At 32.6% G+C, this 57671-nt stretch carries 55 protein-coding genes (1 of these 55 running past the window's edge); 43 read left to right on the top strand and 12 right to left on the bottom strand.

All coding sequences use genetic code 11. The annotated features are described in order from the left end of the window. The 18 genes from CD036_RS02840 to hfq all read left to right on the top strand — a co-directional run. Positions 1 to 408, top strand: the 3' portion of a protein-coding gene (locus tag CD036_RS02840; RefSeq protein WP_002511014.1) for a TIGR00282 family metallophosphoesterase. It extends 384 nt beyond the left edge of the window; the window shows 408 of its 792 coding nt (coding positions 385–792); its start codon lies off the left edge, out of view; the stop codon is at positions 406 to 408. A gap of 112 nt (positions 409 to 520) precedes the next feature. Next, complete coding sequence (locus tag CD036_RS02835; RefSeq protein WP_021458844.1) at positions 521 to 2281, top strand: 2-oxoacid:acceptor oxidoreductase subunit alpha; 1761 nt, start codon at positions 521 to 523, stop codon at positions 2279 to 2281. Beyond that, a complete protein-coding gene (locus CD036_RS02830) occupies positions 2282 to 3148 on the top strand; it encodes a 2-oxoacid:ferredoxin oxidoreductase subunit beta (RefSeq protein WP_103387942.1) in 867 nt (288 codons plus the stop codon). It abuts the gene before it with no gap. A 228-nt stretch (positions 3149 to 3376) separates the two neighbouring features. Next, entirely contained in the window at positions 3377 to 3997 is a 621-nt protein-coding gene (locus tag CD036_RS02825; RefSeq protein WP_002511016.1) for a poly-gamma-glutamate hydrolase family protein, read from the top strand. A 54-nt stretch (positions 3998 to 4051) separates the two neighbouring features. Then, entirely contained in the window at positions 4052 to 4675 is a 624-nt protein-coding gene (locus tag CD036_RS02820; protein WP_002511017.1) for a poly-gamma-glutamate hydrolase family protein, read from the top strand. Positions 4676 to 4825: 150 nt separating this feature from the next. Continuing rightward, entirely contained in the window at positions 4826 to 5122 is a 297-nt protein-coding gene (locus CD036_RS02815; protein WP_002511018.1) for a thiamine-binding protein, read from the top strand. 349 nt (positions 5123 to 5471) lie between these two features. Further along, positions 5472 to 7025 carry a tRNA (N6-isopentenyl adenosine(37)-C2)-methylthiotransferase MiaB gene (gene miaB, locus CD036_RS02810; RefSeq protein ID WP_021458842.1) on the top strand — a complete coding sequence of 518 codons (1554 nt, stop codon included), beginning with the start codon at positions 5472 to 5474 and terminating at the stop codon, positions 7023 to 7025. After that, positions 7025 to 7393, top strand: coding sequence for a YlbF family regulator (locus tag CD036_RS02805; protein ID WP_021458841.1), 369 nt, complete (start codon positions 7025 to 7027; stop codon positions 7391 to 7393). The genes miaB and CD036_RS02805 overlap by 1 nt, the downstream gene beginning before the upstream one ends. Before the next feature lie 30 nt (positions 7394 to 7423). Next, positions 7424 to 7912: an energy coupling factor transporter S component ThiW gene (thiW, locus tag CD036_RS02800; protein WP_002511022.1), complete on the top strand. Its 489-nt coding sequence runs from the start codon at positions 7424 to 7426 to the stop codon at positions 7910 to 7912. 281 nt (positions 7913 to 8193) lie between these two features. Further along, positions 8194 to 10803, top strand: a complete 2610-nt coding sequence (gene mutS / locus CD036_RS02795; protein ID WP_103387941.1) for a DNA mismatch repair protein MutS — start codon at positions 8194 to 8196, stop codon at positions 10801 to 10803. A gap of 10 nt (positions 10804 to 10813) precedes the next feature. Next, entirely contained in the window at positions 10814 to 12763 is a 1950-nt protein-coding gene (gene mutL, locus CD036_RS02790) for a DNA mismatch repair endonuclease MutL (RefSeq protein WP_103387940.1), read from the top strand. Positions 12764 to 12775: 12 nt separating this feature from the next. Further along, on the top strand, positions 12776 to 13309 hold the full coding sequence (locus CD036_RS02785; RefSeq protein ID WP_002511025.1) for a glycerol-3-phosphate responsive antiterminator: 534 nt from the start codon (positions 12776 to 12778) through the stop codon (positions 13307 to 13309). Positions 13310 to 14221: 912 nt separating this feature from the next. Next, on the top strand, positions 14222 to 15040 hold the full coding sequence (locus CD036_RS02780) for an MIP/aquaporin family protein (protein ID WP_002511026.1): 819 nt from the start codon (positions 14222 to 14224) through the stop codon (positions 15038 to 15040). Between the two features lie 133 nt (positions 15041 to 15173). After that, on the top strand, positions 15174 to 16676 hold the full coding sequence (gene glpK / locus CD036_RS02775; protein ID WP_021458838.1) for a glycerol kinase GlpK: 1503 nt from the start codon (positions 15174 to 15176) through the stop codon (positions 16674 to 16676). Positions 16677 to 16819: 143 nt separating this feature from the next. Beyond that, a complete protein-coding gene (locus tag CD036_RS02770) occupies positions 16820 to 18493 on the top strand; it encodes a glycerol-3-phosphate dehydrogenase/oxidase (protein WP_021458837.1) in 1674 nt (557 codons plus the stop codon). Positions 18494 to 18773: 280 nt separating this feature from the next. Beyond that, on the top strand, positions 18774 to 19697 hold the full coding sequence (locus CD036_RS02765; RefSeq protein WP_103387939.1) for an alpha/beta hydrolase: 924 nt from the start codon (positions 18774 to 18776) through the stop codon (positions 19695 to 19697). A gap of 24 nt (positions 19698 to 19721) precedes the next feature. Beyond that, positions 19722 to 20669, top strand: coding sequence for a tRNA (adenosine(37)-N6)-dimethylallyltransferase MiaA (gene miaA, locus CD036_RS02760; RefSeq protein WP_002511029.1), 948 nt, complete (start codon positions 19722 to 19724; stop codon positions 20667 to 20669). A 1-nt stretch (position 20670) separates the two neighbouring features. Then, positions 20671 to 20880: an RNA chaperone Hfq gene (gene hfq, locus CD036_RS02755; RefSeq protein WP_002511030.1), complete on the top strand. Its 210-nt coding sequence runs from the start codon at positions 20671 to 20673 to the stop codon at positions 20878 to 20880. A gap of 98 nt (positions 20881 to 20978) precedes the next feature. On the opposite strand, the gene CD036_RS02750 is transcribed toward hfq, so the two are convergent. After that, positions 20979 to 21455: a glutathione peroxidase gene (locus CD036_RS02750; protein WP_031266487.1), complete on the bottom strand. Its 477-nt coding sequence runs from the start codon at positions 21453 to 21455 to the stop codon at positions 20979 to 20981. Positions 21456 to 21561: 106 nt separating this feature from the next. Here CD036_RS02750 and hflX point away from each other — a divergent pair, with 106 nt between their 5' ends. From hflX to glnA, 4 genes are all read left to right on the top strand, one after another. Beyond that, positions 21562 to 22797 (top strand): GTPase HflX, encoded by a 1236-nt coding sequence (gene hflX / locus CD036_RS02745; protein WP_002511032.1) that lies wholly within the window; start codon positions 21562 to 21564, stop codon positions 22795 to 22797. 18 nt (positions 22798 to 22815) lie between these two features. Continuing rightward, positions 22816 to 24054, top strand: a complete 1239-nt coding sequence (locus CD036_RS02740) for a methionine gamma-lyase family protein (RefSeq protein WP_103387938.1) — start codon at positions 22816 to 22818, stop codon at positions 24052 to 24054. A gap of 237 nt (positions 24055 to 24291) precedes the next feature. Next, positions 24292 to 24660, top strand: coding sequence for a MerR family transcriptional regulator (locus CD036_RS02735; RefSeq protein WP_002511034.1), 369 nt, complete (start codon positions 24292 to 24294; stop codon positions 24658 to 24660). 19 nt (positions 24661 to 24679) lie between these two features. Further along, a complete protein-coding gene (gene glnA, locus CD036_RS02730) occupies positions 24680 to 26020 on the top strand; it encodes a type I glutamate--ammonia ligase (protein WP_002511035.1) in 1341 nt (446 codons plus the stop codon). 801 nt (positions 26021 to 26821) lie between these two features. Here glnA and CD036_RS02725 read toward each other — a convergent pair. Further along, positions 26822 to 27229, bottom strand: a complete 408-nt coding sequence (locus CD036_RS02725) for a hypothetical protein (protein WP_103387937.1) — start codon at positions 27227 to 27229, stop codon at positions 26822 to 26824. 415 nt (positions 27230 to 27644) lie between these two features. Between CD036_RS02725 and CD036_RS02720 the strand changes: the two genes are divergently transcribed. Together CD036_RS02720 and CD036_RS02715 are read left to right on the top strand one after the other, a co-directional pair. Then, the gene (locus CD036_RS02720) at positions 27645 to 28208 is read left to right on the top strand and encodes a GNAT family N-acetyltransferase (RefSeq protein WP_103387936.1); all 564 of its coding nucleotides are present in this window, start codon (positions 27645 to 27647) and stop codon (positions 28206 to 28208) included. A gap of 627 nt (positions 28209 to 28835) precedes the next feature. Continuing rightward, positions 28836 to 29033, top strand: coding sequence for a hypothetical protein (locus tag CD036_RS02715; protein WP_103387935.1), 198 nt, complete (start codon positions 28836 to 28838; stop codon positions 29031 to 29033). A gap of 111 nt (positions 29034 to 29144) precedes the next feature. Here the strand turns inward: CD036_RS02715 and CD036_RS13105 are convergent, their stop codons facing one another. Next, a complete protein-coding gene (locus CD036_RS13105; protein WP_021458834.1) occupies positions 29145 to 29306 on the bottom strand; it encodes a hypothetical protein in 162 nt (53 codons plus the stop codon). Between the two features lie 169 nt (positions 29307 to 29475). Further along, positions 29476 to 29661, bottom strand: coding sequence for a hypothetical protein (locus tag CD036_RS02710; RefSeq protein WP_103387934.1), 186 nt, complete (start codon positions 29659 to 29661; stop codon positions 29476 to 29478). Positions 29662 to 29852: 191 nt separating this feature from the next. Here CD036_RS02710 and nucI point away from each other — a divergent pair, with 191 nt between their 5' ends. Continuing rightward, positions 29853 to 30383, top strand: coding sequence for a thermonuclease NucI (gene nucI / locus CD036_RS02705; RefSeq protein WP_103387933.1), 531 nt, complete (start codon positions 29853 to 29855; stop codon positions 30381 to 30383). 118 nt (positions 30384 to 30501) lie between these two features. Here nucI and glcP read toward each other — a convergent pair whose 3' ends face one another. Both glcP and CD036_RS02695 read right to left on the bottom strand, forming a co-directional pair. Further along, complete coding sequence (gene glcP, locus CD036_RS02700; RefSeq protein ID WP_103387932.1) at positions 30502 to 31845, bottom strand: glucose transporter GlcP; 1344 nt, start codon at positions 31843 to 31845, stop codon at positions 30502 to 30504. Positions 31846 to 32096: 251 nt separating this feature from the next. Next, positions 32097 to 32963 (bottom strand): NERD domain-containing protein, encoded by an 867-nt coding sequence (locus tag CD036_RS02695; protein WP_103387931.1) that lies wholly within the window; start codon positions 32961 to 32963, stop codon positions 32097 to 32099. Positions 32964 to 33234: 271 nt separating this feature from the next. Here CD036_RS02695 and CD036_RS02690 point away from each other — a divergent pair, with 271 nt between their 5' ends. Beyond that, the gene (locus CD036_RS02690; protein WP_103387930.1) at positions 33235 to 33687 is read left to right on the top strand and encodes a sugar phosphate isomerase family; all 453 of its coding nucleotides are present in this window, start codon (positions 33235 to 33237) and stop codon (positions 33685 to 33687) included. A gap of 107 nt (positions 33688 to 33794) precedes the next feature. Further along, entirely contained in the window at positions 33795 to 34388 is a 594-nt protein-coding gene (locus CD036_RS02685; protein ID WP_002511048.1) for a hypothetical protein, read from the top strand. Positions 34389 to 34451: 63 nt separating this feature from the next. Here the strand turns inward: CD036_RS02685 and CD036_RS02680 are convergent, their stop codons facing one another. Continuing rightward, the gene (locus CD036_RS02680) at positions 34452 to 35819 is read right to left on the bottom strand and encodes an aspartate kinase (protein ID WP_103387929.1); all 1368 of its coding nucleotides are present in this window, start codon (positions 35817 to 35819) and stop codon (positions 34452 to 34454) included. Between the two features lie 188 nt (positions 35820 to 36007). Between CD036_RS02680 and CD036_RS02675 the strand changes: the two genes are divergently transcribed. From CD036_RS02675 to CD036_RS02660, 4 genes are read left to right on the top strand one after another with little or no spacing between them, the layout of a single operon-like run. Further along, on the top strand, positions 36008 to 37297 hold the full coding sequence (locus CD036_RS02675; RefSeq protein WP_103387928.1) for a homoserine dehydrogenase: 1290 nt from the start codon (positions 36008 to 36010) through the stop codon (positions 37295 to 37297). Beyond that, positions 37297 to 38358, top strand: coding sequence for a threonine synthase (gene thrC / locus CD036_RS02670; RefSeq protein WP_103387927.1), 1062 nt, complete (start codon positions 37297 to 37299; stop codon positions 38356 to 38358). The genes CD036_RS02675 and thrC overlap by 1 nt, the downstream gene beginning before the upstream one ends. Position 38359: 1 nt before the next feature. Beyond that, positions 38360 to 39277, top strand: coding sequence for a homoserine kinase (thrB, locus tag CD036_RS02665; protein ID WP_002511052.1), 918 nt, complete (start codon positions 38360 to 38362; stop codon positions 39275 to 39277). A 52-nt stretch (positions 39278 to 39329) separates the two neighbouring features. Beyond that, positions 39330 to 40133 (top strand): Cof-type HAD-IIB family hydrolase, encoded by an 804-nt coding sequence (locus CD036_RS02660; RefSeq protein WP_021458830.1) that lies wholly within the window; start codon positions 39330 to 39332, stop codon positions 40131 to 40133. Between the two features lie 289 nt (positions 40134 to 40422). On the opposite strand, the gene CD036_RS02655 is transcribed toward CD036_RS02660, so the two are convergent. Beyond that, complete coding sequence (locus CD036_RS02655) at positions 40423 to 40737, bottom strand: hypothetical protein (protein WP_002511054.1); 315 nt, start codon at positions 40735 to 40737, stop codon at positions 40423 to 40425. Positions 40738 to 40902: 165 nt separating this feature from the next. Continuing rightward, positions 40903 to 42345 (bottom strand): amino acid permease, encoded by a 1443-nt coding sequence (locus tag CD036_RS02650; protein ID WP_002511055.1) that lies wholly within the window; start codon positions 42343 to 42345, stop codon positions 40903 to 40905. A gap of 222 nt (positions 42346 to 42567) precedes the next feature. Between CD036_RS02650 and CD036_RS02645 the strand changes: the two genes are divergently transcribed. Further along, positions 42568 to 44055, top strand: coding sequence for a catalase (locus CD036_RS02645; RefSeq protein ID WP_103387926.1), 1488 nt, complete (start codon positions 42568 to 42570; stop codon positions 44053 to 44055). A gap of 176 nt (positions 44056 to 44231) precedes the next feature. On the opposite strand, the gene rpmG is transcribed toward CD036_RS02645, so the two are convergent. Continuing rightward, positions 44232 to 44381 (bottom strand): 50S ribosomal protein L33, encoded by a 150-nt coding sequence (gene rpmG / locus CD036_RS02640; RefSeq protein WP_002511057.1) that lies wholly within the window; start codon positions 44379 to 44381, stop codon positions 44232 to 44234. A 321-nt stretch (positions 44382 to 44702) separates the two neighbouring features. Here rpmG and rpsN point away from each other — a divergent pair, with 321 nt between their 5' ends. The 3 genes from rpsN (at position 44703) to CD036_RS02625 (ending at position 47166) form a co-directional block, all read left to right on the top strand. Further along, a complete protein-coding gene (rpsN, locus tag CD036_RS02635; RefSeq protein ID WP_002511058.1) occupies positions 44703 to 44972 on the top strand; it encodes a 30S ribosomal protein S14 in 270 nt (89 codons plus the stop codon). A 184-nt stretch (positions 44973 to 45156) separates the two neighbouring features. Further along, positions 45157 to 46134: a GMP reductase gene (gene guaC, locus CD036_RS02630; protein ID WP_002511059.1), complete on the top strand. Its 978-nt coding sequence runs from the start codon at positions 45157 to 45159 to the stop codon at positions 46132 to 46134. A gap of 9 nt (positions 46135 to 46143) precedes the next feature. Further along, entirely contained in the window at positions 46144 to 47166 is a 1023-nt protein-coding gene (locus CD036_RS02625) for a CAP domain-containing protein (protein WP_103387925.1), read from the top strand. 234 nt (positions 47167 to 47400) lie between these two features. Here the strand turns inward: CD036_RS02625 and lexA are convergent, their stop codons facing one another. Continuing rightward, positions 47401 to 48024 (bottom strand): transcriptional repressor LexA, encoded by a 624-nt coding sequence (gene lexA / locus CD036_RS02620; RefSeq protein ID WP_002511061.1) that lies wholly within the window; start codon positions 48022 to 48024, stop codon positions 47401 to 47403. 141 nt (positions 48025 to 48165) lie between these two features. Between lexA and sosA the strand changes: the two genes are divergently transcribed. The 8 genes from sosA (at position 48166) to sbcC (ending at position 56901) form a co-directional block, all read left to right on the top strand. Continuing rightward, on the top strand, positions 48166 to 48399 hold the full coding sequence (sosA, locus tag CD036_RS02615; RefSeq protein WP_002511062.1) for a DNA damage-induced cell division inhibitor SosA: 234 nt from the start codon (positions 48166 to 48168) through the stop codon (positions 48397 to 48399). Positions 48400 to 48484: 85 nt separating this feature from the next. Then, positions 48485 to 48730 carry a DUF896 domain-containing protein gene (locus CD036_RS02610; protein WP_002511063.1) on the top strand — a complete coding sequence of 82 codons (246 nt, stop codon included), beginning with the start codon at positions 48485 to 48487 and terminating at the stop codon, positions 48728 to 48730. A gap of 80 nt (positions 48731 to 48810) precedes the next feature. Next, positions 48811 to 50799, top strand: a complete 1989-nt coding sequence (tkt, locus tag CD036_RS02605) for a transketolase (protein ID WP_021458825.1) — start codon at positions 48811 to 48813, stop codon at positions 50797 to 50799. Between the two features lie 336 nt (positions 50800 to 51135). Then, positions 51136 to 51375, top strand: coding sequence for a YneF family protein (locus CD036_RS02600; RefSeq protein WP_172606416.1), 240 nt, complete (start codon positions 51136 to 51138; stop codon positions 51373 to 51375). A 233-nt stretch (positions 51376 to 51608) separates the two neighbouring features. Then, the gene (locus tag CD036_RS13100) at positions 51609 to 51782 is read left to right on the top strand and encodes a hypothetical protein (protein ID WP_002511073.1); all 174 of its coding nucleotides are present in this window, start codon (positions 51609 to 51611) and stop codon (positions 51780 to 51782) included. A gap of 208 nt (positions 51783 to 51990) precedes the next feature. Beyond that, positions 51991 to 52455, top strand: coding sequence for a CcdC family protein (locus CD036_RS02595; RefSeq protein ID WP_002511074.1), 465 nt, complete (start codon positions 51991 to 51993; stop codon positions 52453 to 52455). 285 nt (positions 52456 to 52740) lie between these two features. Beyond that, a complete protein-coding gene (sbcD, locus tag CD036_RS02590; RefSeq protein ID WP_103387923.1) occupies positions 52741 to 53868 on the top strand; it encodes an exonuclease subunit SbcD in 1128 nt (375 codons plus the stop codon). 3 nt (positions 53869 to 53871) lie between these two features. Further along, on the top strand, positions 53872 to 56901 hold the full coding sequence (gene sbcC / locus CD036_RS02585; protein ID WP_103387922.1) for an exonuclease subunit SbcC: 3030 nt from the start codon (positions 53872 to 53874) through the stop codon (positions 56899 to 56901). A 275-nt stretch (positions 56902 to 57176) separates the two neighbouring features. On the opposite strand, the gene mscL is transcribed toward sbcC, so the two are convergent. After that, positions 57177 to 57527, bottom strand: a complete 351-nt coding sequence (mscL, locus tag CD036_RS02580; protein ID WP_103387921.1) for a large conductance mechanosensitive channel protein MscL — start codon at positions 57525 to 57527, stop codon at positions 57177 to 57179. Between the last annotated feature and the right edge of the window lie 144 nt (positions 57528 to 57671).

The raw sequence follows: 57671 nt of genomic DNA, 5'->3' as shown, positions 1-57671 counted from the left end.
AAAAAAGCTGATGCCTTAATAAAAGAAGCTCAAGCAGTTACCGATTATATTTTTGTAGATTTTCATGCTGAAACAACATCAGAAAAAAATGCTATGGGTTGGTATTTAGATGGTCGAGTTAGTGCGGTAGTAGGTACACATACACACATACAAACTGCAGACGAAAGAATTTTACCTCAAGGTACGGGTTATATTACCGATGTCGGTATGACAGGGTATTATGATGGAATATTAGGTATAAATAGAGATGAAGTTATTACTCGTTTTATTACAAGTTTGCCACAACGTCACGTCTTGCCAGATGATGGTAGAAGCGTGTTATCAGGTGTAGTAATAGATATAGATAAAAATGGACGTACAAAGCACATAGAGCGTGTGTTAATCAACGACGATCATCCCTTTAACTAACTATCGTCCATTAGTATGAATTTAAATAACTACCATTCTATACATAGTAATAGAGTGGTTTCTTTTGGTATTATAAAATATGAACTATTTTTCCACTAGGAGGCAAGATGATATGAGATCACAAATATCATGGAAAGTGGGCGGTCAGCAAGGCGAAGGAATTGAATCAACAGGAGAAATTTTTGCCACTGCTATGAATCGTAAAGGATATTATCTCTACGGCTATCGTCATTTTTCAAGTCGTATTAAAGGCGGTCACACAAATAATAAAATTCGAGTATCAACAACACCAGTACATGCTATTAGCGATGATTTAGATTTACTCATTGCATTTGACCAAGAAACAATTGAAGTCAATCATCATGAAATGAGAGAAGATAGCATTATTATAGCTGACAGTAAAGCTAAACCAGAAAAACCAGAAGATTGTCGAGCGCAACTCATAGATTTACCATTTACTGCAACAGCGAAAGAACTTGGTACTGCATTAATGAAAAATATGGTAGCAATTGGTGCTACATGTTCAATTATGAATATTGATACTACTGTCATAGAAACTTTAATTACAAACATGTTTAGCAAAAAAGGCGATAAAGTAGTTGAAATGAATATTCAAGCATTGCAAGAAGGCTATCGCCTGATGCAAGAACAACAAAGTACATTAATTGGTGATTTTGAATTAACAGATACTGCGGAGCAACCGCATTTATATATGATTGGTAATGATGCGATTGGTTTAGGCGCTTTATCTGCAGGATCAAGATTTATGGCTGCTTATCCAATTACACCAGCATCAGAAATTATGGAGTATATGATTGCCAATTTACCAAAAGTTGGTGGAACTGTAGTACAAACAGAAGATGAAATTGCTGCAGCTAACATGGCAATTGGCTCCAATTATGCTGGAGTGCGTGCATTTACAGCAAGTGCCGGACCGGGATTATCATTGATGATGGAAGCTATTGGATTGTCAGGTATGACCGAAACACCATTTGTGGTTATTAATACACAACGTGGTGGTCCATCTACAGGATTGCCGACAAAGCAAGAACAATCAGACTTAATGCAAATGATTTATGGTACTCATGGAGATATACCAAAGATTGTTGTTGCGCCTACTGACGCTGAAGATGCTTTCTATTTAACTATTGAAGCATTTAACTTAGCTGAGGAATATCAATGTCCTGTTATTGTTTTAAGTGATTTACAATTATCATTAGGAAAACAAACAGTAAAACATTTAGATTATAATAAAATTGAAATTAAACGTGGCGCTTTATTACAGTCTGATATTGAACGCGATGAAGATGATAAACTCTACTTTAAACGCTATGCTTTAACAGAAAGTGGTATTTCACCTAGACCGATTCCTGGTTTGAAAGGTGGTATACATCATGTCACTGGAGTTGAGCATAACGAAGAAGGTAAAACGAGTGAAGCAGCTAATAACAGACAACAACAAATGGAAAAACGTATGCGTAAAACACAACATTTACTCATTAATAATCCAGTTGATATAGATGAACAACATGATGAAGCAGATATTTTATATATTGGATTTATATCAACTAAAGGGTCAATTGCTGAAGGTAAAGAACGTTTAGAACAGCAAGGTATAAAAGTAAATCATTTACAAATCAGACAATTACATCCTTTCCCAAATGAACTTGTGCAGCAAGCAGTAAATAAAGCATCAAAAGTAATAATTGCTGAGCACAACTATCAAGGACAGTTAGCAAATATTATTAAAATGAATGTGAATATAGGTAATAAATTGGTAAACCAGACTAAATATGACGGTACACCATTTTTACCTCATGAAATAGAAGAAAAAGGTTTAGCAGTGGCTAAAGAAATAAAGGAGCTGGTTTAAGTGGCAACATTTAAAGATTTTAGAAACAATGTGAAGCCCAATTGGTGTCCAGGATGTGGAGATTTCTCAGTGCAAGCTGCGATTCAAAAAGCAGCAGCAAATGTTGGTTTAGAACCTGAGGAAGTTGCAGTTATTACTGGTATTGGTTGTTCTGGACGTTTATCAGGCTATATCAATGCATACGGTGTACATGGCGTGCATGGTCGTTCATTACCATTAGCACAAGGCGTGAAAATGGCAAATAAAGATTTGACTGTAATTGCATCTGGCGGCGATGGTGATGGTTATGCTATCGGTATGGGTCATACAATACATGCATTACGTCGAAATATGAATATGACATATATAGTTATGGACAACCAGATTTATGGTTTGACTAAAGGACAAACATCGCCATCATCCGCTCCTGGTTTTATTACTAAATCTACACCTAAAGGTAATATTGAACAAAATGTAGCTCCTTTAGAGCTAGCTATCTCTTCTGGAGCGACGTTTGTAGCACAAGGATTTTCTAGTGATATTAAAGGTTTAACGAAGATGATAGAAGAGGCAATTAACCACGATGGATTTTCTTTTGTCAATGTGTTTTCTCCATGTGTGACATATAATAAAGTTAATACGTATGACTGGTTTAAAGAAAATTTAACGAGCATAGAAGATATCGAAGATTATGATGCTACAGATAAGCAAAATGCAATGCGTAATATTTTAGCTTACGAATCTTTAGTTAAAGGAATCGTATATCAAGATAGTGAAACACCTTCTTATGAATCGCAAATTGACGAGCTAGGTGAGACGTCACTAGCTAAAAAAGATATTCACATTGATGAAACACAATTCAATGAATTAATTGAGCAATTTGTCTAAGAATAATAATTGATGAATTTTACTATTTAAAAATGCCCAAGTAAATTTGTGTATAATATCGCTACTAAAGATAAATGAATAGTGATGACATGAATTAAAATATTACTAATATAGGAACGACCTATGAAATCAACGCGATTAAATTGATTTTGTAGTTGCGTTCCTTCTTTTTAATGTGAAATAAATTTCGTATAATCAAATAAACATTACATATAAGGAGCACAAGTTATGGTAGATAAATATACATCAATGACTGAACTATTTCAGCAAACAAGTGCTCAAGAAGATTGGGAAATTGAGACTATAAATAGAGACAGTCACGTACTTGTAGCTGCTATACACGGTGGTGCAATTGAAAGAGGAACGAGCGAAATTGCACAATTGATTGCACAACTAGGTGGTTATGATTATTATAGTTTTAATGCTATACGCCCTAATAAAAACCATGAACTACACGTGACTGCGAATCATTTTGATGATCCATTATTACTATCTATGGTGAGAGAAAAGGAGCATGCTTTATCCATTCATGGGTGTATGGGTGACAAACCAGAAATATATATTGGCGGTAAAGATAGCACTTATATTGAGCGAATTAAATCTAAATTAACGGCTCAGGGTGTGGTTGTTAAAGATGCGCCATCGCCAATAGCGGGAAAGCATGCTGATAACTTTGTTAATCAAAGTAAACGCCAGCAAGGTATCCAATTGGAATTAACTGTTGCATTTAGAAAAGCATTGTTTAAGAATCGTCAGTTTAAAGAGCAAGATAGAGTGAATAAAGATAACTGGGCACCGTTTATGTATCAAATCGCACAGGCACTAGTTGAAGTTTATCAATATGAATAAAGCAATATATCGATTGTGTTAATTCGGTCTATTATTGCTAAGGGGGTATCTTTAATGGATACATTTCGCACAATGACTGAATTAGAAAATGCAACTACTAAAAATAAGGATTGGGACATCATAACACGTGATGTGAAATCAGCGGTGTTAATTGCAGCTATTCACGGTGGCGGTATCGAACCGGGAACTACAGAAGTATGTGATTTAATTGCAGAAAAAGGACATTATAGCTTTTATACTTTTAAAGGATTACGACGACAAAAAAATGTCGAATTACATGTCACCTCTCGCCATTACGATCAATCCACTATGCAAGTTATGGTATCGAAAGTGTATCAAGCAGTAGCAATTCATGGTTGTATAGGTGATGAATCAATTGTGTATATTGGTGGTAAAGACAAATCACTTATGGCTTCAATTGAGCAGTTGTTAACTAAAGCTAACTTTAAAGTAGCTAAAGCGCCTGACCATCTATCGGGTAAACATGATGATAATATTATTAATTACACACAGCAAAATGCTGGAGTGCAATTAGAATTAACTACAGCATTAAGACAAAGTTTTTTTAAAGATTATAAGTTTAATAGAAAACATCGTGAAAGTAGAGATAATTGGAATCACCATATGTATGCATTTGCAGATGCTATCATCAAAGCTATTGAAACCAGTAATAAATAATATTAGTGTAAAATGAAATATTTATGTCAATATAGAACTGTAAGTAAGCATAGTACGGCTTGCTAAAATAAAGGAGTTTTGCGCTATTACTCAATCTGCTTATTTGGTACACTGGAGAAGAATATTACTGTTTTGAGAGGGGTTAATGATATGGATGATACGTTAATGAGTGTTCAAATTATACCAAAAACGCCAAATGGAGAAGATGTTATCCCATATGTTGATGAAGCAATAAAAGTCATAGACGATTCAGGACTTGATTATAGAGTTGGACCACTTGATACGACAGTGCAAGGGGATATGAATGAATGCTTAATATTATTGCAAAAACTGAATGATCGTATGGTAGAATTAGAAGTTCCTAGTATTATAAGTCAAGTGAAATTTTATCATGCACCAGAGGGCATTACGATTGAGACGTTAACAGGAAAATATGATGAAGTTTAAACAGCAAGTAAAGATAAGCATTTTACTTTAGTGAGTAATAGACAAATACGCGCAGTGTACAATTAATGTATAAATGAGTAGCTGATAATTCATTTTGCATAAGTGGACGACATTTAATATAATAAAAGAATGATTAAGGGCATGTATAAAGTGTATTGAGTTTTAACGTTAATGAAGTGCGCTAATTGTAACAAATGTGGGCGTAGACTACTTTTAGGCACAAGTCAATATGTGAAATTATAATTAACTATATTATAAACGATTTAGGTGTTATAACGGTGTTATAGCACCTAGTAATATTTCACTAAACAAACTCATAAACACTTTGGCTACAGAAAGGGTTTTTTAAGTGAATGAAGAGCAAAGAAAGCAATCATCTATAAACATTTTAGATGAGCGCGATAAGAAAGCAGAGAAAGAAACGAAAGATTATAGTAAATATTTTGAACATGTTTATCAGCCACCAAGTTTAAAAGAAGCTAAAAAACGTGGTAAGCAATCAGTACAATATAACGACGATTTTAAAATTGAAGAAAAATATAGAAATATGGGGTTAGGACGTACCTTTTTAATCAAAACATATGGTTGTCAGATGAATGCACACGATACAGAAGTTATGGCTGGAATTTTAAGTGCCTTAGGTTATCAAGCAACAGATGATATCAATACAGCTGATGTTATATTAATAAATACTTGTGCGATACGTGAAAATGCGGAAAATAAAGTATTTAGTGAAATAGGTAACCTTAAACATTTAAAACGAGAACGCCCAGATGCCTTAATAGGTGTATGTGGCTGTATGTCTCAAGAGGAATCTGTAGTAAATAAAATTTTAAAATCTTATCAAAATGTTGATATGATTTTTGGCACACATAATATTCATCGTTTACCTGCCATTTTAGAAGAGGCATATTTATCAAAAGCTATGGTTGTTGAAGTGTGGTCAAAAGAAGGCGATGTAGTAGAAAACTTGCCTAAAGTACGTGCAGGTAATATTAAAGCTTGGGTTAATATTATGTATGGATGTGATAAATTCTGTACTTACTGTATTGTACCTTTTACTCGTGGTAAAGAACGCAGTAGACGACCAGAAGATATAATTGAAGAAGTGAGAGGCTTAGCTAGAGAAGGCTATCAAGAAATCACATTATTAGGTCAAAATGTTAACTCTTATGGCAAAGATATCGAAGGAATTGACTATGGTCTTGGAGATTTATTAGAAGATATTTCTAAAATTGATATACCTCGTGTCCGATTTACGACTAGTCACCCATGGGATTTTACAGATCGCATGATTGATATTATTGCTAAAGGTGGAAATATTGTTCCACATATTCATTTACCAGTACAATCTGGTAATGATGCAGTATTGAAAATAATGGGACGTAAATATACACGCGAAAGCTATCTAGAATTAGTGAATAAAATTAAAACAGCGATTCCAGATATCGCTTTAACAACAGATATTATTGTAGGTTATCCGAATGAAACTGAAGCACAATTCGAAGAAACATTGTCGTTATATGATGAAGTTGAATTTGAACATGCTTATACGTATATATACTCTCAAAGAGATGGTACTCCGGCAGCTAAAATGAAAGATAATGTACCACAAGATGTGAAAAAAGCACGTTTACAAGCATTGAATAAAAAAGTGTCATATTACTCAGAACGTGCTATGAGTAAATACGAAGGTGAAATAGTTCAAGTATTATGCGAAGGTACAAGTAAAAGAGATGATACTGTTTTATCAGGTTATACTGATAAAAACAAATTAGTTAACTTTAAAGCACCCAAATCAATGATTGGTAAAATTGTAGATGTAAAAATTGACGAAGCGAAACAATACTCATTGAATGGTACGTTTGTACAACAAACTCAAAAAACAGTGGTGATGCCATAGTGTATAATAAAGAGCAAATATTAACCGAAACGGATTTCATTGTCCAACAAATTCAAGATTTAGACACAGTTAAAGACTATCAACAGGTGGAACGCCAAATTCATCAAAATGATCAAATCGAATCAAAAATGCAAGAATTAAAGAAAAACCAAAAGCAATCAGTGAATTTGCATAACTATGGTAAAATGAATGCATTAAAACAATCTGAAGATAAAATTAGTGATATTGAATCAATTATTAATACTATGCCGATAGTTGAAGAATTTCGTTCATTGCAATATGATGCAAATGATTTATTGCAAATGATGATTAGCACGATGGAAGATGAGTTGAACCAATTAAATGATTCAACTAACAACCAAAAGTAATAAGTAACATCATGGAAAGGGTGAACACAGTTGAATACAAAAAAATTAACTATTACAGCAATGTTGATTGCCATCAATGTTGTGCTAAGTAGTGTAATAATTATCCCGTTAGGGCCAGTGAAAGCTGCACCAATACAACATTTAATTAATGTATTATGTGCTGTTTTCGTTGGACCATGGTTTGGCCTAGCTCAGGCAGTTATTTCATCTACTTTACGTATGATTTTTGGTACAGGCAGTGTGTTTGCTTTTCCAGGTAGTATGATTGGTGTCTTATTAGCTAGTGTATTTTACATTTACCGTAAACATATCTTTATGTCAGCTATTGGTGAAGTAATAGGTACAGGAATTATCGGTAGTTTAATATGTATCCCACTTGCTTGGATTGTAGGTTTACAACATTTTGCTATTAAACCCTTAATGATTGCTTTTATTGTATCAAGTATGATTGGTGCCATAATTAGTTATATCATTTTAATGATGTTGAAGAAAAAAGGAATTTTACAACGATTTTTATAGAACATGAAACTAAACGGAGTTCATATACATATATTGGAATCACACTTTAAATTTAATGTATTGAAAGTGTAATCAATGTATGTCGTGTGACCTTCGTTTTTTTCATATTTTAGTAATTTAACTTAGGTGAACACGGTTTTGTTAAAATGGGCTTGCTTGTTTATTTATGTTAAAATTTAAGAGTTAAATATTAAAAGGTGTGGCTACAATTCCACTTAACATATAAAATACGTGATAAATGTAAACATAGAAGACTGAATAAAGGATTGTGAAAAAATAACATGGCTAATGAAACTCCAATGATGCAACAATATTTGAAAATTAAAGCGCAATATCAAGATTGTCTATTATTTTTTAGACTAGGTGATTTTTATGAAATGTTTTTTGAAGATGCAAAAGAAGCATCTCGTGTATTGGAAATTACATTAACTAAACGTGACGCCAAAAAAGAAAATCCGATACCTATGTGTGGTGTGCCTTATCATTCTGCCGATAGTTATATTGAAACATTAATTAATAATGGCTATAAAGTGGCGATTTGTGAACAAATGGAAGATGCTAAATTGACCAAAGGTATGGTAAAAAGAGAAGTTGTCAGAGTAGTGACTCCAGGTACAGTAATGGAGCACGGTGGTGTGGATGACACTCAAAATAATTATATACTAAGTTTTATTGAAGATGAAACGAATTTTGCACTTAGTTATTGTGATGTTTCAACAGGTGAACTAAAAGTTACACATTTTACAGATGAAGCGACATTAATCAATGAAATTACGACAGTTAATCCTAATGAAATAGTAGTTCATAAGCCAATAAGTGATAGTTTAAAAAGACAAATTAGCTTAACTACGGAAACAATTACAGTCGTAGATACAATTACTGATATGATGTATAACGTAAATCAATTGCAACATCACACTATGTATTATACAACGCAGTTGTTACTAGACTACATCCATCATACACAAAAAAGAGACTTATCTCATATTGAGACAGTAGTAACTTATGAAGCTATTAACTTTATGAAAATGGATTTTTACGCGAAGCGAAATTTAGAATTAACTGAAAGTATTAGATTAAAATCTAAAAAAGGTACGTTACTCTGGCTTATGGATGAAACGAAAACACCTATGGGTGCGAGACGATTAAAGCAATGGATAGATAGACCGTTAATAAATCATCAACAAATAGAACAACGTTTAAACACTGTTGAACAGTTCTTAAGTCATTTTATCGAACGAGATACACTGCGTGGCTATTTAAACCAAGTGTACGATATCGAACGTTTAGTTGGACGTGTAAGCTATGGCAATGTCAATGCGAGAGATTTGATTCAATTGAAGCATTCGATTATGGAAATTCCGAATATAAAAACGTTATTGAACTCTTTTGATAATCAAATGAGTGAACAATTTCTCAAATTAGAACCATTAGATGATTTGTTACAGTTGTTAGAACAAAGTCTAGTAGATGAACCACCTATTTCAGTTAAAGATGGTGGGTTATTTAAACAAGGATTCAACTCACAATTAGATGAATATTTAGAAGCCTCTCAAAATGGTAAAACATGGTTAGCAGAGCTTCAAGCTAAAGAACGACAACGCACAGGAATTAAGTCACTGAAAATTAGTTATAATAAAGTGTTTGGCTATTACATTGAGATTACACGTGCTAATTTACAAGGCTTTGATCCTGAACAGTATGGATACAATAGAAAACAAACGCTTTCCAATGCAGAACGCTTTATCACTGATGAATTAAAAGAAAAAGAAGATATTATTTTAGGTGCGGAAGATAAAGCTGTTGACTTGGAATATGAATTATTTACGCAGATTCGTGAACATGTAAAATCTTACACTGCGCAACTGCAACAACAAGCTAAAATTATTTCAGAACTAGATTGTTTACAAAGCTTTGCAGAAATTGCACAAAAATACAATTATGTCCGTCCTACTTTTAGTGAAGATAAAACTTTGCAACTTAATGATTCTAGACATCCTGTCGTGGAACGTGTAATGGATTATAATGATTATGTACCTAATGATTGTACATTAGATCGAGATACATTTATTTATTTAATTACAGGCCCTAACATGTCAGGTAAATCTACGTATATGCGTCAAGTAGCAATAATTAGTATCATGGCTCAAATGGGAGCTTATGTGCCGTGTAGTAGTGCTGTGTTACCGATATTTGATCAAATTTTTACACGTATTGGTGCCGCAGATGATTTAGTATCCGGTAAGAGTACATTTATGGTGGAGATGTTAGAAGCACAAAAAGCGTTAGCAAATGCAACAGCAGATAGCTTAATTATTTTTGATGAAATAGGTCGAGGTACTTCCACATATGATGGTCTTGCATTAGCGCAATCTATGATAGAGTATGTGGCGCATACTTCTCATGCTAAAACATTATTTTCAACGCATTATCATGAATTAACTACATTAGATCAAACATTAAAATGTTTAAAAAATGTGCATGTAGCTGCAAATGAATATAATGGTGAATTAATCTTCTTGCACAAAGTAAAAGATGGTGCAGTTGATGATAGTTACGGCATACAAGTAGCACAATTAGCCCATTTACCTGAAGCGGTTATAGAACGTGCTCAAGTTATATTAAATGCTTTTGAACAACATGATACAGTAACAGGACCAACTATCGCTTACGATAATGCAGCAGCAACGACAACTGATGAAAATAATGTTACTGATGATAGTCATAACTCAGATCGAGATGATCAGTTTGAACAAGCTACTTTTGATTTATTTGATGTACCACAAACAGAAAGTGAAGTAGAAATAGCCATTAAACAGTTGAATTTATCTAATATGACACCTATTGATGCATTGGTTAAGTTGAATGAATTACAAAATCAATTGAAATAGAGGTGGAAAGATGGGAAAAATAAAAGAGTTACAAACCTCTTTAGCAAATAAAATTGCTGCGGGTGAGGTAGTAGAACGACCAGGTTCAGTAGTGAAAGAATTGTTAGAAAATGCGATAGATGCGCAAGCAACAGAAATAAATATTGCAGTTGAACAATCTGGCGTATCTTCTATCAGAGTGGTTGATAACGGAACGGGAATTAGTGAAGATGATTTAGCTTTAGTCTTTCATAGACACGCTACGAGTAAACTAGATGACGATGATGATTTATTTCATATTAGAACATTAGGTTTTCGTGGGGAAGCATTAGCTAGTATTTCATCCGTTGCAAAAGTGACTTTGAAAAGTTGTACAGATAATCTTGAAGGTCATGAAGTTTATGTTGAAAATGGTGCGATTTTACAACAAAAACCTGCAAAAGCAAAACAAGGTACAGATATATTGGTGGAAAGCTTATTTTATAATACGCCAGCTAGACTAAAGTACATTAAAAGTCTATATACAGAATTAGGTAAAATAACAGATATCGTTAATAGAATGGCTATGAGTCATCCTAATATTCGATTTACTTTGACTGCTGATGGCAAAGAAATTATTAAGACAAATGGCTCTGGTCGTACGAACGAAGTAATGGCTGAAATCTACGGTATGAAAGTAGCAAAAGATTTGGTACATATACAAGGAGATACTAGTGACTATCATTTAGAAGGGTTTGTCGCTAAACCAGAACATTCTCGTAGTAATAAGCATTATATTTCAATATTTATTAACGGACGTTATATACGCAATTTTGTGTTAAATAAAGCAATTTTAGAAGGCTATCATACATTATTAACTATTGGTCGTTATCCTATTTGTTATTTAAATATTGAAATGGACCCAATATTAGTAGATGTTAATGTTCATCCGACAAAATTAGAAGTTAGATTATCAAAAGAAGAACAACTGTATAAATTAATTGTCGAAAAAATAAGAGAAGCATTTCACGATAAAATCCTTATCCCACATAATGATTTGGATAAAGTAAATAAAAAAAATAAAGTGCTTGACCAATTTGAACAGCAAAAAATTGACTTTGAACAACGTCAACAGTACAACGATCATCAAGCATCTACTGAGGCAACGTCAAACTATCCGTCATCTAATGAACCATCGAGCCAAGTAAAAGATCAATCAGAATCGGGTTACACTAATCAGTCTTCCTCAACATCGATTCCAGATACAGCGCAACAAGAGGAGACTGACGCAGATTATAAGGCAAAACAACGCGAGGTACTATCTAACTTAACAGATGAGGATGATGTACCAATTGTTAACGTTGACAATGAAGTTACAGCATCTGATATTAAAGACCAACGTTCACAAACACCATCACGTCGAGTACCCTATATGGAAATTGTAGGTCAAGTGCACGGTACGTATATTATCGCTCAAAATGAAGATGGTATGTATATGATCGATCAACATGCTGCTCAAGAAAGAATTAAGTATGAATACTTTAGGGAAAAAATAGGTCATGTATCGAATGAAGTTCAAAATTTATTAATTCCTTTAACTTTTCATTTTTCTAAGGATGAATTAATGATTATAGAGCAATATAAAGAAGAATTAGCTAAAGTTGGTGTTCAACTTGAACCATTCGGTGGACATGATTATATTGTTGATAGTTATCCAGTGTGGTTTCCAAAATTAGAAGCAGAAGAAATCATTGAAGATATGATAGAATATGTGTTGGAACATAAAAAAGTAAATATTAATAAAATTAGAGAAGAAGCAGCCATTATGATGAGTTGCAAAAAATCTATTAAAGCCAATCATTTTTTAAAACATAATGAGATGGCAGATTTAGTCGACCAATTACGTGATGCAGAAGATCCTTTTACGTGTCCACATGGACGTCCCATTATCATTAACTTTTCGAATTATGAATTAGAACGATTATTTAAACGTATTATGTAGGAGGAGAGACAAATGAAGCCACATATACTACCTGCAATCCGCACAATGAAAGATTTAGAAAAACTTATTGAGACAGATTATAATGAATGTGTGTTGTTAGACACACATGTAGGACACGTAAAAAGTATTATGGACTTGTTAAATAAACATCAAATGAAAACATTTATTCATATTGATTTAATAAAAGGTATGAGTCATGATGAATTCGCATGTGAATATATTATTCAAAACTACCAACCTGCTGGAATTATCTCCACAAAAACAAAAGTAATAAAAAAAGCCAAGGCATTAAATACAACAACAGTGCTAAGAGTATTTATTATTGATAGCCATGCTTTAACGCGTAGCATAGAATTAATTAAACGTGTCGAACCAGATTTTGTTGAAGTATTGCCAGGAATAGCTAGCAAAGCAATTCGAGCTATAGATGAAGAAACTGACACAAAAGTAATTGCTGGGGGATTAATTAAAGAAGTATCTGAAGTAGAACAAGCAGTAAGTAATGGTGCGAAATATATTACAACAAGTGATCGCGATTTATGGTGATAGAAAAATTGACTACCGTTTAAATTTTAAAACAGTAGTTTCAGACTGTCGATAAAGTTTCCAACTTTGTTGGCAGTTTTTTATGCACGCTTTCCGCGGGCCCTGCCTTAGCCTGTAGTCTTCAGCTAGCGCTATTCCCGCAGGAGTCGGCATAAATCACTGCCGATACTATTTATTTAATTCATAGTCCATTTGGTATCACAAAAATAATAGCTAAAGTGGATTACCATGCAGGCATCAGTTATATTTTTTAGATAAAACATCACATTTAGGAACTGTTCAGTAACAAACGATACACGGTGTTGTCACAATACAGATTTCTGTCACACTCCGCAGCCTGTCGACAAAGTCACAGACTTTGTGGGCAGTTTTTTTATGCACGCTTTCCGCGGGCCCTGCCTCAGCTTGTAGTCTTCGGCGAGTGCTATTCCCGCAGGAGTCGGCATAAATTACTGCCAATCTATAAAAATGACTTTAGCAGAATTAATACTTAAGATCTGTTTACTGACAAAAAACAAGATGTTATAGATAAAGTTTCCATAGATATCACGCTTATGTGTGCTGACATAAATCTTCAAAACGTAATGTGGTTAGTAAAAGGTTGTGTAATGATCTGAAAGGCTATTATTTGAAAAACTTTTTAAATAAAAATAAAAAAATCTTCAGTGACTATAGCTTGTATAATCACCAAAACTGGACTTCTTAAGATACGTATTTTATTTAGAATGATTTAATTGTGACAAATTTTTTAACGATAATATTGACAACGCTTACAAACAAAGTGTAAAATGAGGGCAAGTTAATATTAGAACAGAGATGGGAGATTTCTACGATTTATTAAACCGGTGGTTCGAAGCGTTCAACTGGCTATAATTTGTAGGAGTCTCTTTATCTTTATTAGGAGGAATCTCTATGAGTGTATATTTTGCAGAGTTTTTGGGGACTTTGATTCTTGTTCTTTTTGGTGGTGGCGTCTGTGCTAACGTCAACTTAAAAAGAACTGGTGGTTCTGGAGCAGATTGGATTGTTATTGCTGCTGGATGGGGATTAGCAGTTACATTTGGTGTTTACGCGGTTGGCAATATTTCTGGAGCACATATTAATCCTGCGGTTACAATAGCTATGGCTATGGATGGTGCAGTGACTTGGGGAGTAGTACCTGGTTATATCATCTGTCAAATTCTAGGTGGTATTGTCGGTGGTGCAATTGTATGGTTAATGTATTTACCACATTGGAAAGCAACTGAAGATCAAGGCGCAAAATTAGGTGTGTTTTCAACGGCACCAGCAATTAAAAACTATTTCGCTAACTTTTTAAGTGAAATTATTGGTACTACAGCATTGACGTTAGGTTTGTTATTTATTGGTATGAATAAAATAGCTGATGGTTTAAATCCACTTATCGTAGGTGGCTTAATCATTGCTATAGGGCTAAGTTTAGGTGGACCAACAGGTTATGCAATTAACCCTGCTCGTGATTTAGGTCCTAGAATTGCACATGCAATTTTACCTATTTTTGGTAAAGGTACTTCGAATTGGGGTTACGCAATTGTTCCCGTATTAGGACCGATTGCAGGAGGAATGTTAGGTGCAGTAATTTATAGATTGTTCTACAAAGGCGCATTTGATATCATGTCTATTGTTACAATTGTAGTGGTCATCATTACACTTGTTATTGGCGTATTATTAAATAAAGCCGATAAAACTGGAGAAGTTGAAGCAGTTAAATAACAAATAAACATAGTCATTGAACAATAGTTTATTTATAATTTTGCAGGGTACAGGATTATAATTGAAAACTAAGCATACTTGAGATGTTAATTGTTCTAAGTATAATCAACCGAGAGAAAGGGAGTTAATTAATATGGAAAAATATATTTTGTCAATAGACCAAGGAACAACAAGTTCACGTGCAATATTATTCAACAAAGATGGAGAGATTGATGGTGTTGCTCAAAGAGAATTTAAACAATTCTTTCCTAAATCAGGTTGGGTAGAGCATGATGCGAATGAAATTTGGACATCTGTATTAGCAGTTATTGCAGAAGTATTAAATGAAAAAAATGTTAGTGCTGAACAAATTGCAGGCATCGGAATTACTAACCAACGTGAAACTACAGTAGTATGGGATAAAAAATCTGGTCGTCCAGTTTACCATGCTATCGTTTGGCAATCTCGTCAAACTCAAGGAATTTGTCAAGAGTTGAAAGAACAAGGACTTGAAGAAAAATTCCGTGAAAAAACAGGACTATTGTTAGACCCATATTTTGCTGGAACAAAAGTAAAATGGATTTTAGATAACGTCGATGGGGCGAGAGAGCAAGCAGACAATGGAGATTTATTATTTGGTACTATTGATTCATGGCTAGTTTGGAAGTTATCTGGTGGACAAGCACATATTACAGATTACTCAAATGCAAGTAGAACTTTAGTATACAATATTCATGAATTACAATGGGATAAAGAATTGTTAGATATACTTAATATACCTGAAAGCATGTTGCCTGAAGTTAAAGAATCAAGTGAAGTTTATGGTAATACTATTGATTATCATTTCTTTGGTCAAGAAGTACCAATTGCAGGTATTGCAGGTGACCAACAAGCAGCGTTATTCGGTCAAGCATGCTTCAACCGTGGTGATGTTAAAAACACATATGGCACTGGTGGATTTATGTTAATGAACACTGGTGAAGAAGCAGTAAAATCTAAAAGTGGTTTGTTGACTACAATTGCATATGGACTTGATGGTAAAGTACATTATGCACTTGAAGGTTCGATTTTCGTTTCAGGATCTGCAATACAATGGTTAAGAGATGGTTTACGTATGATAAATTCAGCGCCACAATCTGAAAACTATGCTGAACGTGTAGAATCTACAGAAGGTGTTTATGTCGTACCTGCTTTTGTAGGACTAGGCACACCATACTGGGATGCTGAAGCAAGAGGAGCAATCTTTGGTTTAACACGTGGTACTGAAAAAGAACACTTTATTAGAGCTACATTGGAATCATTATGTTATCAAACACGTGATGTATTAGAAGCTATGGAAAAAGATTCTGATATTAAAGTAAATAACTTACGTGTTGACGGTGGCGCAGTTAAAAACAACTTCATTATGCAATTCCAATCAGATTTGTTACACGTTGAAGTAGAGAGACCAGAAATAAATGAAACAACAGCATTAGGTGCAGCATACTTAGCCGGTTTAGCGGTTGGTTTCTGGGAAAGTAAAGATGAAATCGCTAATCGTTGGAAATTAGAAAAATCATTTAATCCAGAAATGGAAGAAGCTGAAAGTACTAAATTGTACAAAGGTTGGAAAAAAGCTGTTGAAGCAACACAAGTTTTTAAGTTAGATGAAGAGTAAAAAATATTGGACTTAAAATAATTAACTATGCTACAATTAGGGTAAGTTAATAATACAAGTGAGAAGTAGAGACTCTGTTCGTACAAAATTATATGTATAGGATAGGTCTCTACTTTTTTAATTTTATAGGAGGCGCTCGGATTATGACTTTATCAACACTTAAAAGAGAGCAAATTAAAAAGGATTTAAAAGATAACTCATTTGACGTTGTTATCATCGGTGGTGGAATAACTGGTGCTGGTATAGCGTTAGATGCTAGTGAAAGAGGTATGAAAGTCGCATTAGTTGAAATGCAAGACTTTGCTCAAGGTACAAGTTCTCGTTCCACTAAATTAGTACATGGTGGATTACGTTATTTAAAACAACTACAAGTAGGTGTAGTAGCGGAAACAGGTCGTGAACGTGCCATTGTATACGAAAATGGTCCACATGTAACTACGCCTGAAAGAATGTTATTGCCAATGCATAAAGGTGGAAGTATGGGTAAATTCACTACTTCTATTGGATTAACTATGTATGATAGATTAGCTGGTGTTAAACGTTCAGAACGCAAAAAAATGTTGAACAAAAAAGAAACATTGGCCAAAGAACCATTAGTTAAACAAGCTGGATTAAAAGGTGGCGGTTCTTATGTTGAGTATCGTACGGATGATGCACGTTTAACAATCGAAGTAATGAAACGTGCTGAAGAAAAAGGTGCGACAATTATTAACCACAGTAAATCAATGCATTTCACATATGATAATAATGAAAAAGTGAATGGTATTAATGTAGAAGACCAAATCTCTGGTGAAACTTATACAATTGGTGCTAAAAAAGTTATCAATGCAAGTGGTCCATGGGTAGATGAAGTACGTAGTGGTGACTATGCACGTAATAATAAACAATTACGTTTAACAAAAGGTGTCCACATTGTTATCGATCAATCTAAATTCCCATTAGGTCAAGCAGTATACTTTGATACTGAAAAAGATGGTCGTATGATTTTTGCAATTCCACGTGAAGGCAAAGCGTATGTTGGTACAACAGATACGTTTTATGACAACGACAAAACATCACCTTTAGCAACACAAGAAGATAGAGATTATTTAATAGATGCAATTAATTATATGTTCCCTGATGTTCAAGTTGAAGATAGCGATATTGAATCATCATGGGCAGGTGTTAGACCACTTATTTTAGAAGAAGGTAAAGATCCTTCAGAAATTTCTCGTAAAGACGAAGTATGGGAAGGTAAATCAGGCTTATTAACTATCGCAGGTGGTAAATTAACTGGATACCGTCATATGGCATTAGAAATTGTTGATTTATTAGCAAAACGTCTAAAAGAAGAATATAAATTAAAATTCAAACCATGTGAAACAAAACATTTACCAATTTCAGGCGGTGACGTTGGTGGTAGTCAAAACTTCGACAATTATATTGAAGAAAAAGTGAAAGACGCTAAAGCTTATCAAATTGATGAACCATTAGCACGTCATATTGTATCTAAATATGGTTCAAATGCAGAAGAACTATTCAAAATTGCACAAACAGCTCAATATCAAGATACAGGTTTACCTTTAGATATATATACTGAACTTATTTATTCAATTCAAAATGAAATGGTATATCGTCCAACAGATTTCTTTATTCGTCGTACAGGTAAATTATACTTCAAAATTGATGACGTCTTAAATTACAAAGAACAAGTTATCGATGTTATGTCTGAATTACTTGGTTATAGTGATGTACAAAAAGAACTTTATAAACAAGAATTAGAAACTGCAATAAATGAAGCACAAACAGGCAATAATCAACCAGCAGTTAAAGAATAATTAAACAATGCATAAATGTTAATTAGCTATAAGCTAATTGATTAATAACAAATAAATAGCCATATATGAGGCGAGTAGATGAAATCAACTATTGATTTCACTCTCGTCTTTTTTATATTGATAAATCATAATTGTGTTTCATAACAGACTATAAATAATGATTAAATGATTAGGGTATAGATATTTAATAGCAAGTTAAAGATGTTATACTTATATATGAATACAAGCTGAACACATATTATATCAACAAACTATAAGTCACAAATGGAGGGCTAAAACCATGGGTCAAAAAGAATTAAATATCACAGTTGCAGATGGCACAATGATACCAGTAAAACTTGATAAAGCTAAAAAAACTACTATTGGTGTCATACATATATTTCACGGTATGGCTGAACATATGGATAGATATGATGCGTTGGTAATGTCGTTAAACCAACAAGGTTACGATGTAATACGTCATAATCATAGGGGACACGGACCAACATGTAATCAAGAAGATAGAGGTCATATAGATAGCTTTGAACAAGTAGCAGATGATGCGTTTGAAATAGCGCAAACATTATGTACAAACCATGAAGGATTACCTTATATTGTTATAGGCCATTCTATGGGTTCTATTATTGCACGTTTATTTGTCACGAAATATCCTGATGCTGCAAATGGTTTGATTCTAAGTGGTACAGGTTATTTTTCAAAAATTGCAGGTTACTCAATTGCAACATTGTTGAAGATAATCACGTTGATATTTGGTAAAAGCAAGAGATTGAAGTGGGTAAATAATCTAATGTATAAAACACTGAATAAAAAAATCAATAATCCTAAAACGACTAGTGATTGGATATCTTCAGATGAACAATATGTCAAAAATTTTATTGACGACGAATATACGGGCTTTCTCGTATCTAACCAATTGATCTATGAAACAGTCAGATACATTAATAAATTAAATAGACAAAAATATATACGTAAAATGCATAGGGCAATGCCGATTTTGATGATTTCCGGTAAAGATGACCCATTAGGTAACTATGGTAAAGGTATTCATCGTCTTGGTAAGATCTTCAAACAAGGTCATATAAACCATGTGACCATTCAAATATATAAAAATAAAAGACATGAAATATTATTTGAGCGTGAGCATGAAATAATTTGGCAACATATGTATGATTGGATTCAAAAACAGATTTTAACAGCAAAATGATATAGGAAAAGTGAGTGATTTGAAGTGCAACAAGATAAACCATTTATCATAGTTATAGTGGGACCAACGGGTGTAGGTAAAACAGAACTTAGTATAAAGTTAGCGAAAGAAATTAATGGGGAAGTTATTAGTGGTGATTCCATGCAAGTTTATAAAGGTATGGATATCGGCACTGCAAAAATATCAGTTCCAGAAATGGAAGGTATAACACATCATATGCTTGATATACTAATGCCTGATGAGACTTTTTCTGCATATGATTTTAAAACACGCGCACAACAATTGATATCTGAAATTACTGCTCGTGGAAACGTACCTATTATTGTAGGCGGTACAGGTCTTTATATACAATCGTTAATTTATGATTATGCTTTTCAAGATGAGACGATAACAGAAACAAAAGCAAATGAAGTTGAGCAGCGATTGACGGAGTTGGAAGCACTAAATAATCATGATTTACATGAGTATTTAAAAAGTTTTGATCCAGCATCAGCTGAAGCAATACATCCCAATAATAGAAAAAGAGTAGTGCGTGCAATTCAATATTATTTAAAAACCGAAAAACTTTTAAGTGAACGTAAGAAAGTTCAACAATTTACAGAAAATTATGATACATTATTATTAGGGATGGAAATGACGCGTGAAACATTATATGAAAGAATAAATAAAAGAGTTGATATAATGTTGCGTGATGGATTATTAGAAGAAGTTCAACAACTTGTAGACAAAGGTTATGAAGAATGTCAAAGTATGCAAGCAATTGGTTATAAAGAAATAATCCCAGTTGTTAAAGGTTCTGTATCACTTGAGGAAGGTACGGAGAAATTAAAACAGCATTCCCGCAATTATGCCAAGCGTCAAATGACATGGTTTAAGAACAAAATGAATGTGCATTGGTTAGATAAAGAGAAACAATCACTTTTTTCAATCTTTGATGAAATTTCCGTCTTAATACAGAAAAGGAGAAGGTAATATGCATGCAAAGGAAAACAACCAAGATCAATTACTAAATCAATTTAAAACTGAAAAGACAGATATTATTGTTTTTCTAGTTAATGGTTTTCAAATGAAAGGTCAAATTGAAAACTTTGATGAAAGTAGTGTGACTTTATTTTCCCAAAACAAGCAGCATCTCATTTATAAACATGCCATCAGCACGTTTACAATCGATGATGGGGAATAATATAAAACATTAAAATTATAAAAGGTTGCAATATAACTAAGACACTTTTTACGACTAAAGTCGAGACGAAGGGGTTCAGTTATATTGCAACCTTATTTTTATAGTAATGTTTCGATATCTTGCTTAAATTGATTTGGTTTTTTCTGTGGAGAAAAACGATTGATTACATTTCCTTCACGATCAACTAAAAATTTAGTAAAGTTCCATTTGATTTTTTCGTTAAAAAAGCCATTTTGTGCTTCCGTTAAAAATTTATACAATGGATGTTGATTTTCCCCTTTGACATCAATTTTTTCATGAATAGGGAAAGTTACTCCGTAATTAATCTTGCAGTTTTGTGTAGCTTCTTCACCAGTTCCAGGTTCTTGCCCGCCGAATTGATTACAAGGGAAACCAAGTATTACGAAGCCTTGATCCTTATATTCTTCATATAGTGCTTGTAAATCTTCGAATTGTGGAGTGAAGCCACATTCACTTGCTGTATTAACAATTAACATAACTTGGCCTTTATATTTATCCAAAGTGTAACTGCTACCATCAGGCATTTGTACGTTTATATCATAAATGTTCATTATGCTTTCACCTCTTTATATTACTAACTTAACATACTTTACTACTGTAGTCTTTAGATATACACTATGGTAAAATAGCTTAGAAAACTTTAAAGAGAGGTGGCATGTTATGAGCCAAGCTAAAAGCTATACGACGAAGAAACAATTAGAAACGGCGGTATTAGTTGGCGTACATGCTGATGATGAACTACATTTTGATTTCACTTCTACAATGGAAGAATTAGAGTCTTTATCAACGACTTGTAAATTAGATGTGAAAAGTCAATTTACTCAAAACCGTAATCACTTTGATAATAAATATTATGTTGGAAAAGGTAAATTGGAAGAAATAAAAAATTATGTTGAGCATTTTGAAATAGATGTAGTAGTCACAAATGATGAATTAACTACGGCTCAATCTAAATCTTTAAATGGTCAACTGAACGTTAAAGTAATTGATAGAACTCAATTGATTTTAGAAATCTTTGCGTTACGTGCTCGCAGTAAAGAAGGTAAATTACAAGTTGAATTTGCGCAACTTGATTATTTACTACCAAGACTACAAGGACATGGTCGTAGTTTATCTAGATTAGGTGGAGGCATTGGTACACGTGGTCCAGGTGAAACAAAATTAGAAATGGATCGCCGTCACATTCGTACACGTATGAATGAGATCAAACATCAACTATCCACTGTAGTAGAGCATCGAGAGCGTTATCGTCAGCAAAGGGGAAAAAACAATGTATTCCAAGTCGCTTTAATTGGTTATACAAATGCAGGAAAATCATCGTGGTTTAATGCGCTAGTAAATGAAGAGACTTATGAACAAGATTTATTATTTGCTACGTTAGATCCTAAAACACGCCAGTTACAAATTAATAACGGATTTAATTTGATTATTTCTGATACTGTAGGCTTTATACAAAAACTGCCTACGACTTTAATTGCTGCCTTTAAATCAACGTTAGAAGAAGCGAAAGATGCTGATTTATTACTACATGTTGTAGACAGTAGTCATCCTGAATATAAAACGCAATATGATACCGTTAATCGTATCATTGGAGATTTAGACATGGGTCAAATTCCGCAAGCGATTCTTTTTAATAAGAAAGATTTGCATAGTGGTGAAATACCAACGTCTAGTCATCCTAATGTCTTTGTATCTAGCAAGCAACAAGACGATATTGAAAAGGTAAAATCATTGTTACAACAGCAAATTAAAAAAATATTGTCGTATTACGAAGAAACAGTAAATAGTGCAGATGCAGATCATTTATATTATTTGAAACAGCATACATTGGTTACTGAATTAACATTTGATGAAACTGAAGAAGTATATAAAGTTCAAGGTTATAGAAAAGAATAGAGAAAGAAGTTATGAAAAATGGAATATATTACGCAACTGATAGAAGAAGTCGAAAGTACATTAACGCCTTATTTTAAATCAATTGATGACACTGCTTATATTAATCAAGCAAAGGTGTTAGATGCTTTTCATGCAGTGAAAGTTTCTGAAAGTGATTTACAAGGAACTACTGGATATGGATATGATGATTTTGGTCGTGACCATTTAGAAGAGATTTATGCACAAGTGTTTCAAGCAGAGGAAGCACTCGTTCGACCGCAAATAATTTCCGGTACACATGCCATCACTCTTGCATTGCAGAGTACTTTAAAGCATGGTGATGAATTGATGTATATTACAGGTGCACCATACGATACATTGCTCGAAGTTATTGGAGTGAATGGTAATGGTATCGAAAGTTTAAAGGAACATGGAGTAACCTATAATGAAGTACCATTAACAGATGGTGCAATAGATATTGAGAAAGTACTGACAGCCGTAACACCTGCAACAAAAGTAATAGCTATACAACGCTCGCGAGGTTATGACCAACGACCATCGATAAATTTAGCGCAAATCGAACAGGCTATTTCTGAAATTAAAAAGCATTATCCTGAAATTATTGTATTTGTCGATAATTGTTATGGTGAATTTGTAGAAGAGAGAGAACCTATTGAATGTGGTGCTGATATCATTGCAGGCTCGTTAATTAAAAATCCCGGTGGAGGTCTAGCTAAAATTGGCGGATATATTGCGGGTCGCTCTGATTTAATTCAACGATGCGGTTATCGTTTAACAGCGCCTGGTATCGGTAAAGAAGCTGGAGCATCATTGAATAGTTTACATGAAATGTATCAAGGATTCTTTTTAGCACCTCACGTAGTCAGTCAAAGTTTAAAAGGTGCGTTATTTACAAGTTTATTATTGGCAAAAGTTAATATGCAGACTTCGCCAGCATTCGATGAACATCGTACTGATTTAATACAGACAGTATCCTTTAAAGATAAAGCGCAAATGATTCGTTTTTGCCAAAGCATCCAACATGCCTCACCTATTAATGCTCATTTCAGTCCAGAGCCGGCTTATATGCCTGGTTACGAAGATGATGTGATTATGGCTGCTGGTACGTTTGTACAGGGATCTTCTATTGAGCTATCAGCAGATGGTCCAATACGTCCACCATATGAAGCATATATACAAGGTGGCTTGACTTATGAACATGTTAAATTAGCAGTAACACGAGCAGTAGAACAATTACAACAAGACAACTTATTGTGATATTAAGTAATAATTTAGTTTGTTTAGTTTTTTTCTTCGTTAAGAAGGAAAAATTAAACAAACTTTTTTTATAAAATTAGCTATATTTTTGAATAATCTGAAAATTTTAGTGCGTTTATAGCTCTCAAGGCTTGGTATCATAGGATTTAAATTTTATGTCAGAAAACCTAACATATTTTTGAAATACGAGTTAGTCTATGCTAAATTATTAATAAGTTCAAAAATAGAGGTGAGGGAATGAAGTCAAATGATGCATTGAGACGTAATATGGCTGTCTTCTCTATGAGTGTAGTAAGTAAGTTAAGTGAGTTGTCTCCAAGACAAATTCGCTATTACGAAACACATGAACTTATAAAACCGACTAGAACTGATGGAAATAAAAGATTATTTTCATTAAATGATCTGGAACAATTATTAGAAATTAAAAACTTAATTGAAAAAGGTTTCAACATCAAAGGAATTAAACAAATTTTTAATGATGACCAAAATCATTTATCACAGGATGAACAAGAAATTCGAAAACAAATGATTGTAGATACTACCCAGAAACCACAACGAGAAACGATTCCGATTAATCGTGGAGATTTATCACGCTTTATCAAATAAAACACTGGAGGATTTTACGATGCCAAAACGTACATTTACAAAGGAAGACATTCATAAGTTTGCAAAAGAAGAAAATGTTAGATACTTAAGATTACAATTCACAGATATTCTTGGAACAATTAAAAATGTTGAAGTACCTGTAAGTCAATTAGAAAAAGTTTTAGATAACCAAATGATGTTTGATGGTTCATCAATTGAAGGATTCGTTCGTATTGAGGAATCAGATATGTACTTACATCCTGATTTAGATACTTGGGTAATTTTCCCATGGACAGCAGGACAAGGAAAAGTTGCACGTTTAATTTGTGATATTTATAAAACAGATGGTACACCATTCGAAGGGGATCCACGTGCAAACTTGAAACGCGTATTAAACGAAATGAAAGATTTAGGCTTTACTGATTTGAATTTAGGGCCAGAACCAGAATTCTTCTTATTTAAATTAGATGAAAAAGGCGAACCAACATTAGAATTAAATGACAATGGTGGATATTTCGATTTAGCACCTACAGATTTAGGTGAAAACTGTCGTCGTGACATCGTATTAGAACTTGAAGATATGGGCTTTGATATTGAAGCAAGTCACCATGAAGTAGCGCCTGGACAACATGAAATTGATTTCAAATACGCTGATGCAGTTACTGCATGTGACAATATCCAAACATTTAAATTAGTTGTTAAAACAATTGCACGTCAACATAATTTACATGCTACATTTATGCCAAAACCTTTATTTGGTGTTAACGGTAGTGGAATGCACTTTAACGTATCATTATTTAAAGGTAAAGAAAATGCATTCTTCGATCCTGAAAGTGACATGCAATTGACTAAAGATGCATATCATTTTATTGCAGGTAACTTGAAAAATGCTCGTGGTTTTACAGCAGTATGTAACCCATTAGTGAATTCATACAAACGATTAGTTCCTGGTTATGAAGCACCATGTTACATCGCTTGGAGTGGTAAAAACCGTTCACCATTAATCCGTGTACCATCTTCACGTGGATTGTCTACACGTGTTGAGATTCGTTCAGTAGACCCTGCTGCAAATCCATATATGGCATTAGCTGCTATACTTGAAGCAGGTTTAGATGGCATTAAAAATAAATTAGAAGTTCCTGAACCAGTTAATCAAAATATTTATGAAATGAACCGTGAAGAACGTGAAGCGGTTGGTATCCAAGATCTACCATCAACTTTATATACAGCAATTAAAGCAATGCGTGAAAACCCAACAATTAAAAAAGCAATGGGTAATCATATCTATAATCAATTTATTAACTCAAAATCCATTGAATGGGATTATTACAGATCTCAAGTATCAGAATGGGAAAGAGAACAATACATGAAACAATACTAGGTGCTAATCAAGAGGGGAAACACTTGATACAAAAGCAACCCGAGTCATTCTTTAAGAATGATTTCGGGTTGTTTTTTTGCCCCAATTATTTTTTAAGAGTCATTTGGGTGCAAATTGGGTGCAAACTTTTTAAAAAATCTCTTTTTCTTGTATGAATTTTTGAAAATCAACTTTAGCTGTTATTGTTCAAATAGATATTAAATATATGAACAGTAGCACAAATTTTACTAAATGAAAGTTTATTATTATCAATTTAGCTTGCTTATTTACTGTGCATATTAAAGCAAATATATTAAGTGTATGGAAGTTTCAAATTTAATCCACTTATTAAGTTTCCTATAATAAATCTATTTTTATATATTGGAGTTAAAGTAAGTAAAATAAATTTGAGATGAGCATTCAATTAACACAAGAAAGCGAAGATCTATATGCAGAATAACTTAATAAATAGCATTATAAAGTCATATATGGATGAATGTAATATAAAATTTGAACATAAGGTTAATTTTCAAATAGAAGAAGGAAACATAATATATGAAGTTTTGAATAGAAATATCTCAGGTTTTTCTAAAAAACAGTTATAACTTTAGAAATAATAATGAATCTTTTTGGTACTGTAGGAGTTAAGTTTAGACAGCAGACAAATTATGTTTTAAATTCGGATAATATCGATAATATTTTATTGATAATCTCTACTGTAGAATTTAATAAGTTAGAGCAACATTTCAAAGAACTATTTGAGTAAATAAAAGGCTATGCACCTCAAAATAAGCTGCTGGTGCATAGCCACATCGAAATAATTTAGAATGATGTTCCTACAGAAGGTAATACACGATATGATCTTCCATTAAGTGCTTTGGCAGTGCCTGATAATTTTGCATAGCCACCTTTATTTCTTTTCATATATACGACACCACTAGTGGATGAACCAATAGCGCCCGTTCCTATTGCGTTAACTACTCTTTTTTTACCAGAATAATATTTAATATTTACTTTACCAGAAAATAAATATGGAAATGCCGTTCGTGGTCGCACCATCCAATATAAACTACGTCCATTATTACCAGCGTTTATTTTAGCAACGCCAGCAGGACCATTTACAGTAGTACGTGATTGATAAAAATTATCGGATCCTTGTGTAACTGTATTATCGGATTTAGAAATTAAATTTGCTATTTCTTCATTATTATTAAACGAAATAACTAACACTTCATTATCTTCATATGTAATATCCCCTATTTTTTTAGCTTCTTACATAGTGACATTTTGGATGTCTGTTTTATTAAGTAATGAAACATTTTCATTTGAAGCATATGCTTTTGCATTCAAAATTATAGTTAGCCCTAGTAATAAAGTAAGCAAAAAATATAATTTATAAGTTTTATTCATGTTAAGTAGTACCTCCTAAATATTAAGGTTATTTGTTTACTTAGTATATCAATTAAGAGAGAATAATATATGTCAGTGGTGTAATATGTCATCAAAAAGGTGATAATAGTAAAATTTAGTTTTTGAAAAATATAGCCTTAAGTTTTTTAAGTATGGAATTTATTCTGAAGTTCAATATCAAAAAGTAATTGTAATATAGTAATACTGAGCTGCAATTAAAAATGGAGGGGATTTATTGGATTTTAAAAATTATAATTTTAGTACTGATCGTTTGAATATAAGACCATTAGATTTTTCGGATTATGATTCTTGGCTTTTAGGTTTTACTGAAAGAAAAACATCAAAATATAGACATGATAAGGGAAAAATAGATTTATCCAATAGAAATAGAAAGTGGTTTAATAATTTGGTGAGAAAGCATAAAAAATTATTTGAAAATGATGAGATTTATATTTTTTCTATTTTCGATAAAGATGGGAAACATTTGGGAATGATTGACATAGTTACTATTGAACGTGAGAATTTTCAATGGGGTGAATGTGGCTTTTATATACATAATCAGTTTTGGAACAATGGTTATGCTTATGAATCGATGTTAAAAGTTTTGGAAATTGCTAATAAAGAATTAGAGTTTCATAGGCTTGAAGCGCATGTTAATTTAGATAATAAACCGTCTTTTAAATTATTAGAAAAACTAGGATTTAAATTTGAATGTACCAGAAAAGGTTTTATATATGAGTTTGGGGAATGGACTGATAATTATATATATTATATAAACTTGCATGACGAAGACCTTTGATTTTTGAAATATTTCTACCTTGTATGATGCACAAATTTACTTTAAGAATTACTATATTTACTATAGTTGTATATACTGTTTACCTATTATAATAAATTCATTATGATGCAGTTATGGATATTTAATATCCATAGTTCCCTTTAGTTATATAGGTAAATTGTGAATTAAATAATTTTGCATAATCTCCCTTTCTCTGCAAGGGGGATTTTTATATATTAGGTTAGTTAATATATTTTGATTTAAATAAAGAAGTTTTATTGCTGTTATATTGAAAAAAGGTAGTAGTGTTAGAGTTTAAAAATAGTTAAGTAAGCGTTGTGATTAGGAATAAAAAAACAGCACTAATTAGCGTTGTTTAATTAAATATGGCGTGCACAAATGGTGTTATATATAATAATAATAAAGTAAAACTAATTGCTAAATAGAACATAAATGCACGCGTTTGTTTCATCTTGAAGAAAATAATCACCTCATTTAACTCAGTGATAAGATAATTGTAATGTATAAGTACAAAGGTAGTCAATTTTAAGAGCAAAAATACTGCTTCTTTTTATTTTGCATCACTTCTTATAAAAGGGTAAAATAACAATTGTATACAATTGTTATAAAAATAGGGGTGTGTTTGTTATGCAACAAGTTAAATTAAAAACAGTAACAGCTAAAACTATTGAGCAACTAGAAGAAAAAATTAATCAAGTTTTACAAGAGCAAGCTGAATTTCAGTTACTCAATACGACAATTAGAGAGTTTGAATCACACAAATATCCTACAACAGAGGACGAATTTACTGCAATGTTAACACTGGTCACAACGGTTAACTCATAGAAGCTCAAACTTTGTAGAACAACATGAAATTACCATAAGTTCAGTATAAAAAAATTATGTAAACTAAAGTACTATAAAAACTCGCACCCAAAATTGAATAGGTGCGAGTTTTTATATTTTATGAGCATTATATTCTTCAACAATCGTTAAAATTTTAATCACCTTATCTGAGGGTGTATCAATAGGTAATCGATGTTGCAATAAAGTGCCATCTGTTGTTTTAATCGTATAAAGTATATGTTGATCTTCTTTGAGGCATTTTATTATTTGCATATATTCTCTGTCCCTTCAGTTTCATAAATAACACAATTAATATTTGAATATGATAATCTGCAAATATTAACATATTATGTTATACCCTGTATATTCACTTTAAATCTTAAGCGTGCAAAATATAAATAATAAAACATAAAGATAAAACATTACTTACAAATTAAAGTTACTAATTTTTCTTATTAAATATTGATCGGATAACAAAAATAATGAAACCAATAAATATACCCATGAATATGGCTAACATAGCTGATACTAATAAAGGTAATTGCAACTGATATTGTAAAACAAGACCTATTATAATAGCAACGACGATAGCTATAAGCGTTATCATATTTTCTTTAAATATACTCAACTGTATCAACTCCATTCAAAAAAAATTATAACATTTAAAATAGTATTTAACATGTATTCATAAAGATTGTCACAAAAATGATGTATATGTAATTAGACATTACTTATTTTATATATATTGAAGTAAATATTGACGCCTGCATGGTTATTTTATATGATAAATCGGGACAATAAAAAAAGTAGGTGCCAACTATGAAATCAACCAAAAAAGTTTCAAGTATAATTGTAAGTATAGTTGTATTAGGAGTATTGATATTTCAATTTATTAATCACACAGGACCGTTTAGCAATAACGAAACGTCTTCAAAAAATGGACCTGAAGATGCGGAACAAGTACATATAGAACGAGTTGTAGACGGTGATACCTTCGTTGCTAAGGATAAGGATAATCAAACTGTAAAAATACGGTTAATAGGTGTTGATACACCTGAAACAGTTAAACCCAATACACCTGTTCAACCTTATGGAAAAGAAGCTTCAGATTACTCAAAAGAAAAATTGACGAATCAGGATGTCTACTTAGAATACGATAAGGAAAAAGAAGATAGATATGGTAGAGTGCTGGCATATGTATGGTTAGATAAACAAACTATGTTTAATGAGCAATTAGTAAAAGAAGGTTTAGCAAGAGAAAAATATTTTGCACCTAATGGTAAATATAGAAACTTATTTGAAGAAGCTGAATCAGCAGCAAAAGCTGAACATAAAAATATATGGAGTTAAAAAGAGTGGGACAAGAACCAAGTTGATTACTTTGGTTTTTGTCCCACTTTTTTATTACTGTAAAAATTTTGAACTTCTTATTTTTAGTAGCTAATTTATAATTTATAGCCAGCTTATTTTATTTAGATTTTGCACCTGTACGTAGACGTAAATCATATTCGATTTCTTCTAAACTACGACCTCTTGTTTCAGGTAAATATTTAATAACAAATGCTAGTGCCAATACTCCAATCATGGCAAAGATTAAGAAAACCCATTCTGTACTTAAAGCATTATTTAATATAGGGAACAGCTGCGCTACAATTAGTGTTCCTATATTTAAAACTAGTGTCGCAACACCTGTGGCAGCACCTCTAGCACGTGTAGGGAACATTTCAGGTAACATAACCCATAAAATTGGTCCCCATGTAATACCGAAAAATACAATAAATAGTGATAAGCAAATAATGATAATCCACGATGAAGATGTAATCCCTATAGTCCAAATTAATACGGCCATTATAATTAAAGATGTGACCATACCGATATTTCCTGTGACTAATAGCTTTTTACGATCAACTTTATCAACTATAAATACTGCTATAATCGTAACTAACACATTAATAGTACCAATACCCACAGTTCCTAAAATTGATGTAGCTTCTCCGAGACCTGCTTTACTAAAAATAGTCGGTGCATAGAAGATAATGGCATTAATGCCGACAATTTGTTGGAATAACGCGAATATACAGCCAATAATTAATGTTGGTCGCAGCCATGGCGACTTAATTACTGCCCAAGTAGACTCGGAAATAGCTGAAATTTCACGCATTTCCTTAATTTCAGTATTAATTTCTTCGTTATTATCAAAAGTTATTTTCATTACATCTCTTGCAGCTTGTTCACTTCGATGTTCGAGCAACCATCTAGGACTTTCTGGCATAAAGACGATACCAATTAGTAATATTATTGAAGGCACGACTGCTAAACCTAACATCCAACGCCAACCTTCAATATCAGCGAATGCATAATTAACTATGTAAGCACTTAATATTCCGATTGTAATCATTAATTGGTTTAACGTACCTAATGAACCCCTTAATTCAGTTGGAGCCATTTCTGATAAATAAACTGGCACTGTGGCCATAGATCCGCCGACTGCTAGACCGATAATTAACCGACCAATTACTAAAATAGTAATATTTGGAGCAATAAATAACGTGATTGAACCAATAATGTATATAATAGCAATAAAAAGCACTAAGCGACGACGACCTAACTTATCTGCTAAGGGACCACTCGCACCGGAGCCAATAATGGCACCTATTAACATTGATGATACGACTAACCCCTCTGTAAAACTGTTTAGTGGAATATCATTATCTATAAATAATAACGCTCCCGAGATGACACCGTTATCATAACCGTATAATAAACCACCTAATGCACCTAAAATAAAGATCAAATACTTCGTAATTTTCATTTTTAATCAACCCCTTTTAAATTAAAAATAATTATAGTTCAAAAATGAAAAATTTACAAAGTATAATGCCACATAAATTTATAATTATCATATAAATTAACGATTATTAATATTTCTGCTATGTGTATCCAACAGTTAATAGTTTTGAATAAAATTCAACCATTAAAAAGGTAGTATGTACTAAAATTGAGTACATACTACCTTTTTGATTGTTTATATGTTTTTAGGTGATTTGTTTATAGGCTGTATAATTAATTAAATATTGCTACCAGTTTATCGAATTGCTCTTGTGATAATGCTTCTGTAGATTGTTCTACCGTTTTTGTAATGACCTCGCGTAAATTAGATTTAGACGATACAGTTTCAGCATATTGTTCGCGTTTAGTAGGACCGTCAATTAAATTAACAGAGCCATCTGCAAAGTAAACTAAGCCGATATTGCTTATAGAGTGATTCGATTTTTCTTTGATTTTATTTTCTAACAGTTGTGTGTTAGATGCAGCTTCTTTATATGGATCATGACTGTAAAAGTCATAGACAACTGAATTATTTTTAATGCGTTCTATAAAAGTATAGCTCGTAGGATGAGTAGATTGGAATTGACTATGGAACTGTTGTGCAATGTATCTACCTACAGCTTGGTCAATAGTATTTACATCATCACCATCAGTTGCCGTAATATTAGCATCCGCATTAAAGTGATAAAATGTTTTTTGTTTCCAATTTTTAACATCAATATTGAATAACCCTTTTTCAGTAATTACTATATAATCAAAAGGACGTGCATAGTCGAATAGGGGATGCCTAACTGCTAAACTACTCGTATTAATAATTTCGAAAAAGTTAATTTTTTCAGTATCGATTAAAGTATTCATAATGTCAGTTAATTCTTGTTTTGCTTTGCGAATACCGTGATGATGTTTGTCATTGTTAGCATCTATATTAAGCATTTCGTTTTTTAAATACGTATTTTCTGACGTTAACGAACTAATTTTCGTTACGAGCTGTGTCTTGGCATACGTCTCAGTATCTAGTTTGTTTTGCATAAAATGATGGTTTAAAAATAGTATGACAATTAATAATATAATTATTATTAAAAGAGTAATAGTGAGGAACATAATAATCATCCTAATCTAATTGAAATTTGTAATTAAAAGTATTAACTTGTGAAATGTGGATTGTTTCAAACCACAATTATGATTAATTTTAAATTTAATTATATAGATTATATAATAACACTCGTATCTATAATAACAATACTAGTAGCATACTAAATCGTGAAAAATTTTCTATATTGCACTAAATTTACACAGATTTACTTATAAAAAGTATTTTAGGGTACAAAAAAGTAGCGATTTTATATTTAAAATTCAAACTCGGAGGAACGTCATGCATAGTTCAAAAGCAATATTAAAGATACTACAAGAAGAAATACAAAATGATGATGTGATTGCATTTGATCATCATCCTATTGCATATAATGTCATAGACACATTAGTCAGAAATAATATAAAAATTTCTGTCATTACTTTCTCTACTGATATTATTCAATATGTCAGTAAGTATACTAATTTTAACATTATTATACCTTCTGCCACTGTTTGTTCTACATTTCATGTACTTGTAGGAGAAAGTGTACAGGATACTTTTAAACAATATAACATTAAACAATATTTTATATCAGCACCATACTATGTAGAAAATCAATTGTTTCAGACGTTTCATGCTGTTGCTCCAATTCAACAAACATTAATTAAAAATGCACAACGCATATATGTTATGAATCAACCCGAGCTAAGCTTACCTATAAATATAAATTATTATTGTTTAGGAACTTTTTAAAATTGCTTTATTCCATGCAAAATTTAATAAAATAATGATTTGAAAAATGTGCCAACAAACTATATAATGTAGGTAATGGAAACGCTTACTTTTTGGAGGTGAACTTTTTGTGTGACCAAAAATTTAAAAACGTAAGCCCTTTAATGAATGAGTTAATAGATAAAGCGAAAAATATATTTAAATTTAATGGTGAAATCGCTAAACAATTATTTTTATATGATGCATTTGATTTAAATCAGAAAGTTGATATTAGTGTAGAACGTATGTATTTTTCAGAAGTAATTAAACATGTCCCTAAAACGTTTACGATTAAACTGTTTGATGAGCATCAATCTTCTTCTGACTTTTCTGTAATTGATTTTAAAACATTGACGCATGCAAATGTGTACGATGGTGACACGATGGTTTTAACTATTATTGTCTATGATACAGAAGGCGATGATTGGATGTTTAGACTAAATAACGATATTAGGTTACCAGCAAAGCATATATATTTTCACTCAATCAAATGGGACGTAGACTATGTTAAACCTGAAATTGTGTTAATGTATGAATTGTTGGATCCCATTGATTATCATCAATTGCCAAATTATAAAAACGTTATTGAGGCACTAAGTTATTATCAATTTGTAATGCTAAGATTGGTCGTAGGCGATGATCGAATTAATCAAGCATTGATTTCTGAGAGAAAAGCAATATAAAATCCTTTAAATCTATCGAAGCATAATTTTAAAATTATACTGCTAGATTTAAAGGATTATTTTTTATGTCAATAGACACTTACCGTTATAACAATATTCATATGTTGCTTTTACCGCTTTTTCAGCATCATTGACATCGATACCAAACATCATCGATATTTCTGATGCACCTTGGTTCATCATTTTTAAGTTGATATTAGCTTCTGCTAATGCATGTGTAATTCGGCTAGCAGTACCAACAATTCTATGCATACCTTCGCCGACAACCATTAGGACAGCTAAATCATGTTCTACTCCTAGTTCGTCAACATCACAGTGCTTACGAATATCATTTAGTACTTGTTCTTCAATATTTTTAATTTCTTTGGAGCGCATAATGATACTAATACTGTCTATACCTGAAGGCATATGATCAAAGGAAATATCATAGTCTTCTAAAACACCTAATACTTTTCGAGTAAAACCAACTTGTCTATTCATTAAATATTTCTTAATGTTGATTACTGTAAATCCAGTGTCACAACTAATACCACTAACCACATTATTAGTATTTATCTCTCGATCATGTCTAATAAATGTACCCAAATCATCAGGACGATTTGTATTTTTAATCACTACTGGAATCCTATCTTTATGTAAAGGTTGTAACGCCTCATCGTGGAATACACCAAATCCAGCGTATGACAACTCTCGCATTTCACGATAAGTAATTTCATCAATGACTTGTGGTTGTTTAACAATACCAGGATGTGCACGATAAATCCCCGATACATCTGTGAAGTTCTCATAAATATTTGCTCGGACACCTCTAGCGACAATAGCTCCTGTTATATCGGAACCACCTCTTGGGAATGTCACTACAAAATTTTGGCGTGATATGCCAAAGAAACCAGGGATAATTAACTTCTCTTTATAATCTCTTAATTGATATAAATTCTCGTAAGCTTGATCTAAAATTTGAGCATTTTGTGGTAAATCACTTACTACGATACCAGCTTCACCAGGAGAAATATAACGTGTTGGAATACCTTGACTATTATTGTATGCAGCAATTAACTGAGCATTAAAGTCTTCGCCACAAGATAATAACGCATCAAGTAGACGAGATGGTTTTGACTTTAAGTTAACTATATATTGAGTCAATGTGTGATCAAATGTAGTTAACATTGCATCATCCATTTCTAACGCATATACAATATCTGCATAACGTTGAATAATTTCTTCTTGCTTAGGACGATAATCTAAACCTTCTATTACTTTTTCATATAAACGAATAAGCAAATCAGTTGTTTTTGTGTCGTCACTAGTTCTTTTTCCTGGTGCTGATACAATTACAATTTTGCGCTCTGGATCAGCATTTACAATATTTAATACTTTTTTTATTTGTTCTGCATTAGATACAGAACTGCCACCGAATTTAGTTACTTTCATAATTTTACAACCTTTCTAAAAAATCAGAAAATTTTGTTTAGTTTTACCTATAACAATGATAGGATATAAATATGTTTCAACAACTTGAGCTTTACAAATTTTGGGAATGAACTTATACTATACCATATTCTAGTATTTTTCAACTGAACAATTGTATTTTTTAGAAGAACAATCGGAGGAATGAACTTATGAAGGAATTAAATGTAGCATTACTTGGTCTAGGTACTGTAGGATCAGGTGTAGTAAAGATTATTGAAGAAAATAGACAACAAATTATTGATACGATTAATAAAGATATTAATATTAAACATATATTAGTGAAAGATAAATCACGTAAAAGACCAATTAATGTTTCTAAATATCATTTAACTGAAGATGTAAACGATATTTTAGAAGATGATTCAGTAGATATTGTAGTAGAAGTTATGGGAGGTATTGAACCAACAGTAGATTGGTTGAAAGGTGCCTTGAGTCAGAAGAAACATGTCATTACTGCAAATAAAGATCTACTAGCTGTGCATTTAAGAGTATTAGAAGATTTAGCAGAACAAAATGGTGTCGCATTGAAATATGAAGCAAGTGTTGCAGGTGGCATTCCGATAGTTAATGCAATTAATAATGGATTAAATGCAAATAACATTAGTAAATTTATGGGGATTCTCAACGGTACATCTAACTTCATCCTAAGTAAGATGACTCGCGAAGAAACATCTTTTGACGACGCTTTAGCTGAAGCACAGCGTCTAGGATTTGCTGAAGCGGACCCAACTGATGACGTCGAAGGTATCGATGCAGCTCGAAAAGTGGTTATCACTTCTTATTTATCATTTAATCAGGTCATTAATCTAACTGATGTGCAACGCACGGGTATTAGTGATGTTAGTTTAGCAGACATAAAAGTTGCTGATGAACTTGGCTATAAAATTAAATTGATTGGTAAAGGAACATATGAAAATGGGAAAGTGAATGCTTCTGTGGCACCAACATTAATAAATAAAGCGCATCAACTAGCTTCAGTAGAAGATGAATTTAATGCAATTTATGTAATCGGTGATGCAGTCGGTGAAACTATGTTCTATGGTAAAGGTGCTGGTAGTTTAGCTACTGGTAGTGCCGTAGCAAGTGATCTATTAAACGTAGCATTACATTTTGAATATGATTTACACACACTGCCGCCACATTTTGAATTGAAAACAGAAAAAACAAAAGAAATGATCGACGATGAATCTGATACGATTACATTAAAAGAGAAAGAAAACTACTATGTAGTAGTAGACAAGCAAGGTTTAACTGAAAAAGATATTGCAGAAACTATTAAAGGTGCATTACCATTACACAAAAATTTAGATGTTCAAGAAAGAAATCAAGATACTGTAAGTTTAATTGTTTATGGTGTAGACGATTCACCACAACAATCAATTGAAGCGGCAGGTTTACAAGTAAATAAAGTATATCCAGTAGAAGGGGTTCATGCATAATGAAAAGATGGCAAGGTTTAGTAGAGGAATTTAAAACATTTTTACCAGTTAATGAAAATACACCTAAAGTAACTTTAAATGAAGGGCAAACACCTTTAATTTATTGTGAAAATTTATCAGAAATGTTAGATATCGAATTATACGTAAAATATGAGGGTGCAAATCCTACTGGTTCATTTAAAGATAGAGGCATGGTTATGGCAATGACTAAAGCAAAAGAAGAAGGCAAAAAAATTGTTATATGTGCATCCACTGGTAATACATCAGCTTCTGCTGCTGCTTATGCAGCAAGAGCAGGTTTAAAAGCAATTGTTGTAATTCCAGAGGGCAAAATTGCTTTAGGTAAATTATCACAGGCAGTTATGTATGGTGCTGAAATTGTCTCAATAGAAGGAAATTTTGATGAAGCTTTAGAAATTGTTAAAGAAGTTGCAGAAAACGGCGAAATTGAGTTGGTTAACTCTGTTAATCCTTATCGTATCGAAGGACAAAAAACAGGTGCTTTTGAAGTAGTTCACCAACTTGACGGTGAGGCACCTGATATTTTAGCTATTCCAGTTGGCAATGCTGGTAATATTACAGCTTATTGGAAAGGTTTTAAAGAATATCATGATCAATTAAATACCCAATTACCACAATTGTTTGGATTCCAAGCAGAAGGAGCTTCACCTATCGTTCAAAATAAAGTAGTGAAAAATCCAGAAACAGTTGCAACTGCAATACGTATTGGTAACCCTGCAAGTTGGTCTAAAGCTACGAATGCTTTGGAGGAATCAAATGGTCAAATCGATAGTGTAAAAGATGAGGAAATTTTAGAAGCTTATAAACTGATGACAACTAAAGAAGGCGTATTTAGTGAACCAGCTAGTAATGCTTCCATTGCTGGTTTGATTAAACTTCACCGAGCAAACAAATTACCTAAAGGTAAAAAAGTAGTGGCAGTATTAACAGGCAATGGTTTAAAAGACCCAGATACTGCTATTTCATTATTAGATAACCCTATTAAACCTCTACCAAACGATAGACAAAGCATTCTAGATTATATTAAAGGGGCACTATAGTATGGTGAAAAGTTTAAATATCAAAATACCGGCATCTACAGCTAATTTAGGTGTCGGTTTTGATTCTATTGGTATGGCATTAAATAAATTTTTGTATTTACAAGTAACAATTACGAATGATGAACAATGGCATTTTCATCATATAGGTCCGAATGTAGAAGGATTACCTACAGACGAATCACATTATATTTATCAAATAGCACAACAAGTTGCCTTAAAATATGATGTAGTTTTGCCTGCATTATCCATCGAAATGCGCAGTGATATTCCCTTAGCACGTGGCTTAGGTTCATCAGCGTCAGCGTTAGTTGGTGCTTTATACATAGCAAATTATTTTGGTGATATTGAGCTCTCGCAGTATGAATTATTACAATTAGCTACTGAATTTGAGGGACATCCTGATAACGTAGCACCAACGATTTATGGTGGTCTAGTGTTAGGCTACTATAATGAAGTGGAAAATGTTACTGAAGTTTCTAGTATCGATACACCTAAAGTGGATGTAATTATCACAGTGCCGTCATATGAATTACGTACAGATGATTCAAGAAATGTGCTGCCAGACACATTTTCGTATAAAAAGGCAGTGCAAAATAGTGCAATCAGTAATACTATGATCAGTGCGTTAATTCAACATAATTATGAATTGGCAGGCAAAATGATGGAGCAAGATGGGTTTCATGAGCCTTTCCGACAACATTTAATACCGGAGTTTGCACAAGTTAAAGCAATTGCAAAATCTCATCAAGCATACGCAACTGTAATTAGTGGTGCAGGTCCTACCATATTAACGCTTATAAGCAAGGAAAAAAGTGGGAAATTAGTAAGAGCGTTAAAAAATGAATTTTCACAGTGTCGCTCAGAACTAGTGACAATTAATGAAACTGGTGTAACATCTGAACTCGTATACCATTCATAATTTTTTGTAGTATGATAGGACTATAGGGTTAATTGGAAAGGAGCACTACAACATGAGTAAATATAAGTTAATTGTCATGGACATGGATGATACATTGATGAACCATGAAAATCAAGTAGGAGAAGAAACAAAAGACTATCTTATTAAAATACAAGACGAAGGTTACAAAGTAGTATTAGCATCAGGTAGACCGACTGAAGGTATGCTACCTACAGCACGATTGTTAAATTTAGATGCACATCAAAGTCATGTTATCAGTTATAATGGTGGCAATACTGTGGATGTAGCTACGGAAAATGTAACAGTCAATAAACCAGTATCAAAAGAAAACTTTGATCAAATTGTTGATTACTGCAGAAAAAAATCATTTTTCGTTTTAACATATCATGATGGCCACATTATTTATGAAGGTGAACATGAATACATGAATATTGAAGCTGAATTAACGGGTTTACCTATGAAAAAAGTTGATGATTTAAAAGCCTATATTCAAGATGCTGTGCCGAAAGTTATGGGTGTAGATTATGTCTGTAATATTGTATTAGCTAAAAGTGATCTTGCTGGTTCCTTCAACGATGAAATAGATGTTACTACAAGTAAACCATACTTCCTTGAATTTATGGCTAAAGATGTTTCAAAGGGGAATGCGGTTAGTGCGTTGTGTGATAAACTAGGGATTAGTTTAGAAGAGGTTATTGCTTTTGGTGATAGTTCTAACGATATATCTATGCTTTCAGTAGTTGGTCATGCTGTTGCTATGGGTAATGCCAATGATGAAGTGAAATCCATTGCTGATGAAGTTACCTTATCAAATGCAGACAATGGTATACCTCATACGTTAAAACAAAAATTATAACCAATGATAGAATTAAAGAAATAAATATGGGAAACACGTTTTACAGTTAAGTCTTAAATAAACAAAACTGTGAAACGTGTTTTTATAATTTAATAAATGATTTATTAGAGCATAATAAAGAGAAAGTTATAGATTTTGTTATTACTGACAACCTAAATTTAATAGTAAAAAACTGACTTCATAAATTGTATGAAGTCAGCGTAGATTAATGGTCAACTGTAACATAGGCAACTAGAAAAAATAGAGTTTACTTTAACTCTTAGCAAAATTTATAGTATCGTGACTTAAGCTATTTAGCTGTATGTGTCCACTCATTTTTGCCTCGATGACGTTTTACGTGGGCATAAACTTGGTCTGCAGCATAATCTAAATTAGTATAAACCGTAATTGCAAATGCTGATTGATTTTCAGCAAACGGCTCTTCTAAAAACAGTGATTTTAAATGCTCATATAAGTTTTCCATTTGATCGTGTTTAAGGCTACTATATTCTCGTAGAGTTCGCTTAATTAATTGGTCGTGTAGATTTTCTAATGATTGTACAACAATAACAAAGCGTTCTTCTGGTTTGAGTACATCATCGAATAAATTTGTTTGTCCAACCATAATTTTCCACCTCAAGTACTTGATTTTCTTTAATTATACTATATTACGATACAGGTTAAAATAATTGAATACAAAATATTACCAAAGGTACAAATTTGTGAGGGCTAGTTAAGGAAACATAATAAAAGGACAAAACGGGGAAACCGTTTTGTCCTTTACTTAGAGTTATTCATATTTATTATCTAAGTTAATGTCTTCAAGTTTGATAACTTTTGTTTGGAACATAAATTTATGTGTAAGGTAAATAATGAGTAAGATGAATAGTGGTACGATATTTCTTAATAATCCAGCAATATCGCCAGCTATAATAGTACCTACTGAGTTACCAACAAATAAAAATAGTAAAGCTATAATTACCACAATTGGACCAAATGGATAAAATGGAGCTTTATATGGTAAGACTTGTTGCGCATCTTTATTTTGCTTTTTAATAGCCATGCGTAATCGTATTTGTGCTAAAATACTTGAACCCCATACAATGATAACTAAAGAGCCAATGATATTTAATAATGTAAATACGATATTAGATTGAAATTGAGCAAGGACAATAACTGCCAACACAACGATGAAAGTAGTTAATATCGCAGCGATAGGTAATTTTGTACCTTTATTTAAACGTGCCAAAAATTTAGGTGCTAATTTATCATGTCCCATCGAAAATAACATTCGACTTGAAGTATATAATCCAGAATTCGCTGCAGATAATAGTGATGTCAAAATGACAGCATTTATGACTGAAGCTGCAAAAGCGATACCGACACGATCAAAAACAATAGTGAATGGGCTTTGGCTAACAGATTCACTTTCGTTTAGCAGTAATGGATCAGTATATGGGATAATTGCAGCAATAACTGCAATAGACAATACATAGAATAATAAAATTCTCCAAAATACTTGTTTAATTGCTTTTGGCATTGAACGATGAGGATTGTCAGATTCTCCCGCAGTAACAGCTACTACTTCAGTACCCCCAACTGAGAATCCAGCGATTAATAAAACTCCCAAAAAGCCTGACAAGCCACCGACAAAAGGTGCTTCGCCGATAGAGTAGTTTGTAATACCATACGTTTTTCCACCTAAAATACCAACTATCATTAATACGCCAATAACAATAAAGATTAAGATAGTTACTACTTTAATTAACGATAACCAAAATTCAGCTTCTCCAAATGCTTTGACTGAGAAAATATTAAGTAAAAATAATATGACTAAAAAGATCATGCTCCATGTCACAGTGGAAAAGAAATGAAATACATCCCAATAACTTAATACGCTAGCTGCAATAATAATATCCACACTTGCAACAAGCGTCCAAATCACCCAATATAACCAACCCATAGTAAAACCTAATGAACTATCTACAAAACGTGTAGCATATGAGCTAAACGAGCCGGAGACAGGATAAAATGTTGCTAATTCTCCAACTGAAGACATAAGGAAATATAACATGATTCCAATAATTAAATATGCTGCTATGGCCCCACCCGGACCAGCTTGTGATACAACGCTACCTGTGGCAACGAATAGTCCAGTACCGATAGCGCCGCCAATGGCAATCATAGAAATATGACGTGAACTGAGACCTCGATTTAATTTATTTTGTTCCATAATAAGGCTCCTATTTACTTTTAAATTTTGTATACACACTATTTTAATGCTTTTGAGAACCACAAGCAAATATTTTTTATAACTTTAAAGCAATAAAGCGTAAAGAGAATTCAGAAAAATGCGATTTTTAATAGTGGTTTTATTGATTTGAACATAGGGTATACATTAAAATATGTAGTAGATAATAATTATTATTATCTGAACAAATAGGGGGTTATTCGTATGAGCGAACGTAAAAAATTGACAGGTCTTTTTGGTACACCAGTATCTGACAGAGAAAATAGTATGACAGCAGGACCAAGAGGCCCTTTACTTATGCAAGACTGGTATTTTTTAGAACAAATGGCACATTTTGATAGAGAAGTTATACCTGAACGACGTATGCATGCTAAAGGTTCAGGTGCATTTGGCACATTCACAGTAACAAATGACATTACTAAATACACGTGTGCAAGCATATTTTCTGAAGTAGGTAAACAAACTGAAATGTTCGCACGTTTTTCAACGGTTGCAGGTGAACGTGGTGCAGCTGATGCAGAACGTGATATTCGTGGCTTTGCATTGAAATTTTACACAGATGAAGGGAACTGGGATTTAGTAGGTAATAATACGCCAGTATTCTTCTTTAGAGATCCTAAATTATTTGCAAGTTTAAACCACGCAGTAAAACGTGATCCTAGAACAAATATGAGAAGTTCTCAAAATAATTGGGACTTTTGGACATCATTACCAGAAGCACTTCATCAAGTGACAATTTTAATGACTGATCGTGGTATTCCTAAAGGATTTAGAAATATGCATGGCTTTGGTTCTCATACGTATTCAATGTATAATGATAAAGGTGAACGTGTATGGGTGAAATTCCACCATAGAACACAACAAGGTATTGAAAATTTACAACCAGAAGAAGCAGCTCAAACTATTGCTTATGATAGAGAATCTTCACAACGCGATTTATTTGAAGCGATAGAAAATAAAGATTATCCAAAATGGAAAATGTATATTCAAGTAATGACAGAAGAACAAGCTAAAAAGCATAAAGATAATCCATTTGATTTAACAAAAGTTTGGTACAAAGGAGATTATCCATTAATTGAAGTTGGTGAATTTGAATTAAATCGTAATCCGGATAACTATTTCCAAGATGTAGAACAAGCTGCATTTGCACCAACTAATATCGTTCCCGGATTAGATTTTTCACCAGATAAAATGTTACAAGGGCGTTTATTCTCTTATGGAGACACACAACGTTATAGATTAGGCGCAAACCATTGGCAAATCCCAGTAAATCAACCTAAAGGTGTTGGAGTTGAAAATATTTGCCCATTCAGTAGAGATGGTCAAATGCGCATTTTAGATAATAACCAAGGCGGTAGACCACATTACTATCCAAATAGCGAAGGTGCATTTGAAGATCAACCGCAATATAAAAAACCACCATTAGAAGTAGAAGGTACTGCTTATGAACATAACTTCAGAGAAGACGATGACAACTACTTCGAACAACCAGGAAAATTATTTAGACTACAATCTCCCGAGCAACAAGAGCGTATGTTTGTAAATACAGCTAATGAAATGGAAGGAACAACTCTAGAAGTTCAACACCGTCATATTCGTCATTGCTATAAAGCAGATGAAAATTATGGTAAAGGTGTTGCAGCAGCGTTAGGCATAGATATTGCAGACGTTGATCTTGAAGCGAAAGATTAAGTAGTAAAGTTGTAAATTACATTTAACATTAGAACTTTATAGATTAGATATATTTTATAGCAAGTGTGTAATCAAAAATGACATAATTTGATTACACACTTGTTTTTTTATAATAAAAAAATCATCACCGAAGTGATGATTGGTAATGCTTGTCGTATTCAAAAGATAAGAATTACTTATTTTGTTTCACGATGTAATGTATATTTATTTAATCTTGGGCAATATTTTTTCATTTCGATACGCTCAGGATTTGTACGTTTGTTTTTAGTACTAATATAATTACGATCGCCACATTCTGTACAAGCTAATGTAATATTTACGCGCAAAGTTAACACCCTTTCTACAATTAGGAATACTTACGATTTAAAATTTTAGCATATGTCACATTGTTGCGCAAGGGAAAAACGTGCTATTAGGTCACAAAGATATTGAAGATAATGATTTAATGATACACCAACAATTAATTGGACGATGTTAGTATCATTTAAGTTAAGACAGACAAAGATCATAAATCTACTATTATAAATAACAAGTAAATGTCTGCTTGGTTTTGGATTGTAATTATAGATAAAAACTTTCACTTGATATTTAAGAATGATGTGATATTATTAAAACGTAATTATTACGATTTGTAGGAGGAAAGTTATATGGCAAAAAAATCTAAAGTAGTAAAAGAACAAAAAAGAGAAGCATTAGTTAATAAATATTATGACTTGCGTAAAGAATTAAAAGCAAAAGGTGACTATGAAGCTTTACGAAAATTACCAAGAGATTCATCACCAACACGTTTAACAAGACGCTGTAAGGTTAGTGGCAGACCTAGAGGTGTGTTGAGAAAATTTGAAATGTCTAGAATTGCATTTCGTGAACATGCACATAAAGGTCAAATTCCTGGTGTGAAAAAATCTAGTTGGTAATTTAAGACGTAAGTCCGTTTACATTTAAAGTAAAACATTGTATATTATCTAATGGTAATACAGTAATATTGTTCGTGAAAAAACGTTTTCATTATCGAAAGATGAGTGAATGAGATGTTATATACTGTAAAAACTTACCATTAGTTTTATGTTTTATTATAAATGTTAGGAGTTTTATATTATTATGAAAATTTTTGATTATGAAGATGTGCAATTGATACCAAATAAATGTATTGTGAGTAGCCGTTCTGAATGTAATACAGAAATTAAATTTGGACCGCGAACTTTTAAGTTGCCTGTAGTACCAGCAAATATGCAAACAGTTATGAATGAAGAGTTAGCGGAATGGTTTGCGGAGCAAGACTATTTTTATATAATGCATCGTTTTGACGAAGCGGCACGTATTCCATTTGTTAAAAAAATGCAGAATAAAGGTCTATTTGCTTCAATTTCTGTCGGAGTAAAGGCACCAGAATTTGATTTTGTAAAACAGTTAGCAGCTGAAGCGTTAGTGCCTGAATACATTACAATTGATATTGCACATGGTCATAACGATTCGGTCATTAATATGATAAAACATATTAAAACGCATTTACCTGAGACATTTGTCATTGCAGGAAATGTTGGAACACCTGAAGGCGTTCGTGAATTGGAAAATGCTGGTGCAGATGCTACAAAAGTAGGTATTGGACCTGGACGCGTATGTATCACTAAAATTAAAACAGGTTTTGGTACAGGTGGTTGGCAATTAGCTGCTTTAAACCATTGTAGTAAAGCAGCGCGTAAACCGATGATTGCTGATGGTGGTATTAGAACGCATGGTGATATAGCGAAATCTATGCGTTTTGGAGCATCTATGGTTATGATTGGTTCTCTTTTTGCAGCACATGAAGAATCTCCAGGAGAAACAGTAGAACTTGAAGGTAAGTTATACAAAGAATATTTTGGTAGTGCTTCGGAATATCAAAAAGGTGAACATAAAAATGTTGAAGGTAAAAAAATGTTTGTTGAACACAAAGGTTCACTACAAGATACTCTAATTGAAATGCAACAAGATTTACAGAGTTCAATTTCTTATGCAGGCGGTAAAGATTTGAATTCGTTACGAAAAGTAGATTATGTGATTGTGCGTAATTCTATCTTTAACGGTGATAGAGATTAAAATACGTAGGTGATGAAGATTAGAAAAATATTATTATATAGTTTAATTTTTTTATGCATAGTATTGATTGTGCCAATAAAAGAGTCACCCTTTATGTTAGACGTTCAACAAGAGGTCAAAACAAAAATTAATGCTTGGCAAACTAATCAGTCATCATCTACGAAGTCACTCAAAGTGCCAAGTGAACAACAATTTGCTTTAAGTAATATTCAAATGAATATGGATAAAGCAGACGTTGAAAATAAATTTGGAGAAGCTAAGAGTGTAACTTCCAATGAATATGGTACGAGTTGGCATACTTATTATACTGGTGATTATAGTAACTTTGTGATGGTCAGTTATTTAGACGACAAAGTCAATGCACTTTATACGAATCAAAATTCAATTACATCACAGTCAAAAATCAAGTATGGTACACCTAAAGATGTCGTAAGAGACAGATTAGGAGAACCAATTACTGAAAAGAAAAAAGGAAATGTTAGATACCAAATTGAGAATGATGAATATGACACATTTCATGAAAATCAAATCTATACAACGGCATTCTATGATAAACATCAAGATAATGCTTTAACAGCAATACTATTGGTAAGTGATCAGCTTGAACAACGATTGCAAGGACAATATGGTGCACCATCTGAAGCATTAAAAGAAGGTTTTGAACGCCAAAACTTTGAAATTGTAAATGCTGAAAGAAAACAACATCAATTATCTACATTGAATTATGATAGTGATGTTTCAGATACAGCAAGAAAACATAGTAAAGATATGGCGGAGAATGATTATTTTGATCATACCAACTTAGATGATGAATCCCCATTTGATCGTTTGAAAGCTGATGATATTAAATTTAATGCTGCAGGCGAAAATTTAGCTTATGGTCAAATGAATAGTATTTATGCACACGAAGGCTTAATGAATTCATTAGGACATAGAAAAAATATCTTACGTTCTAGTTATAATGAGTTAGGAGTAGGCGTCGCTTTTAATAATGAGCGTCAACCTTATTGGACGGAAAACTATACTAACTAATGTTTGGTGATGAAATGTTAGGGTATCTTATAAAGGTAAGGATGAGATGCTAATGACAATACATGAAAAACATAAATCGGAAGATATATTAGAACGAGTAAAAGAAGTTCTAGACAAAAAAGAAGATAAAGATACAAAATAGAGGCTATGCCGTGACGGCATAGCCTCTTAGTTTGTATGTGTGATTACAAGTTATTATGTTAAATAGTGCTGAATGAGAGTGCTTGGAGACTATTACATTTCACGGAATAATCCGACCACTTTACCAAGTACAGAAACTTGATTTAAATAGATTGGGTTCATTGAGCTATTTTCTGGTTGTAATCTATAGCGCGTTTTTTCTTTATAAAATCGTTTAACAGTTGCTTCATTGTCTTCTGTCATAGCTACAATAATATCTCCGTTTTCTGCAATTGTTTGACTACGCACAATCACTTTGTCGCCATCTAAAATACCAGCTTCGATCATACTGTCTCCAACAACATTTAAAATGAAAATATCGCTGTTATGTGTAGAAGTAAAATGTTCTGGTAAAGGGAAGTATTCTTCTACATTTTCCACTGCAGTAATCGGTATGCCGGCAGTGACTTTACCAATAACTGGTACGTGAATTGTATCTTCGTTATTTATTGGTTCTCCAAGTTGGTCGCTGACAATTTCTATTGCACGTGGTTTTGTAGGATCACGTTTGATATAGCCTTTTTCTTCTAATCTAGATAAATGACCATGAACAGTTGAACTAGAAGCTAAACCGACAGCTTCTCCAATTTCACGAACACTTGGTGGATAACCTTTGGATTGCACGATTTGCTTTATATAATCGAAAATTTCATTTTGTCGTTTTGTTAATTCTCTCATAATAGGCACTCCCTAATTTAATTTAATCCAATTATAGCATGAATTGAAATTTGTTACAAACGTTTGTTCGTTTTGTATTGACTAAGAACACGTGTTCTGTTAAAGTGTTTGTACAAACAAATGTTCTAGGAGAGATACTATATGAATTCTATCTATATGTCACAAATCAAAACATATTTATTAATACTTGTTACTACGATGCTGTTATGTACTATATTTGTACTAACGGCAGATATAAATAATAATAGAGAACAAACGTACGAAATGACTGATCATAAAATAACTACAGAGCACAAAGAACAAAATAATAATCAATTACAACAAGATTTAAATAGCGAACAAGCATCGAACCAAACGATGGCAGTAATTAAATAATTAGAATGATAAAAAAGAGCGAATGCATTTAGTTCCGCTCTTTTTTTTGTTAAAATTTATATGATATAAATCTATGGAGGTTATTATGACTGAATCAAATGGTGTAGATATTAATAGAATTAATGAATTAGCTAGAAAGAAAAAAGCACAAGGGCTAACTGAAAAAGAAGCGAAGGAACAATCTAAATTACGTAAAGCTTATTTAGAATCGTTTAGAAAAGGCTTTAAGCAGCAATTAGAAAGTACAAGGGTCATTGATCCAGAAGGAAACGATGTGACGCCAGATAAAATCAAAAAAGTATTGGATGAAAAAGACCAAGATAAAAGATAATCTAATTTTTTGTTAATTATAAGTTAAATAAGTTATAATAATATATGAATCATGCTATTTAAGAAAGGAAGTCATATTAGATGTTTAATGAAAAAGACCAACTAGCGATTGATACAATAAGAGCCTTAAGTATTGATGCTATTGAAAAAGCAAATTCAGGCCACCCAGGTTTACCAATGGGCGCAGCTCCAATGGCATACACTTTATGGACACGCCATTTGAATTTTAATCCTCAATCAAAAGATTTCTTTAACAGAGACAGATTCGTATTGTCTGCAGGACATGGTTCTGCATTACTTTACAGTTTATTACATGTTTCAGGTAGTTTAGAATTAGAAGAATTAAAACAATTTAGACAGTGGGGTTCTAAAACTCCTGGTCATCCAGAGTTCAAACATACGGATGGTGTCGAAGTTACTACAGGTCCACTAGGACAAGGTTTTGCTATGTCAGTAGGTATGGCTTTAGCAGAAAAACATTTAGCAGGTAAATTTAATAAAGAAGATGCTAACGTTGTAGATCATTACACTTACGTTCTTGCATCAGATGGTGACTTAATGGAAGGTATTTCTCATGAAGCAGCATCATTTGCAGGCCATAATCAATTAGACAAATTAATTGTTTTATATGATTCCAATGATATTTCATTGGACGGAGAGTTAAATAAAGCATTCTCTGAAAATGTAAAAGAACGTTTCGAAGCTTATGGTTGGGAACATATCTTTGTTAAAGATGGTAACGATTTAGAAACAATTGACAAAGCAATTGAAGATGCTAAATCTAGTAATAAACCAACAATCATTGAAGTGAAAACAATTATCGGCTATGGTGCGCCTAATAAACAAGATACAAATGGCGTTCATGGTGCACCACTAGGTGAAGACGAAAGAAAATTAGCATTTGAAAATTACGGATTAGATCCAGAAAAACGTTTCTTCGTACCAGAAGAAGTATATGAAATTTTCCAAACTCAAATGTTAAAACGTGCAAACGAAAATGAAGAAGCTTGGAACAACTTAGTAGAAGAATATAGTTCAAAATACCCAGAATTAGCTAAAGAATTTAAATTAGCTATTAGTGGTAAATTACCAACAAATTATAAAGACGTGTTACCTAAATATGAAGCAGGTCATAGTGGTGCTTCTCGTGCTGATTCAGGTGATGTAATTCAAGCAATCAGTCAAAGCGTACCATCATTCTTCGGTGGCTCAGCTGACTTAGCTGGTTCAAACAAGTCAAATGTTAAAGAAGCAGTTGACTTTACTCCGGAAACACCTGAAGGTAAAAATATTTGGTTTGGTGTACGTGAATTCGCAATGGGTGCTGCAGTGAATGGTATGGCTGCTCACGGTGGTTTACATCCATATGGTGCAACATTCTTCGTATTCAGTGACTACTTAAAACCAGCACTAAGACTATCAGCAATTATGGGCTTAAATTCAACATTTATCTTCACACACGATTCAATTGCTGTAGGTGAAGATGGTCCAACACATGAACCAGTAGAGCAATTAGCAGGTTTAAGAGCGATTCCTAACATGAATGTGATTCGTCCAGCTGATGGAAATGAAACACGTGTCGCTTGGGAAGTTGCATTAGAGTCAGAAAACACACCAACTTCACTTGTATTAACTCGTCAAAACTTAACTGCTTTAGACTTACCAGAAGCAGTTGTTGAAGAAGGCGTACGTAAAGGTGCGTATGTAGTTTATGAATCAGAAAAAGATGCTGAATTCTTATTATTAGCGACTGGTTCAGAAGTAAACTTAGCAGTTGATGCAGCTAAAGATTTAGATGCACAAGGTAAAGGTGTACGAGTAGTTTCTATGCCTAACTGGCACGCATTTGATCAACAATCAGCTGAGTATAAAGAATCAGTAATCCCATCATCAATTACAAAACGTATTGCAATTGAAATGGCATCTTCTCTAGGCTGGCATAAATATGTTGGTACTGAAGGTAAAGTTATCGGTATTGATACATTTGGTGCTAGTGCTCCTGGTGACTTAGTCGTAGAAAAATACGGTTTCACTAAAGAGAATGTGTTAAATCAAATTCAAACATTTTAATAATTTGTAGTTATGTAAAGGCTGGGACATTAAGGTGTCCTAGCCTTTAATTTTATCATTACAAAATGTTGATGGATAAACATGCTTCAAGTCATGTTGTTTTTATCATGACTCAAAAAATTTTAAGTGTACAGTAAATTAACATGTCATTTTCTATTGAAAGTTACATAAATTAAAGCTAAATTAGTGGTTGAACTTATGTTCTTGTAAGTGTATTTACAAAGTGAATTTAATATTGATATAATACATAAGGTTACAGGAGTTTGAAGCTAAACTTCCTTGAAATTAAACATTTAATTTAGTAAAATGCATTAGGATAGGAAAGTGGGTGAAACAATGGCAGTTTGGTTAGCAGTTTTATTAATCGTAATAGCACTAATCGTTGGATTAGTAGGTGGTTTCTTCTTAGCAAGAAAATATATGATGGATTATTTCAAAAAGAACCCACCAATTAATGAAGAAATGCTTCGTATGATGATGATGCAAATGGGTCAAAAACCATCGCAAAAGAAAGTAAATCAAATGATGACAATGATGAACAAAAATATGGACTCAAACATGAAGAAGTCTAAATAATAGACCATTAAAGAGCGGATAACTACTGTCGAACGTAAGTTATCCGCTCTTTATTTATGTTGCCAAACCTAATGTGTTTTGGTTATGGAACATATAAAATATAAAACCAATATAAAGAAATATTTATTGTAGAATGATGGTATTATTATTGTAATATTCGCACAATTCCGACAAACTATTTGCACATAATTTACAATTATTATATAATATCAAACATAGAAGGGGGAAAATTAATGAAAGATGCATATGATATGGAAGACAAAGAAGTCTTGGATAGATTAGCTTGTGCACATATTAATTTTTGCAATAATGACGAATTTTTACAATATAACAAAGCAATCCAAACACAAGACATGACTTATTTGAGACATTTGTTAAACAATTTAAACTCATCAGTTCCAATGTAATTGTCAGGATTGATTTGGGAATAAGCCTTGAAAAAGGCTTATTTTTTTGTCTTAAATGAGCAAATATAGCTGGTAATTGAATTTATGTAATTTTTGTGGCGATTATTGTTTGGCAGCGCTATAATTTAAGACAAAATGATGAATAACTATAGAGGGAATGTTATAATATCGTTTGTGATATTTGTAAAATATAAAAGAAGGTGTCGTCGTGTTATATTTAGTTTTCTCCATTGTCGTTGCTTTTTTAATGGGCATAGGTGTAATAGTTATAAGAATGAAAGCGCAACAATTTCCTGTTAACGAAAAGAAAATCATTTTACCTCCGTTTTTCATGGCAACTGGTGCGTTAATGTATGTGATACCTTACTTTAGATTGTCAGGACTTGAAATTATTGAATGTATTATTTTAGGTTTATTGTTTTCGACCGTTCTAATATGGACGTCACGCTTTGAAACAGATGGCCATCAAATTTATATGAAACGATCTAAAGCCTTTCCCATTATTTTAATTACTTTATTACTGATTCGAACAATAATTAAAGTATTTGTTAGTAGTCAAATTGATCCAGGTGAAATTGCAGGTATGTTTTTCTTACTTGCCTTTTGTATGATTGTGCCATGGAGACTAGCAATGCTATATAAATTTAAAAAAGTAAAACGTAACCTTGTATAAATAGCTATGAAACTTTAGCGGTAAACAAGTATTTGTAAGTTAATAAAAAGAGGCTAGGACAAAATGGATTTGTCCTAGCCTCTTTTCTTATTGTCAGATGATAATTGAACTAAAAAATCCGTTTCAATTATGCTTTTCAATTCTGCTTAGCGATGTTGGAGTGGGACGAGGAAATCTTGTTAATAAAACTTAGATTTCTTACCACTCCCTTTTTCTTTTTATAAACGGTATGATAAACTATTAACAAACAATAGAACGTGCGTTCTGTAAAAAAGGATGACTAAAATGAAAATTATACATACTGCTGATTGGCATTTAGGACGAATTTTAAATGGCAAGTCATTATTAGAAGACCAAGCTTATATATTAGATGAATTTGTAGCAGCAATGCAAAAAGAGAAGCCTGATGTAATAGTTATTGCTGGAGACGTATATGATACGAGTTATCCAAGTAAAGCAGCGATTATGTTATTTGAAGAAACAATTAACCAATTAAACTTACATATGCAAATACCTATGATTGTGACAAACGGTAACCATGATGGCAAAGAGCGACTTAATTATGGTGCTAAATGGTTCGAAAAGTCACAAATGTATATTAGAACAGAGTTAGCTACTATGGCTACACCTATCAATATAGGAAATGTAAATTTTTATTGTTTACCATTTGCAACCATAAGTGAAGTACAAGCTTTCTTTGATGATAAAACTATTACGACGCATCAAGCTGCTACACAAAGTTGCATCACTTATATGGCTGAAAATTTAGATACATCACAATTTAATGTATTAATAGGACATATGACGGTTCAAGGTGGCACACGTTCAGACTCTGAAAGACCAATTTCTATTGGCACAGTTGAGTCGGTAGAACAGGATGTTTTTGCACCATTTAATTATGTTATGTTAGGTCATTTACATCATCCGTTTAGTATCGATTCAGAGTTTATCCATTATAGTGGTTCGTTATTACAATATTCATTTTCAGAAGTTAATCAGCCTAAAGGCTATCGAATGTTATTGATTGATGAAATGGAACAACAGCAATTATTTATACCGTTAGAGCCTAAACGGCAATTGGAAGTTGTAGAAGGTGATTACGAAGCAGCAATACAAGAAATTATTCCTCTGAAAAATAAAGAAAATTATATTCATTTTAAGTTGAAAAATATGACGCATGTGACTGATCCGATGATGCATCTCAAACAAATATATCCTAATACATTATCACTCACAAATGTGTCGTTTAACTTTGAAACGGCAAGTGTTGAAAATAATACTGAACTTCGTGAACTCAATGATTCAGAGATTATTAATAACTTTTATCAAAGCATGACTGATTCGACACTATCAGAGCTACAACATAAAAAAATAGTGCAATTACTCAATGACTTGTTGGAAGGAGAAGAATAAAAGATGAGACCAATTTCAATAACTTTAACCAATTTTGGTCCGTTTTTAAATGAATATATAGATTTTAGAAACGTACATGAAAACCAATTATTTTTAATAAGTGGTAAAACAGGTTCGGGTAAGACGATGATTTTCGATGCTATTGTCTATGCTTTGTTTGGAGAAGCCTCTACTAAGGGGCGCAAAGAGTTAGATTTAAGAAGTCATTTTGCAGATGGTAAATCGCCAATGACTGTCGTATTTGAATTTAAATTAGGTGACTCTTATTTTAAGGTGGAACGACAAGGTGCATTTTATAAAGAAGGCAATGTGAGCAAGACAAATGGCCAATTAGATATATTTCAATACATTGAAGATGGTTATGAATTAAGAGAAAGTAAAATTACTGCAGGTAATCAAATGCTCAAAGGTTTATTAGGGGTAGATGCAGAGCAATTTAGACAATTGTTTATTTTGCCACAAGGTGAATTTAAAAGATTTCTATTATCAAAGAGCATAGAGAAGCAGGAAATTTTGAGAACTTTATTTGATAGTCAACGTTTTGAAATGATTCAAAAGCAACTTACTGATGATGTTAAAGAGAGTCGTGATCAAATAGAACGAAATTTCGACCAACTTGAGAATTATTGGCATGATATTGAAACATTTAACGATGCTTCTTTACAAGAACATAAAGCAACTCCTGTGAGACAAACGGAACAATTATTGAAAGTTATACCTGAATTTGAGCGCACTGGAAACCAACTATTGGAGCAGTTAACAAAACAACAACAATCGCAGCAACAACAATTAGAATCAATACAACAGCAACTCGAGCATAATAAACAACTGCAAGATAATTTCCACAAACTTCAGCAAAATCAAGCCGAGTTAGCAAAGTTAAATGAACGAGAACCTGAAATTGAAGATTTAAAGCAAACATTAACAAAATTAAATGAAGTCAAACCATTAGCCAATTTAATTGAAAATAAAAAAACACTGGATGAAAAACGGCTAGCAACAGAACAACAATTATATCAAGTTGAAAAAACTATAGGACAGTTGGTACAAGAGCAAACGGAGTTACAACAACACTATGATAGACAACAAAATCACAGTGAAACAATAGAACAACAACGCCAATTTTTATCTAATACTAAAATGTTTTATCAGCACATCGAGAAATATAAAACAGCATATAATCAAATTACAGACATTCAACAAGTATATAATGAACAGAGTCAACAATTGACGGAAGTTAAAGAGCGGATTGAGCAGTTACACAATGAACTAAAAGATGAGCAACCGGACTATGAGGCTATTGAAAAAATTGACCAACAAATATACGAGTTAACTAATCAAATTAAGGAATATCAACGTAACGAAACGGCAAAACAACAATATATTAAAAATCAAGAAGAAATTGAGCAGCAACAAGCTAAATTGAAAGCTCAAGAGCGACAATTAGCGCAGTTGACGGCAAGTTATAACGACATTGATCAAGTCAATTTACAATTTAGTAATAAACAAGAAGCGATTGCACAAATTCAAACTATTTTAAATATAGGTGATACATGTCCAGTATGTGGTAATGAAGTACATGACCTAGCGCAACACATAGATTTTGAAAATTTAAGCAAACGTCAACAGGAATTAAGTAAGCTAGAACATAGTATGCAACAATGTAAGGAGCAAATTATTCAACATACAACAACATTAGAGCATTTGACAACACAACAAACAGCTAACCCTGTAAATATGGATGAAACGTATGATATTGCTGAATTAGAGCAACAACTTACTCAAATTCAAGATCAACGCACTGCGGCAAAACAACGTAATACTTATATTCAAAATCAACGAACACAATTACAACAATTAGAACAACAAGCACATACTTTAGAGTTAGATTTGAAAAAATCTGAAGCGCAATATCAACAAAACGAAACTTTAATCAATGACTTTGAAAGAGTAACGCAGTGTGCCAATACGACTGATTTTGTTAAAACATTTGATGCGCAAAATGAAGATGTTACAAATTTTGATAATACCGTTGAGCAATTAAATAACGACTTACAGAAGTGTCAAAATCAATTAAATATTGAACGTAATAGTAAAAAATATGTAGAAGCACAATTACAAGATATTAAAGATGAACTGCAAACTACAGACGAGAAAGTACAACAAGAAATGCACCGTATTGGGTTCACTACTATGGCCCAAGTCCAAACAGCAATAGAACAACTCAACAATAAATCGGCAATTGAAACAGAAATCAATACTTTTGAAAAAGAAAAACAAACTATATCAATTGTAGTTTCGCAATTAGAAGAAGCGACACGAAACCAAACAGTTGCCAACATTGATGACTTAGAACAACAAGTGAGTGTACAACAAACAGAATTAACGCAAATAACTACACAATTAAATCAACATGAATATAAAGTTGACTTTAATAAAACGAAATTTACTGCAATAAAAAATTTAATTGCTGAGTTAAATGATTATTTGCATACACAACAAGAAATTTTTCAGTTATCAGAAATACTAGCAGGGAAAAATGAGCACAAATTAACACTAGAAAACTATGTACTAATCCATTATTTAGAACGCATTTTAGGTCAAGCGAATCAACGTCTAGCATTGATGACAAATCAGCGCTACCAATTAAAGCGTCGACAACAAGTGTCTCAAGGTTATAGTGGGTTAGAAATAGATGTTTTTGATGCGTATTCAAATCAAACACGTCATATTTCGTCATTATCGGGTGGAGAATCCTTTCAAGCCTCTTTAGCGTTAGCACTTGGGTTGAGTGAAATTGTACAGCAAGAAGCGGGTGGAATAGTGCTTTCTTCCATGTTTGTTGATGAAGGTTTTGGTACATTAGATCAAGAAACATTGGAAACAGCGTTAGATACATTATTAAGATTGAAGTCGACTGGCCGAATGGTTGGTATTATTTCACATGTGAGTGAGCTAAAACAGCGTATTCCACTCATTTTAGAGGTAACGACAGAAGGTTATCAAAGTGTGACGCAATTTAAGCAACAGTGACATCACATGAAATTAAGCACGGCTTAAAGTTTTAGAACGTAGTTAAACCCTTCGCATTAATTTGCGAAGGGTTTGTTTATTTTCTATATCATAAAAATGACGTGTTTAGTTTTTTACTAAAAGTCTTAAAATATTGCTTTTTTTACCAAATGATTTTTGTAATATTGTCAGTGATTTATGCCGATTCTGCGGAAAAGTGCATAAAAAAACTGCCCACATAGCCAGAGACTTTGTTGACAGTCTGAAACTTGGAATTATTTGTTCCAGTTTTTTTATTAATTTTTTTCTTTTAAGATATCTCTAATTTCAGTTAATAATACTGTATTTTCTTCAAGCTCTTCGTCTTCTTGCTTAATAAGTGTATTAGCAATTTTAACAAAGATAAATAGAGCAAATGCAATAATGATGAAATCGATTATTGATTGTACGAACATACCGTATTTGATGCCCATAAATGACCAGCTTTCTGCAAAATCAACAGTACCAAAAATTAAACCAATTAAAGGCATAATGATATATGTAACTAGGGCAGTAACAATTTTATTGAAAGCTGCACCCATAACTACCGCAACGGCTAAGTCTAGTACATTACCTTTCAATGCAAACTCTTTAAATTCTTTTAGCATCTTTAATTTCCCTCCCTTTCCTATTATTTTGAATTTGATTATACTATATAAATAAATTTATGAAAATACTTTTTTAAAGTACATTTGACCTGAAAATTATATTGTATAATAAAATAAATTAATTAAAGACGATTTGATTAATTT

The sequence above is a fragment of the Staphylococcus arlettae genome, assembly GCF_002902345.1.
GTDB lineage: Bacteria > Bacillota > Bacilli > Staphylococcales > Staphylococcaceae > Staphylococcus > Staphylococcus arlettae.
Note: the sequence above shows the minus strand (reverse complement) of the source record. Positions and strands in the feature narration are given on the sequence as shown.

Bases quoted from the DNA above. Each gene is read 5' to 3' on its own strand.
- CD036_RS02835 (WP_021458844.1), top strand. From the start codon at position 521: ATGAGATCACAAATATCATGGAAAGTGGGCGGTCAGCAAGGCGAAGGA.
- CD036_RS02825 (WP_002511016.1), top strand. From the start codon at position 3,377: ATGGTAGATAAATATACATCAATGACTGAACTATTTCAGCAAACAAGT.
- CD036_RS02820 (WP_002511017.1), top strand. From the start codon at position 4,052: ATGGATACATTTCGCACAATGACTGAATTAGAAAATGCAACTACTAAA.
- CD036_RS02815 (WP_002511018.1), top strand. From the start codon at position 4,826: ATGGATGATACGTTAATGAGTGTTCAAATTATACCAAAAACGCCAAAT.
- mutS (WP_103387941.1), top strand. From the start codon at position 8,194: ATGGCTAATGAAACTCCAATGATGCAACAATATTTGAAAATTAAAGCG.
- mutL (WP_103387940.1), top strand. From the start codon at position 10,814: ATGGGAAAAATAAAAGAGTTACAAACCTCTTTAGCAAATAAAATTGCT.
- CD036_RS02785 (WP_002511025.1), top strand. From the start codon at position 12,776: ATGAAGCCACATATACTACCTGCAATCCGCACAATGAAAGATTTAGAA.
- CD036_RS02780 (WP_002511026.1), top strand. From the start codon at position 14,222: ATGAGTGTATATTTTGCAGAGTTTTTGGGGACTTTGATTCTTGTTCTT.
- glpK (WP_021458838.1), top strand. From the start codon at position 15,174: ATGGAAAAATATATTTTGTCAATAGACCAAGGAACAACAAGTTCACGT.
- CD036_RS02770 (WP_021458837.1), top strand. From the start codon at position 16,820: ATGACTTTATCAACACTTAAAAGAGAGCAAATTAAAAAGGATTTAAAA.
- CD036_RS02765 (WP_103387939.1), top strand. From the start codon at position 18,774: ATGGGTCAAAAAGAATTAAATATCACAGTTGCAGATGGCACAATGATA.
- hfq (WP_002511030.1), top strand. From the start codon at position 20,671: ATGCATGCAAAGGAAAACAACCAAGATCAATTACTAAATCAATTTAAA.
- hflX (WP_002511032.1), top strand. From the start codon at position 21,562: ATGAGCCAAGCTAAAAGCTATACGACGAAGAAACAATTAGAAACGGCG.
- CD036_RS02740 (WP_103387938.1), top strand. From the start codon at position 22,816: ATGGAATATATTACGCAACTGATAGAAGAAGTCGAAAGTACATTAACG.
- CD036_RS02735 (WP_002511034.1), top strand. From the start codon at position 24,292: ATGAAGTCAAATGATGCATTGAGACGTAATATGGCTGTCTTCTCTATG.
- glnA (WP_002511035.1), top strand. From the start codon at position 24,680: ATGCCAAAACGTACATTTACAAAGGAAGACATTCATAAGTTTGCAAAA.
- CD036_RS02715 (WP_103387935.1), top strand. From the start codon at position 28,836: ATGCAACAAGTTAAATTAAAAACAGTAACAGCTAAAACTATTGAGCAA.
- CD036_RS13105 (WP_021458834.1), bottom strand. From the start codon at position 29,306: ATGCAAATAATAAAATGCCTCAAAGAAGATCAACATATACTTTATACG.
- nucI (WP_103387933.1), top strand. From the start codon at position 29,853: ATGAAATCAACCAAAAAAGTTTCAAGTATAATTGTAAGTATAGTTGTA.
- glcP (WP_103387932.1), bottom strand. From the start codon at position 31,845: ATGAAAATTACGAAGTATTTGATCTTTATTTTAGGTGCATTAGGTGGT.
- CD036_RS02695 (WP_103387931.1), bottom strand. From the start codon at position 32,963: ATGTTCCTCACTATTACTCTTTTAATAATAATTATATTATTAATTGTC.
- CD036_RS02690 (WP_103387930.1), top strand. From the start codon at position 33,235: ATGCATAGTTCAAAAGCAATATTAAAGATACTACAAGAAGAAATACAA.
- CD036_RS02680 (WP_103387929.1), bottom strand. From the start codon at position 35,819: ATGAAAGTAACTAAATTCGGTGGCAGTTCTGTATCTAATGCAGAACAA.
- CD036_RS02675 (WP_103387928.1), top strand. From the start codon at position 36,008: ATGAAGGAATTAAATGTAGCATTACTTGGTCTAGGTACTGTAGGATCA.
- thrC (WP_103387927.1), top strand. From the start codon at position 37,297: ATGAAAAGATGGCAAGGTTTAGTAGAGGAATTTAAAACATTTTTACCA.
- thrB (WP_002511052.1), top strand. From the start codon at position 38,360: ATGGTGAAAAGTTTAAATATCAAAATACCGGCATCTACAGCTAATTTA.
- CD036_RS02660 (WP_021458830.1), top strand. From the start codon at position 39,330: ATGAGTAAATATAAGTTAATTGTCATGGACATGGATGATACATTGATG.
- CD036_RS02655 (WP_002511054.1), bottom strand. From the start codon at position 40,737: ATGGTTGGACAAACAAATTTATTCGATGATGTACTCAAACCAGAAGAA.
- CD036_RS02650 (WP_002511055.1), bottom strand. From the start codon at position 42,345: ATGGAACAAAATAAATTAAATCGAGGTCTCAGTTCACGTCATATTTCT.
- CD036_RS02645 (WP_103387926.1), top strand. From the start codon at position 42,568: ATGAGCGAACGTAAAAAATTGACAGGTCTTTTTGGTACACCAGTATCT.
- rpsN (WP_002511058.1), top strand. From the start codon at position 44,703: ATGGCAAAAAAATCTAAAGTAGTAAAAGAACAAAAAAGAGAAGCATTA.
- guaC (WP_002511059.1), top strand. From the start codon at position 45,157: ATGAAAATTTTTGATTATGAAGATGTGCAATTGATACCAAATAAATGT.
- lexA (WP_002511061.1), bottom strand. From the start codon at position 48,024: ATGAGAGAATTAACAAAACGACAAAATGAAATTTTCGATTATATAAAG.
- sosA (WP_002511062.1), top strand. From the start codon at position 48,166: ATGAATTCTATCTATATGTCACAAATCAAAACATATTTATTAATACTT.
- CD036_RS02610 (WP_002511063.1), top strand. From the start codon at position 48,485: ATGACTGAATCAAATGGTGTAGATATTAATAGAATTAATGAATTAGCT.
- tkt (WP_021458825.1), top strand. From the start codon at position 48,811: ATGTTTAATGAAAAAGACCAACTAGCGATTGATACAATAAGAGCCTTA.
- CD036_RS02600 (WP_172606416.1), top strand. From the start codon at position 51,136: ATGGCAGTTTGGTTAGCAGTTTTATTAATCGTAATAGCACTAATCGTT.
- CD036_RS13100 (WP_002511073.1), top strand. From the start codon at position 51,609: ATGAAAGATGCATATGATATGGAAGACAAAGAAGTCTTGGATAGATTA.
- sbcD (WP_103387923.1), top strand. From the start codon at position 52,741: ATGAAAATTATACATACTGCTGATTGGCATTTAGGACGAATTTTAAAT.
- sbcC (WP_103387922.1), top strand. From the start codon at position 53,872: ATGAGACCAATTTCAATAACTTTAACCAATTTTGGTCCGTTTTTAAAT.
- mscL (WP_103387921.1), bottom strand. From the start codon at position 57,527: ATGCTAAAAGAATTTAAAGAGTTTGCATTGAAAGGTAATGTACTAGAC.